The sequence below is a fragment of the Pseudomonas huaxiensis genome (genome assembly GCF_003231275.1).
Lineage (GTDB): Bacteria > Pseudomonadota > Gammaproteobacteria > Pseudomonadales > Pseudomonadaceae > Aquipseudomonas > Aquipseudomonas huaxiensis.
The window spans coordinates 1-57,671 of sequence record NZ_QKVL01000028.1; the positions used below are offsets into that span (position 1 = coordinate 1).

Genomic DNA, 57,671 nt, shown 5'->3' on the forward strand with positions numbered 1-57,671 from the left:
CTAGATAGTGAAAATCGGCTTTAGCGTTCCTTAAATAGAACGTAGGCTGCTGCAGTTTTTCAGGGCAATAAAAAAGGCCGCATTGCGCGGCCCTCTTTCACTTCAACAACTTCAGTTATCCAGCACCAACGCCCCAGCCTTCTCGGCCTTGCGCTTGCGCGCCACCAGCAGGCCCGCCGCAACCACGGCAATGCTCAGCAGAGCGGTGGAGATCACTTCCGCCCGATGATCCGGACGGATCAGCATCAGGGTCAGTACACCAACGATGAAGAAGATGGTCGCCCAGGTCAGCACCGGGAACGCCCACATCTTGAAGTCGATCTTCTCGCCACGCGCCATACGCTGACGGCGCATGCGCAGTTGCGATACGGCAATCACCAAATACACCAGCAGCGCGATCGCGCCCGAACTGGCCAACAGGAATTCGAACACCTGCGCCGGAGCAACGTAGTTGGCAAACACGGTCAGGAACGCCGCCGCAGTAGACAGCAGCACCGCATAGTGCGGCGTGCCGCTGGAGGTGGTGCGCTGGGCCATGGCCGGCGCATCACCGCGCTTGCTCAGGGAGAACAGCATGCGCGACGAGGTGTACAGCGCCGAGTTCAGGCAGCTGGTCACGGCGATCAGGACGACGATGTCGACGATCACTTTGGCGTGCGGCACGCCCATCAGTTGCAGCACAGTCTGGTACGAACCGACTTCAGCCAGCTCGCCCGAATTCCACGGCACCAAGGCCACGACGATGAAGATCGATACAAGGTAGAACAGGAAGATCCGCCAGATTACCGAGTTGGTCGCCTTGCTGATCTGCCGGCCCGGGTCTTTCGATTCTGCGGCGGCAATGGTGACGATTTCGGTACCCATGAACGAGAACATGGTGGTCAGCATCGCGCCCAGCACCGCGCCGAGGCCGTTGGGCATGAAGCCCTGGGTGTCGAACAGATGGCTGACGCCGCTGACCTGGCTGTTCGGCATGAAGCCGAAGATCGCTGCCAGACCGAGAATGATGAAGCCGATGATCGCCACAACCTTGAGCAGGGCGAACCAGAACTCGAATTCACCGTAGTTCTTCACGCTGAACAGGTTGGTCGCGGTCAGCAACAGGGTGATGACCAGGGTGAAGACCCAGATCGCCACGTCGGGGAACCAGGCATTAAGAATGGTTGCGGCGGCGTTCGCCTCCAGCGGGATGACCAGCACCCAGAACCACCAGTACAGCCAGCCGATGGTGAAGCCGGCCCAGTGACCAATGGCACGGTCGGCATACGTCGAGAAAGAACCGGTATCCGGCGAGGCTACGGCCATTTCGCCGAGCATGCGCATCACCAGCACTACCAGCGTGCCTGCGGCGGCGTACGCCAACAGCACGGCCGGACCTGCGGCAGCGATAGCGTGGCCGGAGCCGACGAACAGACCGGCGCCGATCACGCCTGCGATGGACAGCATGGTCACATGCCGTTGCTTGAGCCCCTGAGCGAGGTCATTGGAATTGTGCGTACCGCTCATAAAACTACCTTTGCAAAGAATGGGGGATCTTCCCGCGTTTGGAGCCGCAATGCCCTTGTGAGGCGCCCTGCGGTTCGTGGCAGCTTGATAGCAATGAGCGGGCCAGCTTGATGACCGGCCATTCTGAAACACTCTGTAACCACGACTTATAAGGCTTGCGGCGCTTTCAGCCAGTCGTTGACCGAAAGGCCGCCAACCTTGCCCGACTTTCCGTGATTACTGAAATACCCACTTACAATTAGAAATGGGCGCACCATAACCAACCACAGGTAACACCTTTGCAAATTCATGGTGCGCAAAAGGTGCAACCGCCAAGCGCAACCACGTCTCTAGCCAGGTGTTACCAACCATCGCCGTGACCAAATACGGCTTTCCAGCAGCGGCCAAAACTGGCACCATCGCGCCTTTTTTCATCATGGCTCCGGCCCCGCGAAGCGAAACGGCGGACAGCAGCGCGACAGTCCACTGCAGCGATGCGACACCCGCCGTTCCCGCGGCCGACCACCCTGCTCGACCTTGTTGGCTGTGATCCGAGCGCTATGCTAGCGTGGCGCCTCGCCAGGAAGGCCGCCAACAGCAGAACGCACCGAATCAATGAGGACCGCACATGGCCCAGGCCACGCCAGCACTGGAAATCCGCAACCTGCATAAACGCTACGGCGACCAGGAAATTCTCAAGGGCATTTCCCTCACCGCCCGCGACGGCGACGTGATCTCCATCCTCGGCTCTTCCGGTTCCGGCAAGTCCACCCTGCTGCGCTGCATCAACCTGCTGGAAAATCCGCATCAGGGCGAAATCCTGGTGGCGGGCGAGTCGCTCAAACTCAAGTCCGCGCGCAACGGCGAACTGGTGGCCGCCGACAACAAGCAGATCAACCGCCTGCGCAGCGAAATCGGCTTCGTCTTCCAGAACTTCAACCTGTGGCCGCACATGAGCATCCTCGACAACATCATCGAGGCCCCTCGTCGCGTGCTCGGCCAGAGCAAGGCCGAGGCCATCGAGCACGCTGAAGCGCTGCTCGACAAGGTCGGCATCCACAACAAGCGCCACAGCTACCCCGCCGAACTCTCGGGCGGCCAGCAACAGCGCGCGGCCATCGCCCGCACCCTGGCCATGAAACCCAAGGTCATCCTGTTCGACGAACCCACCTCCGCGCTGGACCCGGAAATGGTCCAGGAAGTCCTCAACGTCATCCGGGCCCTGGCCGAGGAAGGCCGGACCATGCTCCTGGTGACCCACGAAATGGGCTTTGCCCGCCAGGTCTCCAGCGAAGTCGTCTTCCTTCACCAGGGCCTGATCGAAGAGCAGGGATCGCCGCAGCAGGTTTTCGAAAACCCGACCTCGGCGCGTTGTAAGCAATTCATGTCCAGCAACCGCTAACGGAGCAACACGCATGCAGAACTACAAGAAATTCCTCCTGGCCGCTGCCGCCACGCTGGTGTTCTCGGCCAATGCCATGGCCGCCGAAAAACTCAAGATGGGCATCGAAGCGGCCTACCCGCCGTTCAACAGCAAAGACGCCAGCGGCCAGGTCGTCGGCTTCGACAAAGACATCGGCGACGCCCTGTGCGCCAAGATGAAAGTCGAGTGCGAAGTGGTCACCTCCGACTGGGACGGCATCATCCCGTCGCTGCTGGCCAAGAAGTACGACTTCATCGTCTCCTCGCTGTCGATCACCGACGAGCGCAAGCAAGCCGTTGACTTCACCGACCGCTACTACTCCAACAAGCTGCAGTTCATCGCGCCGAAAAACGTCGACTTCAAGACCGACAAGGACTACCTGAAGGGCAAGACCATCGGCACCCAGCGCGCCACCCTGTCTGGCACCTGGCTGGAAGACACCTACGGCAGCGACATCAAGCTGAGCCTGTACGACACCCAGGAAAACGCCTACCTCGACCTGACCTCCGGCCGTGTCGACGCACTGCTGGCTGACAAGTACGTGAACTACGACTGGCTGAAATCCGATGCCGGCAAAAACTACGAGTTCAAAGGCGAGCCCGTGGTGGAAAGCGACGAAATCGGCATCGCCGTACGCAAGGGTGACCCACTGCGCGAGAAGCTGAACGCCGCGCTGAAAGAAATCATCGCCGACGGCACGTACAAGAAGATCAACGACAAGTACTTCCCGTTCAGCATCTATTGATTCGCCCCGACCGGTACCGCCTTGCGCGGTGCCGGTCCCTTGAACACTCCTGCCCATGAATATTGATCTACACGGATTCGGCCCGGCACTCGCGGCCGGCACGCTGGTGACCGTCAAACTGGCGCTCTCGGCGCTTTGCCTGGGCCTGGTGCTCGGCCTGCTCGGCGCCCTGGCCAAGACCTCGCCGCGCAAACCGCTGCGCTGGATCGGCGGCACCTACTCGACCATCGTTCGCGGCGTACCCGAGCTGCTCTGGGTGCTCTTCATCTATTTCGGCTCCGTCACCCTGATGAGCCAACTGGGCGAACTGCTCGGCATGCCCGGCCTGGAGCTCAGCGCCTTCGCCGCCGGCGTCATCGCCCTCGGCCTGTGCTTCGGCGCCTACGCCACGGAAGTGTTCCGCGGCGCGCTGCTGGCGATCCCCAAGGGACACCGTGAAGCGGGCATGGCCCTGGGCCTGTCCAAAGGCCGCATCTTCTCGCGGCTGATCCTGCCGCAAATGTGGCGCCTCGCCCTGCCGGGCCTTGGCAACCTGTTCATGATCCTGATGAAAGACACCGCGCTGGTCTCGGTGATCGGCCTGGAAGAAATCATGCGTCAGGCGCAGAACGGCGTGACCACCAGCAAGGAACCGTTCACCTTCTACCTGGTGGCGGCCTTCATCTACCTCGGCCTGACCGTACTGGCCATGACCGGCATGCACTTCATGGAAAAACGCGCCGCACGCGGCTTCGCGAGGGCCAACTCATGAATTGGGAAGTCATCATCAAGTGGCTGCCACGCCTGGCCCAGGGCGCCACGCTCACGCTTGAGCTGCTGGCCATCTCCGTCATCGTCGGCCTGATCATTGCCATCCCGCTGGGCATCGCCCGGTCGTCGCGGCTCTGGTATGTGCGCGCCGTGCCTTACGGCTACATCTTCTTCTTCCGGGGTACTCCGTTGCTGGTGCAACTGTTCCTGGTCTACTACGGCCTGGCGCAGTTCGAGGCGGTCAAATCCAGCGCGCTGTGGCCGTACCTGCGCGACCCGTTCTGGTGTACCGCGCTGACCATGACCCTGCACACCGCCGCCTACATCGCCGAGATTCTGCGCGGCTCGCTGCAGGCCATCCCGCGGGGCGAGATCGAAGCGGCGCGGGCGCTGGGCATGTCCCGCGCTACCGCGATGCTCCACATCATGCTGCCGCGCGCCGCGCGCATTGGCTTGCCGGCGTACAGCAACGAAGTGATCCTGATGCTCAAGGCCAGCGCCCTGGCCAGCACCGTCACCCTGCTGGACATCACCGGCATGGCCCGCACGATCATCGCCCGGACCTACATGCCGGTAGAGATCTTCTTCGCTGCGGGCGTGTTCTACCTGGTGATCTCCTTCGTGCTGGTGCAAGGCTTCAAAGGGCTGGAACGCTGGTTGCGGGTGGACGCCGCGCAAGGCCGCTGATCTACCTCCCACAGACTCACCTTCTGTGGGAGCTAGCCTGGATCTAACGCCCCCCCACAGACTCGTCCTCTGTGGAAGCTGGCTTAGATCTAACTCCCTCCCACAGACTCTGTGGGAGCTGGCTTGCCAGCGATGAGTCCCTCAAATCCCCACACAGCTCACGCCCGGTCCACACCCATGCCCCACCTGGAAAACGACCAACTCCTCCCCCGCTTCCAGGCCCTGGACCGTTTCCTTCGCCAGCATCACCCCCTCTGGCACCCGCGCCCCTTCACCACCCTGCACCTGTCGTGGGAAACCACCCACCCGCAGCTCGCCGAGTGGCTGCGCGCCCGCACACTGGAACAGGCCGAGTCCGCCCACAACCAGCCCCACACCGTCCCGGCCCCGGCGCCTTATCCACAACTCGCCGCCGAAGCCCAGACGCTGTCTGCCCTTGGCGACTTATCCACAATCGCCCTCACCCCGGCACCATCACGCCTGAGCACCGACGTCCCCGGCCGCAAATGGCAGCAGATCGAAGCCTTCGCCGCCCACCTCGACTTCGCCCGCCGCCCGAGTCAGTGGCTCGACTGGTGCGCCGGCAAAGGCCACCTCGGCCGACGGCTACTGCACCCGGATCAACACCTCACCTGCCTGGAATACGACCCCGCCCTGGTCGCCGCCGGTGAACAGCTCAGCCAGCATCATCACCTGCCGGCGAGCCACCACCTCCAGGACGTCATGGCCGACAGCGCCGCCGCCCGCCTTCACGCCGACCACACCCCCGTGGCCCTGCACGCCTGCGGCGACCTCCACGTGCGCCTCATGCAACTCGCCAGCGCCGCCGGCTGCGCGCAACTGGCCATCGCCCCGTGCTGCTACAACCGCACCGCCGGCCCGCATTACCGGCCGTTATCCACAGCCGCCCGTGCTTCCGCCCTGCAACTCGACCTCGACGACCTTGGCCTGCCGCTGAGCGAAACCGTCACCGCTGGCAGCCGCGTCCGCCGCCAGCGCGACCAGTCCATGGCCCGCCGCCTCGGCTTCGACCTGCTGCAACGGCAACTGCGCCAGACCGACGACTACCTGCCCACCCCCTCACTGCCCGGCGCTTGGCTGCAAAAACCCTTCGCCGACTACTGCAGCGACCTCGCCGAACTCAAAAGTTTGCCAATAAAGGAAGCACCGGACTGGGACGCACTGGAAGCTGCCGGCTGGCGGCGCCTGGCCGAAGTGCGCAACCTCGAACTCCTGCGCAACCTCTTCCGCCGCCCGCTGGAACTCTGGCTCGTCCTCGACCGTGCGCTCTACCTGCGCGAACGGGGCTACAACGTCCGCCTCGGCACCTTCTGCCCCCACCCCCTCACCCCGCGCAACCTCATGCTGCTGGCGGAACAACCTGTGGATAACTCTGTGGGCAACTTCCCCGCAAAAACGTGAACCACGCCCGTCGCGTCGGATTTTTCCACTTGAGGCTTTTCGGCTCATCTGCTAAAGGCCAGCAAAAACAGCCATTTGGTCGCGCGACACTGTGACGCGGTCGCGCACATGCATGGGGTGCAAGGGGTCGATGTGGTTTGTGCATAAGCGTTAAAGCGAATTACGCGGCCGCAGCTCAGATCGACTCTCACAACCCCCGCGCCACCCATCCCCCCATCTAACTGTAGGAGCGAGCTTGCTCGCGATCAGCCATCTCACGCCCGCAAACCCTCAAAACACCGGCCCCAACGATCCTGCGCCCCAAGCCCCCAAAAAACGCCCCACCAGAAACGCCAAAAGCCCCGAAATACGGGGCTTCAAACAGGATTGCAAGGAAGTGGTTTACAGATCCAAACCGATCGCTATAATGGCGGCCCTACCGCCGGTATAGCTCAGATGGTAGAGCAACTGACTTGTAATCAGTAGGTCCCGGGTTCGATTCCTGGTGCCGGCACCATATAAGGGTTCAGAGAAGGCTTTCAACATCTCTGGAACCCCAGAAAAACCCGCCTTTTGGCGGGTTTTTTCGTTTTTGGGTGCTATCAGATTCTTGTGGTGGCCAGCGCTAAAAAGGGGGGGCTCCAGTGCTCCGCCCGCTGCTGCTGCCCTGGCTTTGCGAATACCACAAGGGACGGACTGCTCCTGACTGACAGTCCGGCATGTCCCGGTCATTGAATCGCTGCGTCACACGACTCGGGATCTCGCGGCATGCCCGCTCAGCAGCAGAGCCCCATCTCTGGGGGCGGGACAAAATAAATCCCCTTTTTCCTGTCCCCTTTTTCCTTGAGGAACATCGCTTCGCTCTGCACGATTTGAAGCGCCGCGGCATCACAGATACCCCTGGCGACCGCAAGCAGAAACAGGATGCCAACGGTCACCGATACGAGTCCATGCTATACACCTACGATTTCAGCCTGCCGCTTGTATCTCCCTCCGCGGAGTAGTCCTCAGACTCGATCTCTCTTGACTACCAGACAGAAGCATTGCCATCCTCTGCAAATGATGGCATTAGGCCTGTCACCACGAGCAGCGTTACTAACAAGGAAAGTTTTATGCCCAAAGGCAATCCAACAGCCGAACAGCTTTGGCAAGGCGAAGTATCTTTTTTTTCCCTAGACACCGATTTAATACAATCTGCCGGATATAAATTTGAGAGCGGAGCTTTAAAACAACTACCAAAGCAATTGCCCGACACAATGAGCCTTCAACTATCAGAAGTAGTTGCAAGAGAAATAATTGCGCATCGTATGGAGAGTGTCAGCAAAGCAATAGACAGTTTCAAGAGTTCCTCTGGAGACTTAAAAAGATTAGCTTAAATCCCAATGACTGCTATTGATGATAGTTTTGACAAGCTAACCGTGGAGCACTCCGCATCTCAGCATTTCCGCCAGCAGATCAGAGACTATGTGGACACCTGCCAAGGTACTATACTTCCAATTGAGGGAGAGCTCTTGACGGCGCGTATCTTTGAACTTTATTTTCAGCCTTCGCCTCCATTTGGGATACGTCAAAGCAAAAAATCAGAGTTTCCGGACGCCACCTCTCTACTTTTGCTGGAAAACTATGCGAAGGACCAAAATACAAAAGGCCTGCTTGCGTCGGCTGATGAAGGATGGAGCAAGTTTGCAGAGTCATCTGACTACTTATACTGCGTCAAATCCATTGACGAACTTACCGCATTGTTTGCTGCAACTGGCGACCACGCTAAAGCGATCGAACAAAAAATTACAGACTCAATCAGTAACGACACGTCCCCACTTAAAGACAAGCTTCACGATGCAATTATCAACCATATAGACAATTCAGAATGGGGAACTTCAGATATCACTACAGGTTCTGTGAGCAGGGTCGAAGCCGACGTCTACGATAAAACCTTAAAAAGTTATGAGATTGACTCTGCAGAAGTTTGGTCTGCGGGTGATGACAAAACAACCTGGGTGATTGAACTTAACATCAGCGTCGTAGTAGACATTCAGATAGAAGTAGAATTTTTCGCATGGGACTCAATCGATCGGGAAGAAATCTCTCTAGGGTCAGAGCTATTCCATTCTGAGAGCAATATCGAGGTTGAGGTGTTTCTCACTTGCTCCGGTGTTGAGAGTGAGTCAGAACCGGACGATTGGGAAATAGAGATCGAAATTGCGCCTGGGGATTACGAATGTGAGCCGGAAAGTTTCGAGCCAGATCTCAGCTAACATCCCACCCGCTCGGGCCTTGGATATGAGGCTTCACGTACCAGTCTAGCGACTGGCTGTACCATATCTGGCCTTCACACCTCCGACCAAGTACCAGACATCCTGCTAACCCATTGATTTGTCTACAACGAGCGGCGTTCTTGTAGTCAGTATGTCCCGGGTTCAATTCAAGGTGTCGGCACAATATAAGGGTTCAGAGAAGGCTTTCAACACCTCTGGAACCCCCGAAAAACTCGCCTTTGGCGGGGTTTTCGTTTTTGGGGTTCCGTCGTAGCCCGAGTGGCGCCGGTCGATCTGAGATATTCGTCTGCTCCAGTGAACTGCGTTTCACCGGGGAACGAGTTCGGTCTCACGCGCGGACAGCTTGAAGACCCTCGACGCGCCAAGCGTCAGGCGTTGCGCGGAGTGCCATTTTCCACCAGAGGAATAAGGTGGGGCAGACAGGGAGAAAATTTATGTTCCGCTTTTCGTGAGTGAGGACAATAGGTCCCTTCCCTTATCCCTCGCCCCCTTTTACTCAGCACAAACCCTCCTCCGAAATCCTTAAAACTTGCACTAATGGCAAAAAGATGGCACACATATGCATGGAAGGCTATCCTCATCCAAATGGTTTGGATACCGAATTCTAAATTGCATGGACGAAAAAATGGATTTTGAAGTTCTGATAGATAGTAGCTTCGTTGACATCAATATAGATCCAAAGCTAGTACCTATTGAAAACAAAAGGGTTCTTAGCCTAATCAATGATTTTGAGGACGGCGACTGGAGATATGCAAAATTTAGCAACTTCATATGGGACAACGTTGCGCAAACGGCGCTCTCTCATAAAGAAAGGAAAAGTCTAGAACATCAATCACAGTCAATGCTTGTTCGGTCTGCCGAGAATTTAAGGCTAACCGACAAGGAAGAAGATATTAGTAAAGGCAGTGAACTCGCAGAAATTGTTTTATATGCAATCATGAAGCATAAATACAAAGCATTTCCGGTTGTCCCCAAAATATTCTATAAGCAAAACTCTCAAGACAATGCTAAAGGTGCGGATAGCGTTCATATAGTGCCGGAGGGAGACAATGAGTTCTCTTTATGGTTTGGAGAGGCAAAATTCTATAACAGCATTGAAGACGCTAGACTTCCAAGCATCATTACTTCTGTTGGAAACTCATTAAAGACCGACAAATTAAAAAAAGAAACTAGCATAATTACCAATCTAGCAGATATAGACGAACTAGAAATAGCAGACACACTTAAAGAAAAAATAAAATCATCTCTGGCTCACACGAACTCTATCGACACAATAAAACCAATAATCAATATACCCATATTACTTTTGCACGAATGCGAAATAACAAACACCTGCACATCGCTTAGCAGTGAATACAAAAATAACATAATAAATTTCCATACGGAACGATCAAATTCTTATTTTAAAAAACAAATCAGCAAACTAAACGGCGTTCATCTGTATGAAAAAATTAAATTCCACATCATTCTTTTTCCAGTACCAGAAAAAGAGTGCATAGTCGATACATTCGTCAATACAGCAGAGCATTACAAGACTCCACCAGGGAAGAAAAAGGGTTGAGAAATGGACATTTTTGAGGAATGCAGCGAAATCAATGATCTGATTACGACCCGCAGCGACTTTGCTGCTCGAAACAAACTAATAAAGCTTCTTGATTACTTTCAAAGTGAGAATCTTGAATACACTCCCCTCCTAAATAATTTGATAAGGCAAACAGGTCTATATCCCTACCTAGACGCAAGTAAATCAATTTGGCAGGATCGCTACGCACACGAGTCTTTCAAGGTCGATATAGGGGCCTCAGAAAAAGTAACGTTGCATAGAGAACAATCTTTACTCTTAAGCAAGCTTCTGTCTGGTAAGAGCATAGCCGTCAGCGCCCCCACAAGTTTCGGAAAAAGCTTTGTAATAGACTCTTTTATATCTATAAAAAAACCCATAAACATAGCTATTATTGTTCCAACAATCGCTTTAACTGATGAAACTAGGCGCCGTCTGCAAAGAAAATTTGGTGACCATTACAAAATAATCACTACCACTGATGAAAAGCTTGACGAAAGAAATATATTCATATTTCCCCAAGAGCGAGCAATCTCCTACGCTGATAAAATCGACACTTTGGATATGCTTGTTATTGATGAATTCTACAAAGCAAGCTCCGTTTTCGACAAAGAAAGATCGCCTGCACTTCTTAGAGCAATTCTTAAACTTGGGGAAAAATCAGTCCAGCGATATTTCCTCGCACCCAATATAAAAAATCTTAAAGATAACGTTTTCACTAAGGGCATGGAGTTTTGCAGCCTCGACTTCAACACCGTATTTCTTGAAAAGCATGATCTCTATAAAGATATCGCTAAAGATGAATCACGAAAGACAAAAGAACTTTTACGTATTCTCGATTCCACAACGGGGAAAACGTTGATTTATGCAGGCACATATTCAAACATCAAAAAGCTTTCTACGCTGATACTAAGCAGCCGGACAAAAGAGCCGGAAGATATCCTGACTGCTTTCAGTAAGTGGTTGGCAAAAAACTACGATCCAAACTGGACTTTAACCCATTTAGTGGTACGAGGAACTGGTATTCATAATGGCCAACTCCATAGGTCACTAAGTCAGATTCAGATAAAGCTATTTGATGAACCAAATGCCCTTAAAAATATAATTTCGACTTCATCAATAATTGAAGGTGTAAATACCTCTGCGCAGAATGTTGTTCTTTGGAGTAACTTGAGTGGAAAAGGCAGGGCCAGGATTACAGACTTCACTTATAGAAACATAATAGGTCGTGGCGGCCGTATGTTTCGCCATTTCATAGGCAAGATATATATATTAGAGGAGCCTCCCCAAGAAACTGAGAACACGCTGGATTTACCAATCCCAGATGAGATCCTTTCTAATTTAGACGAAAGCACCGCTTACAGTGATCTCACACCGGAGCAGGTCGCGAAAATAATCGAATACCGAGAACGAATGACTGAGCTTGTTGGGGGCGATGTCTATGCTGGAATTAAGAGTGACGCATTGATTCAAAACAGCGACTCTTTTTTGATTATGGATATTGTAAGAGATATAAAAACGAATCCTACATCTTGGAACGGATTTGGCTACCTGAACTCTAATGACCCGGAAGCCTGGACTAGATTTCTATTTAAGATAATCAGACTTCAACCTGGAGTATGGGGGACCGAGCACACGAAAGTTGTTGAGTTTGTAAAAATCCTTTCGAACAACTGGAGCAAATCCATACCTCAACTTCTTCAAGAGCTTGATGCTGTAGATATTGGAATCGAGGACTTTTTCAAGCTAGAGCGAGTTGTCGCCTTTAAGCTATCAGCACTATTTAGCGACGTAGCGGCAATTCAAAAGAAAATGCTTGGCGATCACGCACAAGACATTTCACAGTTCATTTCAAAATTATCTCACGCCTTCCTGCCAAAAGTTGTTTATCAACTCGAGGAATATGGCCTTCCCCGAAGCATTTCAAAATTGATCCACAAAGCCGGAATAATAGACTTTTTTGATGAGTCGCTAAATATTTACGAAGCCATTTCTATACTTAGGTCTGAAAACACCAGCGGACTCAAGAAGTTCATCGGCGAGCTAGACAATTTCGACCTGTATATCCTCGACCATTTTTTTGAGGGAGTGGAAACTACTAAAGTACAGAAAGCCACATAGACCATATTTATGCGATCCATGATCTCCACCTACCGCAAGGTGGAGGTCAGGCTTACTGATGAAAAACTTTTTCCCGTTATCACAGCTCAAAAATTCGCCATTTATCTCATCAATACCCCATAAACAATCAGACTGAACCCTGCATAAAAAACTCAACTGGAACTTTGAAAAATTCAGAGAAGCCTTTTATCTGCGCAACCGTCATTTTTCTCTTATTGTTCAGAATTTCTGAAACCGCGCTTTGGGTTGCTATACCAGACAAATCTTTTTGCTTCACACCTCTATCCGAAATCAGAAAGGCCAATGCTTCCGATTGAGAGGAGTAAGGGATCAACACTGTTTCAGCTTCGTACTCATACACCCGATCAGTAACCAACTCCGCAAGGCGCGCAGCGGCATGATGCTCACTGTCTGCGTGTGAATAAAGCTCATCAATTATCGCCATCCGCCCCTTCAAGTCTTCATCACTTTCAATGGGGTCGTGACATGTAGAAAAAAGTTGAGAAAGCGTAGCCATCTGATCGTTTAGACCATCAAGCATTGGTGAAATGTTAGCTATGAGGAAATCTAGTCCAGTGGCTTCGATCTTATCAAGTGTCATTTCATCACCTATATCGCACCAATACAAATAGTAGATCATCCTGACACCTACTTAGCATCACTCTTGCATCATTGTCATATTCAGCATGCGAGAGAATTTCTTTTATATAAGCGATGCGATTTCGCGGGTTAATCCATGCAATAAGCAGACACTCATTTCCCTTGATATCGTATCGCCAAATGCCAAAAGGCCCGCCTCACGGCGAGCCTTCATCAGCGGGCTTCTAACTACTCACCCCCAACCGCCTCATCTCAATCCCGTCCAACACCGCGTCCACCAGCCCTTTCGCCATTTCCGCCGAATGCATCGGCGCCAGCAGGAGCCCGTTGCTGATGGGCAGGTCTGCGTTTTCGAAGGTTTGCTGGAGGGTGTCGTAGATGCCTTGCATGAGTAGCGAGGCGTGGACCAGGGCGTCTTCTGCGTCGATATCGGCGCGGACAGTGAACAAGGGCGGGTGGCCGGCATTGCACTGCCCAAAAACGAGGGCAGCCGTTTTGCCGAGGAAGGCTTGCGGTGGATCTGGAACGATCTTCGTCATGATGAATTTCCTTTTCTGTCGATGAAGCCATCACCACCTGCGACCAAACAGATTGGTGACGACCGTACGCGGGTTGGTCGACCGGGACAAAAAGGCAAAACCCAGCAGGCACGAATGCCTCCCGCGCACAGCCGCCATAGCACGAGCCTACGGACGCGAAGCGACCGTATTCGTGAAAGACAGCTTTTGCATTTTTGACAAGCCGGGCGACCAAACCCGATCGCTGATACGCAGCGACCGCGAAAGCCTACAGCCCATCCCCCAACGAGGCAAGGACACCCTTCCCCCGCACCGCCCTGTTGAAACACACGGAACTAAATCCCCCGCCAACCGGGCTAATCCAGTATCGACAACTGAAAATCCACAGGCCCTCGACGTGAGCGAACTCCAAGCCCTTCCCGCCGGCCTGCATTACGTGGACGACACCCTCCCCGGCATCCGCCGGCGCAAGCTGCGCGGTAAGTTCGCGTACTTCGACAGCCAGGGCGAGCGCATCCGTGATGCCGAGGTGGTGGCGCGTATCAACGCGCTCGCGGTGCCGCCCGCCTACACCGATGTGTGGATCTGCGCCGACCCCAACGGTCATCTGCAAGCCACCGGCCGCGATGCGCGGGGGCGCAAGCAGTACCGCTATCACCCGCGCTGGCGCGAGGTGCGCGACGCGGACAAGTACGCCAGTCTGCTGGCCTTCGGTAAGGCGCTGCCGGCGCTGCGGGAAACCTTGCAGCAACACCTCGCCCTGCCGCTGCACAGCCGGGAGAAGGTGCTGGCCACGGTGATCCTGTTGCTCGATGACACGCTGATCCGCATCGGCAACGCCCGGTACGCCGAGGAGAATCGCTCCTACGGGCTGACCACGCTGCGCAATCGGCATGTCGAGGTGAGCGGCAGCACGATCCGTTTTCACTTTCGCGGCAAGAGCGGCATCGAGCATGAGGTCAGCGTGAATGACCGGCGGCTGGCGCGGATCATCAAGCGCTGTCTGGAACTGCCCGGGCAGCAGTTGTTCCAGTACCTGGATGAAAACGGCGAGCGCCACAGCGTGACGTCCAGCGATATCAATCGCTACCTGCAGGAGCTGACCGGTGCCGAGTTCACCGCCAAGCACTATCGCACCTGGGCCGGCAGCGCTCTGGCGCTGACCCTGCTGCGCGAGCTGGAATGGCAGCCTGAAAGCACGGCGAAAAAGCATGTGGTGGCGATGGTCACGGAAGTGGCGACCGAGCTGCGCAATACTCCAGCCGTCTGCCGCAAGTGCTACATCCACCCGGCGCTGATCGCGGCCTTTCATGCCGGAGAATTGGGCAATCTGCGCCTGGCCGCCGCGCGCAAGGGGCTGCGGGATGAAGAGAGTCTGTTGATGCGCTTTCTGGAGAAGCTGTCCGCCAGCGCCGGATAAACGCCCCTTGCGCACAACCCCACCCGCCAAGATAATGCGACCGATTACCATTAACGCTCTGGCACCTTCCCATGTCGGCACTTGATCATTCGGCGCTTCATCGGCTGTACAGCGAGCACAACGGTTGGCTCAAGGGCTGGTTGCGGGTTCGGTTGGGCAACACCGCCGATGCGGCCGATCTGGCGCAGGACACCTTCATCCGGGTGATGACCGCCCGCAATGCCGGGCCGATCCGCGAGCCGCGCGGGTACCTGAGCGCCATCGCCAATTCTCTGCTGATCGACAAGTCACGCCGCCGCACCATCGAGCAGGCCTATCTGCAAGCCCTGGCGCTGCGGCCGGAGCCAGTGGAGGTGTCGCCGGAGGTACGGCTGTCGATCATCGAGATGCTGATGTCGATCGACGCGATGCTCGATGAGCTGGGCAGCCGCACCCGGGAGATTTTTCTCGCGGTGCAGCTTGAAGGGCTGACCTACGCGGCCGCCGCCGAGCGCTTCGAGGTGTCGGTGACCACGGTGAAGAATCATCTGATCCGCGCCATGACCCGCTGCCTGTTGCTGGTCGAGCCCGCATGAGCAGCACGCCAGACCTCGCGGTGCTTGAGGCCGCTGCCACCTGGTACGTGCAGCTCAATGACGGCACCCGCGACGAGGCGCGAACCCTGGTCTGGCAGGCGTGGCTGCGGGCCAGCCCGCAGCACGCGGCGGCGTGGGCCCGGGTGGAATTGCTGCAACAGCAATGGGCGCAAGTCTCGCCGAAAGCCGCCCTCTCCGGTTTGAGCGCGGCGCAGGCTCAACGGCGGGATGTGTTGAAGGTGCTCGGCATGCTGGTCGCCGTCGGCGGCACCTGGCTGGTCAGCGAGCAGGTGCCGTATCGGGCGATGCTCGCGCAGCAACGCACGGGTTCTGGCGAGCGTCGCGCGCTGCATCTGGAAGACGGCTCGCAGTTGCACTTGAACGTGAACTCCGCGGTGGATATCCACTTTGACGGGCAGCAGCGGCGGGTGCAGTTGCTGCGCGGCGAGATCATGATCCAGACCGCCAAGGACCCGGCCCAACGACCGTTCATCGTCCACACCGAAGACGGCAGCGTGCGCGCCCTCGGCACACGCTTTTGCGTGCGGCAACTGGACGGGCGCACGCGGGTCGGCGTGCTGGAGGATGCGGTCGAGCTGCGTCCGCTCGACTATCCCGAGCGAGTGTCGCGGCTGAACGCCGGGCAGCAGGCCAGCTTCGATTTCGCGCAGGTGAGTGCGATCACCGCGCTGCCCTCCGGCGCCAGCGCCTGGACCCAGGGCATGCTCAGCGTGAACGACTGGCGCCTGGGCGATTTCATCGAAGAATTGGAGCGCTATCGCCCCGGCGTGCTGCGCTGTGCGGCAGCGGTTAGCGGCTTGAGCATTTCCGGCGCGTTCCGCGTCGACGACACCGATACGATCCTGGAAAACCTCGGACGAACCCTACCGGTGCAGGTCCGTTATCTGACGCGCTATTGGGTCAGCATCGAGGCGGTTTGAGCCGTTGTTGCAAATAGTCTGTCCGCGACCTTGCTGATTTTGATTCTCATCCGTCAATGACATACGCCGCGATCACAGCGAGTTTCTGCCATTACAACGGAAGGATCATCCATGCGTCAGTCCCCCCTCATCAGCACGACCAGGATAAGCCGCGCGGTTCGCCTCGCGGTGCTGGGTGCGTCCCTCGCCACGCTGCCGGGCCTCGCGCTGTTGCCGGCCCAGGCCATGGCGCAGAGCCAGGGCACTTATCAGATCAATGCGGGCCCGCTGGGCAACGCCCTGACCCAGTTTGGCGTGCAGGCCGGGGTGACGGTTTCGTTCGACACCGAGCAGACGCGCAACCTCACCACCAACGGGCTCGACGGCGCGTACAGCGTCGATGAGGGTCTGGCGCGCCTGCTCGTCAACAGCGGCCTGCAGGCCGAGCGCCAGGGCAACGGCGGTTATGTGCTGGTCGCAAGCCAGGCATCTGCGACGCTGGAGCTGGGCGCCACCGAGGTGACGTCGAACCAGTTGGGCACCATCACCGAAGGCAGCGGCTCGTACACCCCCGGCACCATCGCCACGGCCACGCGCCTGGTGCTGACGCCGCGGGAGACGCCGCAGTCGATTTCGGTGGTGACTCGCCAGGTGATGGACGATTTCGGCCTGACCGCCATCGATGACGTGATGCGCCACACGCCGGGCATCACGGTCTCGACCTACGACACCGAACGTACCAACTACTATTCTCGCGGCTTCTCCATCGTCAACTTCCAGTACGACGGCATGCCGACGCTGCGTGACGCCCAGTACTCGGCCGGGCAGACGCTGACGGACATGGCCCTGTACGACCGCGTCGAAGTGCTCAAGGGCGCCACCGGCCTGCTGACCGGCGCAGGCGGCCCGGGCGGCACCATCAACCTGATTCGCAAGAAGCCCACGTCCGACTTCAAGAGCAGCATCGAAGTCGGCGCCGGCTCCTGGGACAACTACCGCACGCAGATCGACGTGAGCGGCCCGCTGACCGACACCGGCAACGTGCGCGGCCGGGCAGTGGCGGCCTATCAGGACAAGAAATCCTTCCTCGACCACTACTCGCGCAAGACCGAGGTCTACTACGGCATTCTTGAGGTGGACCTGAGCCCGGATACCCTGCTGACCCTGGGCGCCGACTATCAGGACAGCGAGCCCAAAGGCTCGAGCTGGACCGGCACCCGCACCATCTTCGATGCGGTCGGCAACAAACTCGACCTGCCCCGCGCTTTCAACAACGGCCCGAAATGGAGCAGTTGGGAGCAGTACAGCCGCACGGTGTTCGCCACGCTGGAACACAACTTCGATAATGGCTGGGTCGCCAAAGGCCAGTACAACCACCAGATCAACGGCTACGACGCACCCTTGGGCTACATCTCCCAGGATTCAGCCACGGCCAGTTCGATCTACGCCCGCAAGTACACCGGCGAAACCACCAGCGACAGTCTCGACGCTTACGCCAGCGGGCCATTCGAGCTGTTTGGCCGTGAACACGAGCTGGTGATCGGCCAGTCTCTGTCCATCTCCAAATGGAAGGGCAAGGACTTCTCCAACGCCACTTACTTCGACAACTCTTACGACTTCTACCAGTGGCACGGTGAAGCCATCGAACCGCTGTGGAACCAGCCGACCAAGATCAACGACGAGACCACCCGGCAGACCGGTACCTACCTCACCGGCCGCTTCAGCCTGATGGATGACCTGCACCTGTTGCTCGGTTCGCGGATCGCCAATTACCAGGTCACCGGCACCAGCGACACCCAGGAAAGTGGCAAGGTCGTGCCTTACGCCGGGCTGGTCTACGACCTCAACGACAATTTCTCCGCCTACGCCAGCTACACCGAGATCTTCCAGCCGCAGACCCAATACCGCGACCGCACACGCAAGATGCTCGATCCCAATGAAGGGAAAAACTACGAGTTCGGGCTCAAGGGTGAATTCTTCGACGGCCGCCTGAATTCCAGCCTCGCCTACTTCGAAGTCCACGAAGAAAACCGTCCGATCGCCGACACCCTGTTCAACTCCACGCCGGGCGCCGAGTACTCCTACGTGGGCACCAAGACCAAGACCAAGGGCTACGAAGCGGAGATTTCCGGCGAGCTCAGCCCAGGCTGGCAGTTGCAGGCGGGCTACACCCACAAGGTCAGCCGCAACGATGACAGCGACAAGGTCGCGACCTGGGAGCCGGAAGACCAGGTCAGCTTCTACACCAGCTACAAACTGAAGGGCAGCCTCGACAAGCTCACGGTTGGCGGCGGCGCGCGCTGGCAGAGCGCCGGCTGGCAGACGGTGTACAACTGGGGTTACGACAACCGCGCCGGGCGGTACGAGAAATTCACCCAGGACCCGTACTGGCTGGTGGACCTGATGGCCCGCTACCAGTTCACGGAAAACCTGTCGGCGACGGTCAACGTCAACAACCTGTTCGACAAGAAGTACTTCACCAACATCGGTTTCTACGACTCGGCGTACTACGGCGATCCGCGAAATGTGATGGTGACGACTCGTTGGGATTTCTGATCTCGACGCGTAAAAAGCGGCCTTGTGATTCCGCGTGAGCCGAATACACTGCTTATTCGGCTCACAAAATGAGCCGAATAGATTCCATATTCGGCTCAGAGGTTTCCCATGACACCCCATTGGATCTGGCAACAACCGCAATGGCCGGCCTTTCACTGGCAGGCGGATCAGCTCGGCGAGTTGCTGCGCCAGTGCGTGCATGAGCAAGGCTTGCTGGCGGGAAAGATGGGGGCGGTGGGCGACGAGCAGAGCCGGCAAAGCATGCTCGATGCGTTGTTGCAGAACATCATCACCTCATCCGCCATCGAGGGCGAAACGCTGAATGCGGGATCGGTGCGCTCATCGCTGGCGCGGCGCCTGGGCGTGGACGAGGTGGACACAAGCCAGACCAGCCCGCGTAGCGAAGGTCTTGCCGAGTTGATGCTGAACGCCATCCAACACCCGGAACAGCCACTGACGCAGGAGCGCCTGCTGCACTGGCACAACCTGCTGTTTCCGAACCAGGACGCTGCACTGGCACAACGCTCGCTGCGGGTAGGCGAGTTGCGCGGCGATGAGCCGATGCAAGTGGTATCCGGCAGACTGGACAGGCCCACGGTGCATTTCGAAGCCCCGCCCCGCGAAGGGCTGGAAACGCAACTGGAGCGTTTCCTCGACTGGTTCAATGGTGACTCGCACGCGCTGCATCCACTGCTGCGCGCGGGCGTGGCACATTTCTGGTTCGTGACGTTGCATTCCTTCGACGACGGCAACGGCCGGCTGACCCGAGCCCTCACCGACCTGGCCCTGGCCCAGGGCGAACAGCAGGCGATCCGCTTCTACGCCATGTCCGCCAGCATTCTCGACAACCGCGCAGGCTATTACCGCATCCTGGAACAGAGCCAGAAGGGCACGGTGGATATCACTGACTGGCTGATGTGGTTTCTACAAACGCTGTTGGCGGCCATGAATCAGGCGTTGGGCACCATCGATCGTGTGTTGAACAAAGCGCGGTTCTGGCAGGCGCATCGTTTGACACCGCTGTCGGCGGAGCAGTTGAAGGTGCTCAATCGACTGCTGGACGGCGGCGCCAAGGGCTTCGAACACGGCATCAGCGCCGCGCAGTATCAGGCGGTGGCGAAGGTGAGCAAAGCGACGGCGACGCGGCATCTGGCGGATTTGCTGGAAAAGGGGTTGCTGGAAAAACTGGAAGGCGGGGGGCGGAGTACGCGGTATCGGGTTGTGGAAGGGTGAGTCATTCAGCGGTCAGCAACGGCGCTATTGCCGGGAAATGTAATTTCAGTGTCTGGTGCGGATGAAACTGTGGGAGCCGGTCTTGCCGGCGATGAGGCCCGTCGGAACAACGTTGTTGCTGGTACGGACGCCATCGCTGGCAAGCCAGCTCCCACAGATTGCATGGGACCGTTGAACTGTTGCCAGGTCGGACACCACCTCCTCAATTCACCACCACATTCCTCTGCCACCCCTCCACCACACTGATATGGCTCAGCCGTCCCTGCCCGTCAAACAGCATCCAGTCACTTCCCACGCACCGGACCTGCACGTCCGCCGCCGGCCAGTCGAGGCTGGCGCAGAGTCGGTCGCTGCTGCGATGGATGAAGTGCACCCGCGTGTCTTCGCCAGCCAGGGCATAACAAACGACCAGCCACGACCCAGACAGGGTGAGGTTCAGCGGCGTCTCTGTCGGCCAGTTTTCTTCGAAACCGGGCAGCCGATAGCCCTTGCGGTTGCCCTGGCGTTCCAGCACCAGAATCGCGTCGGCGCCGGGTTTGAGCTTGAGGCCCACTTCGGTAACGTCGCCGTCGGCCGTCAGCAGCAGGAAGCTGTTTTCATGCTTCAGCCCCGGCAGCGCGTCGTTGCCCGCCAGCCGCCGTTCAGGCAAACGGTAATGCCACACGTGGCCGCTGCCATCGGCGCCGTGCAGCCAGAGGGATTCGTTGTGTTCGTCTTCTTTGAGCGCCAGCACGCGGCCCGGCAAGTCGCTGACATGCCACAAGGTGGTGAAGTCGCGATCGGCATCAACCACCCGCAACTGGTGGTCGCGGCCAATGGTCCAGCCGGTGCCGTCGAACGAGCGGGCGAAAACGTCGAAGCGCAACACGCCAAGGTCAAGGGCGCTGCGGTTGACCAGATCGAGTTTGCTGACGCGCCAGACATCACTGCGCCTGGCCACCACCAGCGCAACCTGACGGCTGTGGCCGATAACGATGGCCTGGGCAGGCACGGGGAAGTGGAAGAGCGTCTTGCCCTGGGCGTCGATCACCGCCGCGCCGGCCTCGCCGAGGGCGATCAGGTAGCGCTGGTCGTCGAGCGGCACGACGTCGACGATCGGCCGGCTGCCCAGCTCCGGGGCGGTCCATTCCTGCGCGACGTCGACGCTGTCCAGCGGCACCTGCGTTGCGCGCGGCGGAACTTTGTTGGGCAGGTCGTTGAGCAGGAGACTGTCCTTGCTCATTTTGATCAGGGTCTTGAGCTGATCCTGCGTCAGGTGGCCGTTGCCACCCGCCTGGTCGGCGACAACGGCATTGGCAATCGCGCCAGCCAGCCACGCCAGCGCGCCGCCACGGGTTTTGTGCTCCAGCAGAGCGCGGGCCAGCACGCCGCGTTCGGCATGGCGCCTGGGGTCGTCGCGCAGTTGCTCGACCCAGTCGCTGTAGGCATCGAGCGTGTCGGGTAACAGGATGGCGCGCTTGACCAGCGCACCAATCGCCAACTGGCCGCCCGCCGCTTCGGCGTTAAGCAGCCATTGCGCGGCGCGCTCGCGCTCGGCGGGCAGGCTCCAGATCACGTCGACGGCTTGCAGCCAGAGGCCTTTGCCGGTGAGGGCTTCGGCCCATTCCAGGCGCAGGCGGTCGGCGCTTTCCGGCCACTTTTCCTGTAGCAAGGCCACGGCGTCGGCAAAGGCATCGTCGCGGCGGGCCACGAGAATCGCACGCTGCCAGTCACCCGCCGCACACAGCAGGCGCACGATCATCGCCGGCGCCATGTCCCAAGCGAGGGCCAGCTCAGCGGCCTGGGTGTGTCGGCCGTGGGTTTCCAGATAGTCGAGGGCTTCCTGGCGGGCCTTGAGCAGTTCGGCGAGGACGAAGGCCGCTTCGTCGATCCGGCCTTCGCGGTCCAGGCGCTCGAACGAGTGACGGTAGATTTTCCGCAGGTGGTCGTCCATGCCCTCTTCCATGAGCATGCTTCGCGCCGGTCCGCGTTGGCCGTTGAGGCTGAGGTCGTCGCGGCGCTTGGGCGCGCCGAACGCCTGTTCGCTGGGGCCCTGTTCGTCGCCGAGAGGGATGGCGTGACGCAGGGCTTCCTGGAAATCGCCGTTCTCGAACATCTCGAGCATGCGCCGCATGTAATCGGCCTGACGCTTGCCGTAGAGGGCCGACAAGCGCGAATTGAGGGTGAGGCGGGTCAGCAGGCGGCGCCACAAGGCGGGGCGGGATTGCGTTGGGGTCGCGCGGTCTGGAAGCGCTGGGGGCTTGGCCAATGCGTTCGCCGTTCCCGGCGATTGGGGATGTGACGTCGGCTGTGCACCGGGCCTGCGTTGCAGCAACGCGCGCACCGCCGCCAACAGCAGCGTCACCACGATTGCGCCGATGAGCGTCGCGGCGATCATCTTGAGGATCGCGTTCCAGGTGTCCGCATCGTTGGCCGACGGTGAGCTGACGCTACCACCGCTCAACCAGCGCAGGGCAATGATGATCGCGATGGCCACCCCCAGCTTCGGCCAGACGGACGATGTCGAATCAGGACGCTGCCACTCATCTTTACCCGCTGCCTCGGCGGAGGCTTTCGGCTGGGCCTGCGCTTTCTGCTGCCGCGCCTGCAGGGCGTTCATCACCCCTTCCCGCTCCGGGCTGACCGGCGCCAGCGCGTCGCCGAAGATTTCCCGGGTGTCGGCGGACGGCGTCAGCAGATCGAGATCCGGTTCCGCCAGCGTGCTGCGGCAGTCGTAAGTGTCCAGCAGGGTGTAGCCGCTGATATCGATCCATTGCTCCGGCGCCAGCACTTCGGCGTCGCGCAGGTGCAGGGCCTCGACGTGGCTGCCGCGTACCAGCCAGAGGTCCGCCGTTGGCATCGTGCGGATTTCTTCGGGGCTGAGCAGCGCGGAACACAGGGCGCGGCCCTGACGAATCAGCGGCCAGCCGGTCAGGGTTTCGCAGTGCACCGACAGCGGCTGGCGCAAGCGCAACAGGTCGCCATCGGTAAAGCGCCAGGCACTGGCGCCGATCTGCCACTGACTCAGGATCAGCCGCGCCGCCGCGCGTTCATCGAAGCGCTCGCGGGGCAGCCACAGGCCGTCGATCAGTTGGTGCCCGGTCAACACCGGGCGGCGAATCAACGCCACGTTGTCATCAAGCACCCGACAGCATCCTTGTGGTTTCCGGTGTCTGGTTGCAGCTCACCTGCAGCCGCAATCTGCCTTGCGCCAGCGAGTACACCAACAGCTCGCGGGCGCTGGTGAGGACGGCGATCAGCTCGGTCATCGGGCAGTAGCTGTAGCGCACGATTTCTTCGCTGGTGGTGAACAGCACCCGCTGTTTGCCCTCTTCATAGAGGGCGACGCTGCGCTGGTTCGGGCCCAGCAGCACCAGGGCGCAATGGTGTTCTTCCTTGCGCTGTCGAAGGCCGATGCCCCTCCAGCCGGGGGCCAGTTCGATGCGCTCCGACCGCACGGGGAAGCTGCTGGCGGTCATCACCGTCCAGCGCTCGCTGCCGTTCTCGACCGAGCACAACGCGCAGCCGCCGAAGCCCACGCGCCACGGCCAGCCGGCGATGAACAGCACTTGGGTGACGTCCTTGGCCGGGCCCACCATGAACGGCCCCACGACACCCGAAACACCTACGGCGCTGGCATACAACTGGCTGCCGTCGCGGCGCACGTAAGCCATGGCATCCTCATCGACCTTGGCCACCGCCATCACGTCGTCCGCCAGGTAACGGGTCTTGCCGTTATCGGGCACGGCACCGGTTTTGCCCGCGATGGACCAGCTCGCCAGATGGCCTTTGCTGTCCAGCAGAAGCAGGCGGCTGGCGGTGCTGTTACGAATCCAGACGGTGGGCAGCAGCGTGGCGGTGCCGGGCGGCAGTTGCAGTTGATCGCGGCTTGGTTTGTCCACTGCCCTCAGGCCGCTCATGTGCCAGAAGCGCAGTTGATCCCCCTCGCTCAACACCGCGCCAATGGAGCGCCCGAGGAAGGTGATCCCCAGCGGCGACGAGCTGCCGCTCCAGACCGAGGTGCGCACTTCCAGCCCCTTTTTCTGGTGATGCGCCGGCAGCTTGATGACCACCATGCCGGGTTGGTCGAGCAGCCTGAGCGCCACATGGCCACCGTGGCTGGAGATGATCGGCGCGAGGGTCTGGGCGACACGCGGCACGGCGCCTTTGACCGGTGCGGCAACCACCTCGCCTTCGAATTGGCCCTTGAGCAATTGCAGTGCCGAACGCTCCTCGGGGATCGGCAGCGACACCCGGCGTTGGCTGCCCGCCAGCAATTCGAAACTCAGGCTTTGGCCGTCGAGGCTACGGTGCAAGTGCACGCGGTGGGAGCAGAACTGGCGGTCGCTGGCAGGCAGGCGCTGTCCCACTAGCCAGCACTCGCCGGCCGGTTGCGACTGTTCGCCGAGCCAGTGACGCCAGGTCTGCCAGTGTTCCTCGCTGACCACGCTCCAGGTGCGCGCGGCGAGCAATGCCTTGAGCTGCGCCGCGCCATCGAAGGGTCGCAACTGCGGCGCATCCTGAAGGATGCCCCAGCGCAATTCGGCCCCCGCTTCTTGCGCGCGGCGCGCCAGCAACATCAGCAAGGCCAGGTGCACCAGCCGCGCCGCGCCCAGTTGCAGCGGACCGGCATCGAACAGCACGACGATCAGGCGACTGGCCTGCCGCGCCTCATAGTGTGGCGCGAGGAACATGTGCTCGCCGGACACCGCCCGGCGCAGGAATTCTTCCGGCACCTCGCCCGCCAGCAGCCATTCGCTGGACAGCAGGCGCTCGTAGGAGCCGCGACGCTGCAGGTCGCCCAGGCCGTCAGGTTCGGGCACGCCGCCTTGTTGCAGGCCGCGCCATGGACCGAGGATCGGATTCAGGCGACCGAGCAAATCGGCGAACAACGGCAGGTGCTCGGGGGCGAACCAGGTCAGCCATTGCCGCCACGGTTGCAGCGAATCGGGTAATTGCATCAGCGGCCCGTCCAGTGCGCGGCGATGCGCTGCAAATGCTGCGACGTCAGCGGCAGTTGTCGATCAAGGGGCACCACCGCCTGCGGCTCACGCCAGAGCAACAGCGGCGCGCGGGAAAAGGCGCGCGACAGCGCCTGGCCGAGCAGGTCCAGCGGCACTTCGGGTTCCCAACTGGTGGGCAGCCACAGGCCGGGCGCGCGCTCATCGGTGGCGGCATATTCGACGCCCTCGACCCAGGGCAAATCGTCGGCCGCGCCACACACCACCAGCACATCGCGATTGGCCGTGGCTTGCAGCCGCGCCGCCTGCTCCTCGGGCAACGCCGCCAGTCGCGCATGCAGGCGCCGCGCCGCATCGCCCCAGCCCACCGCCGCCTGGGGCGCAGCGGCCACGGAACGCGGTCGCCAGCCCCAGCTCATCAGCGGGGCGTTCATACGGCGCTGGTCAGCAGGCGGGTCACGCGGCCACGAACGTCCTGCAACTGGGCCGGCATGGTCTGGCTATTGAAGTTGGCGTCGATTTCCCGCAGCAGGTTTTCCAGTTGCGCGCTGGCGGGTGGTTCGCTGCGGGCGAGGTAGTCTTCGGCGGTTTCCAGGAGACGGCTGAGCCGCGACATCGGCTGCAACGTCGCCTCTTCGACCGCGCTGAACAAATGGCTGTTGCTGGACTGGGCGAACAGATCGCGCAGGACCTCACGACCGTGCTGCTGAATTTCCTTGGTCGGCAGCACATACAGCAGCGGCCACAGGTCCGCTTCGCTGGCCTCGGTGCGACCACTGAGCAACGCGGCGGCGGCGATCAGGCGCTGGGACTTGACGATGCGCCGGTCCGACAGCTGCACGCCGGCCTCGCGCAGGCGGCGGATGGCCTGGGCCAGCGCGGGACGAACCTGCGCGAGATCGACATCTTTCAGGGCATGGCCCAGCACATCCAGCTGGCTCAGCCCCAGCAGTTGCTGGACCGGGCGCTGCTCGGACTGCCAGCCGCCGGACAGCATCGCTTCGAGCTGGTTGTCCGGCACCGAATCGACGAACAGGTGCAGCAGGAAGCGATCACCGAAGGCCGCCAGCGCTTCATCGTCCGGCAGGCCATTGGCGGCGCCGACGCACACCCGCAGCGGGCATTGGATCTGGGTGTGACCGCGCCGGAAACGGCGCTCGTTGAGCACGCCAAGCAGCGTGTTGAGGATCGCGGTGGAACCGAGGAAAACTTCGTCGAGAAAGACGATATCGGCTTCTGGCAGCATGCCACTGACGTCGGTTTCCACCGTGCCCTCGCGCAGCTTTTTCAGGTCCACGGTGCCGAACAGTTCCGAGGGTTCGGTGAAGCGTCCGAGCAGGTATTCGAAATAGCGCCCGCCCATGCACTGCGCCACCCGGCGCACCACCGCACTCTTGGCGGTACCGGGCGGCCCGACCACCAGAATGTGCTCCTGCGCGACGGCAGCCAGAACAATCAGCTCGGCCAGTTGCTCCCGCCCCACCAACCCCTCGGTGGCAACCCGCACCGCCTGACGAATCTGTGCGGCAGCGCTCTGCAATGACGCGGACATAAGCACCTTCCCTGAGCTGAAACGAAGAATCTTGCCTCAGGAAAAGGCGTAATCACAAGAAGGAAAATGCCGTGATAGAGCGTTTGATTACCTGAATTCAACCACGCGTCGCGACGGATCATCACGAGGACGTGCACTGCAGGCACGGCATTTTACTGAAGCAGCCGTCCGCCCTTGCGCGTCAATTCCAGCCGCCGATAGGTCGCCGGCGAAAGCCCTTCCAGCCTCTCCAGACACGCCGCCGGATCGTTCAGCGGCAGCTTCTTCAGTTCTTCGAAATCCCGCTCCCACCATTGGGTCGCCAGTAGGCGCTCGATCATCTCTTCGGGATAGCGATAGCGAATCACCCTCGCCGGCACGCCGGCAACCACCGCGTAGGGCGGAACATCCTGAGTGACCAGAGCGCGGGTGGCGATGATAGCGCCGGTGCCGATGTGTACACCTTCGAGAATCAGCGCTTCATGGCCGACCCAGACGTCATGGCCGAGGGTGGCCATCTCGATGGGGGCATCGTATTCCCAGTCGGTGTCGGTGTACTGGAAGGGATGGGTGCTGAGCCAGTCGGTGGGATGGTTGTGTTTTTCCTGGCCGATAACCACGCCGTTGCCAATAGAGCAAAAGCGCCCGATGGCGCCGACGAACTGCAACTGGCCTTCACCGCGAATGTAGGTGTGAGCACCGATGGACAGCGCATGGCTGGCGACCTGCACATTGCCCATGCGCACACCGTCTTCAAGGGTGAGCACGGACTTCTTGTGGAACTTCGACAAGCGGCTGCCGAGCTTGCAGCCCTGGCGGCGAATCCAGCGGTTCCAGTACCAATCAGCGATGGGCATCCCCGACTCCTGTTGTTGTTCAACGTCCCCCAACCTGACGGCGAGGGGGCGTAATGGTAGTCGCTCAGGTCGGGAAATGCAGCCGGGGGCCGTCAGTTGCGCTCAGTAACTCCACACCAGCAACACCTGCCCATAAAGATTGCCCCGCGACGTCTCCAACTGGCTCCCGCCGTCCTCCGCGCTGCGCCGGGGTTTGTAGTAGCCCACCAGCGGCAGCACGCTCCAGTGCTGATCGATAGCCCACTCCGCGTAAAGATCCAGCTCGCGAGCATCGCGATTGCCCAGGCTCGGGTCGAGGGTGTCGAAGGTATAGAACAGCGCACCCACGTTGACGCTATCGCTCACTGCGGCCTTGACGCCGAGATGGTGCACGCGGGTGTTGCTGTTGAACGGGCCGGCATAGTTGGACGCGACCTCACCCTGGAACCAGGTCCCCAACGCCCGGCCATTGCCATAGAACAGCGGGTCGTAGCCTTCGGAAAAGCGGCTGTAGCGGTAGTTGACGCTGGGTTTGCCGGGCAGTTGCGAGAAGGTCCAGCCGGCTTCGAGGTACCAGGCGTTTTCGTTGCCGGCGTCCTTGCGCTCCCAGGCGTGTTCAGCGGCAAGGAACAGGTCGCTGACGCCGGCGTTGCCCTGGGTGCGGACGCTGTAAAGCTTCATGCCCTTGCGCTCGGGGTAAAGCAGTTCGGCCAAGGCCTCGTCGGTGTCGGTGACCGTGATGGCAGTCAGGCCAAAGGTCGCGGGCGCAGCGATGTGTTCGAGGGTCGCAACCGCCAGCTCAGGGCTGGCCTGGGCCGGGTTGTCGGACTTCAGCCACATCAGGTCGCCACGCCAGCCCTGGTCGCCGCCCAACCGCAGGATGGCGGTCTGGTCGAAGGCCTTGCGGCCAGTGAGGTAGTAGGCGCCGCCGCGGTTGACCGCGCCGTCCAGCATGCCGCGGCCGATGTTCAGGGCGTCGCCGGAAATCAGGAAGCCGTCCCCCACCACGACGTTCTGGCGGCCGCCAGAAAGCTCCAGGCCGTTCTCGCCCAAGGCCGGAAACAGGTCGGCGGAGCGCCAGCCGAGCCAGGCGTTTTCGATTTTCGTGGTGCGCTCGTCGCCGACCGTCCAGCCCGCGGCATCGCCATCGCCGAAGGTGGCGCTGCTGACCCAGTCGAGGGCGCCATGGAGTTCGCCAAGGCCGGCCGTGCGGTGCTTGAAGTCGATGCCGTATTGCAGTGTGGTTTCCTGCCAGTTGACGCTGCCGGGTTCGCGTTCGCCGGTCTGGCCGTAGCTTTCGCCGCTGTGGAAGACGCCGGCAGCGCCTTGCAGCCTGGCGGCGATTTCACTGTCGGCATCCTGATACAGGGTCAGCGCCTGCGCCCAGGGTGAAAGAGCCAGCAGCAGCGGGACGGATGCCTGGAGTTGTTGTTTTCGCATCATGACGGTCTCGGAACAGGAAGGAGAATGGCTCCCGCAGGAGCCGGCGACGGGGCTTCAGGCGGGGATCTCACCCTCGGCATACATGTCGGCGATCACCCGCCACTGGCCCTCGATCAGCGACCAGACGAACAGGCTCTTCATCGCGAACGCCTCGCCCTCCAGCGGCAACACGCGCCAGGTGACCCAGGTGTAGGCGGCGCTGTCGCCCAGCGCGGTGAGGCGGTCGATGCGGATCGAGGCACCGCGGGAGTCGGTCACCAGGGCGGTGAGCAGTTCACGCAGTTGCGCGGTACCGTGGTACAGCGCGTCGCTGCCGGCGCCGGTGATTTCAGTGGCGTCGGTGTACAGCTCGCGGACGATGGCGTCGGCATCGCGGCGAGCCCACAGGGTTTGCAGCAGGTCGAGGCGGGCTTGCAGGGACGTTTTCAGGGCAGCAGAAGGCATGTTCGAATCCTCTCGGTCGAAGGGTGGGTGCCCCGCAGGGGCGTTTCAGGTCGGGTTGGGGGTCAGCGGCGGCCGTTGCGGTAGCCGGCGAGTTGGTGACTGACCTTGCCCAGGGTGCAGATCAGGTTGCGCAGGTTGTCCTTGCCGGGAATGCGGGTGCGGGGGATCGCGCTCATCACGTCCCAATGGCGCGAGCCGCGGGTCATGCCGTCGGCCACCACCTGGCTGATGACGTGGCTCGGGGTCACGCCGAAGCCGGAGTAGCCCTGGACGAAATAGGCGTTGGGCCGGCCCGGCAAGGTGCCGATCTGCGGAAACAGGTTGGCGCTGCACTCCATCGGCCCGCCCCAGGCGAGGTCGATGCGCACGGGTTCCAGATAAGGGAACACCTTGAGCATCAGCTTGCGGTTCCACTCTTTGAGGTCGTTGGGGATGTACTCCAGCATCCGCGTGGCCGAGCCGAACAACAGGCGGTTTTCGTTGGTGACGCGGTAGTACTCGATCACCGGGCGGATGTCGCTGAAGGCGCCACGGATGGGGCTGATCTGCTGGATCAGCGCGTCCGGCATCGGCTCGGTGACCAACTGGAAGGCGTAGGTGTTGACGATGCTCTTGTGCAGCTCGGGTTCCAGGCGGTCGAGAAAGGCGCCGCACGACCACAGGATCTTCTTCGCTCGCACCGAACCCTTGGCGGTACGAATGTGGATGGTGTCGCCGTAGGTCACCTCGAGCACCGGGGTGTTTTCGAAGATCCGTCCGCCCTGCTCCACCAGTGCCTTGGCGGAGCCCAGCAGCATGTTCAGCGAGTGCAGATGGCCGTTGCCCATGTGCTTGAGCGCGCAGGTGTAGGCATCCGAGCCGACGATGCCACGGACTTCGCTGCCTTCCAGATACGCGATCTCATGGTTCGGACTGAGTTGCTTGAATTCCTTTTCCCAGGTCTGCAGCAGTTTGCCCTGGCGCTTGTTGAATCCGAGGTAGCCGTAGCCGTGGCGGAAGTCGGCGTCGATGTCGTACTTGGCGATGCGCGACTGGATGATCGACGCGCCCAGGTCGCTGATCTCGAAGACGGCCTGCAGGCCATCGTCGCCAACGCTCTTGCGGATCTTCTCCAGGTCGTGGCCGATGCCGGCCATGATGTGCCCACCGTTGCGGCCCGAACCGCCGAAGCCCAGGTAACGAGCCTCCAGCAGGACGATATCGGTGACACCGCGCTCGGCCAGTTCCAGTGCAGTGTTGACGCCGGAAAAGCCACCGCCGATGACCATGACCTCGGCCTCCAGGTCCTGCTCCAGATCGGGGAACCTGAGATCGTATTTGCGCGTGGCGGTGTAATAGGTGGTGGGGGTTTCTACGGACAGCATGGGTTCACCTTGTACATGTCGTGATCGAACCGGTTAACGGGAAAGCGCGCCCGGCGCGGGGTGACGGTCCTGGAGCCGGCGGATGCCGTAGAGCACCAGCGACAGCAGGAGAATGCCCAGGCCGGTGGCGACTTCTTTCAGGCCGCCGTAGCCAGCCAGTTCCGCCGACGCAGTGCCGACCACCACCACGACGGCAGTGAACAGGCTCAGGACCCAGGCGACCGGAATCCAGGCACGGCCCAGCCGCACCGGGCGCGGCAGGTCCGGCGCGTCGTGGCGCAGCAGGAGGAAACCGGACAAGGCGAAGAAGATCGCCACCAGGTAGCCGATATTGGCCGTCACCAGCATCGCCAGCGGCGAGGACAACAGGAAGATCATCGCCAGGTTGAGTACCACCGCCACGCTCATGCAACGCCCCGGCACCTGGTGCTTGTTGAGGGTGCCCAACTGGCGGATGGTCAGGCCTTCCAGGGCCATCCCGTAGAGGGCGCGGGAACCGTCGGCCAGGGCGGCATTGAGGCCCATGAACAGGCCGACCAGCAGGGCACCGATGAAAAAATCACTGTAGCCACTGCCCACCACCGCGTTGAAGGCATCGATGTAGAAGCCGCTCGGGTTGGCCAGTGCGGCTTCGCGGTCCACCAGCCCGCCGAGGCCGAAGGCGACGGCGGCGAACACCAGCACCGTGTAGCCGCCGGAGGTCAGCAGGGCCAGGCGCATATCGCGCTGGCTGCGGTACTCCGGGCCGAAAGCGGCGCACATCTCGGTGCCGTAGGCGCTCCAACTGACCAGGAACAACCACACCAGGGCGGTGCGCCAGAAACTCCAGTCCAGCGCCACCGGCTCGCTGAGGGCGTGACGGAAACGTTCGACGCTCCAGCCATCGCCGAACACCGGCGACACCGCCAGCACCAGGATCGGCACCAGCAACAACGCGCCCATGTATTTCGACACCGACGCGGCCATATGCACGCCCAGGCGATTGAACTGCCAGAACAGCAACAACAGACCAGCCCCGATCAATTGCGATAGACCGACACTCAGCGGGCCGAAGCTGTAGCTCCAGGTCTGGCTGGAGAACCACTGAGCCTGGGCCAGCGCACCGGCGCTGACACTGACGATGGACAACACCGCCGACCAGCCCAGCCAGTAGCCAAACGAGGCCAGCGGACCGACCAGCGTGCAACGTCGGCGCCAGCCTTCGGTAGCGATCATGGAGATGCCGCCGGGCTTGTCCGGGAACATCGCCGAGACTTCAAGGAAGATCCAGTTCTGACACGCACCGACGGCGGCCGAGCCAACCCAGAGCGCCAGGGCGCCGACCGGACCGAGCACACCAAGGGCAAAACCGAAGGACGCGAAAATGGAACCGGACACCGCCATCGACAGGGCGAAGGCGTCGGTCCAGCGCAAGGTGGGCTGTAGATGCTGGCTATTGTTGTTATTCATGGCCGGATACGCGGTAGTGGGACGAGCCATGATTAAAGACCCTCGCCGCCTGTGCTGAACACGGCTCACAGCGCCAGCCGCTTGCCTCGCCGTGCCATGCGTCGCGACGGCGTCGGCGAACTTGTAAAAACAATTAACATGTTAGTAGATTGTCACGAACTCCCGTTCCACCGCGCGCCCCCACAAGAACAACACCGGCTTCAGCCGGCCCGAGGTAAGCGATGAACCTGCAGCACGCGAATCTGTTTCAAGGGCGCGAAGGCTTCGAAGTCTGGCATGGCGACCTCGCTTCCAGTTGCGGCACCTTCCATGTCGAACCGCCGGCCGACAGCCACATCACCAGCTTCCAGGGCGCCGTCACCGCGCTGGACCGCCAGCGCTGCCAGGTCGAAGGCGCGCGCATCACCAGCAATTGCTCCCACGTGCACCGCTCGCAGCGCGACATTCGCGGCGACGACAAAGACTTCTTCTATCTGGTGCTGCAACTGAGCGGAGAAGCGCTGAGTTGCCAGTCCGACGCCCAGACCCGTCTTGCCAGTGGCGATCTGGTGCTGCTGGATGTGGCCCGACCGAGCGACTTTCACTTTCGCGGACTAAGTGATCAGGTTTCGCTGATCCTGCCGCGCCAGGACGTGCTGCGACGCTTTCGCGAGCAACGCTTGCGGATCAACCAGCGGATCGACGCGGCATCCGCCATAGGCGCGATGAGCGCCATGCTGGTGGGCCAGTTGCTCAACGACACCCGCCTCACCACCGACGAATCTCTCGCGGTACTCGATGCCCTCCTCGCCCTGCTGCGCCCGGCCTTGACGGCGGAACCGGGCGATCCGTCCGAGGCCTCGCCGCCGGCGGTGATGACCAAGGCCAAGGCCGTGATCGAGCGCTACCTGACGGATGAAAGCCTGTGCCCGGAACGCATCGCTTGCACGGCCGGCACCTCGGTGCGCAACCTGCATCGCCTGTTCGCGCGATATGAAACCAGTGTGGGTCGCTACATCCTCGAACGCCGCCTGCACCGCTGCGCCGAGGCGATCCTGCAAAGCGACGTGAAAATCACCCCTATCGCCCTGAGTTGGGGGTTCAAGGACCTGAGCCATTTTTCCAGGGCATTCAAGAGCGAGTTCGGGGTGTCGCCGCGGGAGTATCGGGAGCGGCGGGGGTAGGGTTCAGGCGTGTGAAGGGAGCGCCGGAACATCACACTCAGGCACCCGACAATACCCGCAACGCGGCAGATGCCAGAAAGCCGGAACGGCTCTTCTGTTCCGGGTGCGTTTTCACGTAGTCATCGATGCGCTGCAACAAGTGCTCAGGCAACGTTGCATTGAAACGGACGGACTTTCCCAGGTAAGGCGTGATATCGAAGTCGACTACAGCCCATACACCGCCCGCATAGTCCGGGTTACTCAAGTGAGCATCAATCGGTCGGCCTTGAGGCAACGTCTCACCGTCAGCCACCAGCGCGTCGAAGTGCAGCGCCAGCGCCTCCTGCACATTGTCCAGAGCGTCCTCGACCGTTTCCCCTGCGCTGAAGCAACCAGGTACATCGGGAACGGTTACGCCGTAGTCGGAGTCGGGGTCTTTGTGAATGACTATCGGGATCTTCACGGAGTCCTCCTGGGGAAACATGCTGGGGACTACTCCAGCTCATCTGAGGCCAGCGGCCCTGAGTATGCTGTGCAGCGTTCCGGTGGCTATCTGGATTTTAGGGTGCGGGACGGTGACCCTTCCCGGCTTCACTGGATGCTTGAAATGGTGGTGGCTCCCACGAACGCCTATCAACAGCCACCCATCCGCCTCAAGCAGGGTAATGACTTCCCTGCTGCGCATGTTATCAAGCGCCTCCGCTAAGTGTGTACCGTACACATCAATGCACTGGAGGCAAAGATTTTATACGCATGGCACACACGATGAAGTCAGCCGCCGCGTAACCCACCGTGCAACGCTTCCGAAGGCAGAAACAAAAAAGGCCCACCGTCAGGTGAGCCTTTTCGTTACGCAATCAGAATCAGAAGATGCTGATTGGGTACTCAACGAAGATGCGCAGTTCGTTGCCGTCGTCGTTGTAGCCGTTTTCACGCACGCTATCCGAAGTACGCAGGAACGAGCTGCGAACTTTCAGGCTCAGGTCCTTGGCAGGGCCTTCCTGTACGACGTACTTGAACTGGTTGAAGATTTCACGCTCGGTGCCTTCACCGAAACCGTGGGTGTTGATGTTGTCACCGCGAACGTAGGCAACGCTGTAGGTCAGACCCGGTACGCCGAAGGCGCCGAAGTCCAGGCCGTAGCCGATCTGCCAGGAACGCTCGTCTTCAGCGTTGAAGTCGGACCAGTAGGAGTTGGCCAGGTAGATGGTCGAACCACCGTCACCCACGCCGCCTTTGTCCTGGTACCAGCCGTACTGGTAGCCGGTGCTGCCGGTGCTGCGCTGGTGAGCGACGGTCACCGAGTGCGGGCCGAAAGCGTAGGTAGCCGCCAGGCTCCAGATGGTGTTGCTGTCGCCAGTCAGCTTGGCTTTCTGGACGTACTCTTTGTCGATGTCCGACTTGTAGCCGTTGAAGTCCAGGGTCAGGGACTGATCCTTGGCAATGGCGTGGACGTAGTTGACGCCCAGGTAGTGCTTCTTCAGCACGTCTTCAACATCGGAGGTGTACAGCGAGGCGGTCAGGTTCGGCAGGAACTTGTAGGAACCGCCGAAGACGTTGATCGACTTCAGAGCAGTGTCACGGTCTTCGCCGCTCTTGCGAGCTTCGCGGGTGAAGCGACCGGCGTTCAGCTCCAGGCCTTCGATTTCCTTGGAGTTGATCGAGGTGCCGGTGAAGCTTTCAGGCAGCAGACGCGCGTCGTCGTGTTGCAGCACTGGCAGCGAAGGCATCTGGTCGCCGTACTTCAGCACGGTGTTGGAAACGCGGAACTTGACCGCTGCACCGCCACGGGAGATGTCGTGCGGGGAGTTCTTGCTGGTTTCGCCACGCTGGAAGAAGTCGATGCCGGGAGCGTCGTTGTGGCCGCTACCGCCGTCCAGACGCACGCCGTACAGGCCGAAGGCATCAACGCCGACGCCGACGGTGCCCTGGGTGAAGCCGGAGTTGTACTTGGCGATGAAGCCTTGGCCCCACTGCATCTGATCGTTGTTGTCGTGTTTCTTGTCACGCTTGATGTAAGCGTTGCGCAGCAGCAGCGAGGCGCTGCTGTCTTCGACGAAGCCCTTGGAGGCGGCCTGGTCGTTGGCCATTGCCTGAGTGGCGGCCATAAGCCCCAGTGCGAGCAGACTGATCCTGGTTTTCAACATCTTGTTTTCCTTATTACGTGATGGATACGCGCTGCAGCCAAACGCCAGAACCACGCCCCCTGCGTGGGTTGACGCTCACGGACTGGAAATAAAAAGCCCGCGTGCGATTGATCGCAGCGGGCCTTTTATTTTTGAGTCTTGGCCGATGGGCCTACAGGCGTTGGGCCGAATCCTAGCCGCGCCCGGAACGGCATGTCAAAAAATCGTGAAGGAATGATGTCAAATTTCATGTTTCTCGCCGTTTTAGCTGCGAATTCCTCCCATTGCGCAGCGGATTGTGCTGTTAAAAATCGCTGAAACTGCCCGTTTGGACAGGCTTTATCGAAGTGCTGAAAAGTTTCACCAAAGACACATCTAGATACAAATAACCGGAATTGGCGAGACTAAAGAGTTAACGTTTGCAAATGCCAAGCATTATCATTCGCGCGCTTCTCAACCTCTAAAAACCATCCGGATACCTCCCTTACATGCCTGCCCCTTGCCGCCTTTCTCCTTTGTCCCTGGGCCTTTCCCTGTTATTCGGCTCTGGCCTCGCCGTGGCTGCCAGCACTACGCTGCCGGAGCTGTCGGTCACCGCCGACAGCGACCGCGAGCGTGATGATCCGCGGGTCAAGGAGGTCACCACGGCCACCCGCACCTCGACCCCGGTGCGCTACGTGCCGCAGGCCATCGACTCGCTGAAGACCAGCAACGTGCTGGATTACGGGACCAACGACCTCGGCAAGGCGCTTAGCGGCATTCCCAACGTCAGCAGCGGCGCCGACACCCGCTTCGACAGCGTGCGGATTCGCGGCTTCGACGCGAGCAACGACTTCTATCTGGACGGTATCCGCGACGACAGCCAGTACGTTCGCGACCTGCACAACATCGAACGGGTCGAGGTGCTCAAGGGCCCGGCGGCCGTGCTGTACGGCCGTGGCAGCCAGGGCGGCATCATCAACCGGGTGAGCAAGGCCCCGGAAGCCGGTCGCCGCTCCAGCATCGAAGCCCAGGGCGGCAGCGAAGACATGCGCAGCCTGTACGCCGACCTCAGCGCTGATCCGTCGGACACCATCAGCCTGCGGCTGAACATGGGCAATGTTGACAACAACAGCTTCCGCGACGGTATCGATGGCAACCGCCAGTTGTTCGCCCCGTCGATGAGCTGGCAGCTGACCCCGGACCTGAACTGGCTGGTGCAGTACGAGTACAACCGCTACAACCGCACACCGGATCGCGGCATCCCCGGTAACCCGCTGACCGGCCGCCCGGTGGACGTCAGCCGCGACACCACTTACGGCGACACCCATCGGGACTACATCGACGACAAGATCGAGTCGCTGCGCTCGCGCCTGAACTATCAGTTGAACGAGAACTGGCAACTGCGCCACACCCTCGGCCTGATCACCCTGGACAGCGACTTCGAAAACACCTACCTGTCCGGCTACACCCCGGCCACCGGCCTGGTCACCCGCCAGCGCTGGCAGCAGGACCTGAACACCCGCAACCTGTTCAACAACCTGGAAGCCGAAGGCCGCTTCGATACGTTCGGCCTCGAGCACACCTTGCTCGTCGGCCTGGAGCTGGGTGAGCAGCGACGCAATTCGCTGCTGCACACTGCACAAGCCGTCAGCGCAGGCGGCCAGGCCGTGCCGTCGCTCGACGTCTACAACCCCAACCGCGACCTGCAGCACACTGGCCGGATGGTGGTTTCGAGCAACAACCACACCGACGTCAGCAGCCGCGGCCTGTACCTGCAGGACCAGATTCGCCTTAACGATCAATGGCAAGTTCTAGCCGGTCTGCGTTTCGACCGCTTCGAAGTCGAGACCACCAGCAAGGTCACCGGCAGGAATGAAAAGCAGGACAGCAACAGCACCAGCCCGCGTCTGGGCGTGGTCTACACACCGTGGAAAGAGCACTCGTTCTACGCCTCCTGGAGCAAAACCTTCTCGCCAGTCGGCGGCGGCCTGATCGGCATCACTCCAGGTGCGGCGGGCAACACCAACGAGGTGGGCCCCGAGCACACCAAACAGAAAGAAGTCGGGGTCAAGAGCGACTGGCTGGACGAGCGCCTGAGCACCACCCTGGCGGTGTATGAGCTGGAACTGGCCAACCGTCGCAACCTCGATCCGCTGGACCGTAACCGGGTGATCCTCACCGGCCTGCAACGCTCGCGCGGTATCGAACTGACCGCCAGCGGCAAGCTGGGTGGCAACTGGTATGTGCGTGGCGGCATTGGTGTGCAGGACGCCACCATCGTCGACGACAGCGAAGGCAACGACGGCAACCGCATTGCCGATGTGGCCAAGCGCAACGCCAGCGTGTTCCTGACCTGGAAACCGGAAATGGGCTGGTACGCCGAGACCGGCCTGACCCTGGTTGGCCAGCGCTATGCCGATACCCGCAACACCATCGTCCTGCCGGGCTATGGCACCTGGGATGCCCTGGCCGGCTACCGAACCAAGGACTGGGACCTGCGCGCGGCGCTGAGCAATATCGCCGACAAGACCTATTACGCATCGGGAACCAGCGCGTCGCAGATCCAGTTTGGCGATCCGCGTAGCCTGGTGGTGACCGGGACTTACAGCTTCTGACAGATCAATGAAAAAGGGCGGCACCGTTAACCGGTGCCGCCCTTTTCTCTTTCAACCGTCGCCCCATCAGCCGTGCCAGATACCCACCAGAGCATCGAGCTCCGCATCGGTAATCAGGCCTGCTGGGTAGCGTTCTACCAGCATGCGCCGTGGATCGGTCTTCCTGACCCGGGTTGGTCCATTGTGTTTCAACCACCGCGCCAATACCTGGAGCGCTTCGTGGTTCATCACTGTCGGGTGCGAAGCCAACTCACGTGCTGCATTCATTTCACACGTACTCCCCCAGAGGCGTGAGCGGCTACCTTACTCAAGCTTTATGACAGATCCGTGCGGTGTATGACCGCCCGTCTACTTCATAACACCTGAATCAAATACAAGAGCTGTGCCATCCGGGGGCGCCGGTCGTCGTCCGACCAATAAAAAAGCCCGTCACAGGACGGGCTTTTTTTTGACGTCAGATCAACGAGTTGCGGGTGCAGGCTGCTGCTGGGTCAGGCAGTGAATGTTGCCGCCGCCGAGCAGCAACTCGCGACCGGGCACCATGACGACCTTATGATCCGGGAACAGGCGCGCCAGGATCGCTCTAGCTTCGGCATCCGCCGGATCGTTGAAGCTCGGGGCGATGATGCCGCCGTTGACGATCAGGAAGTTCACATAGGAACCGGCCAGACGCGAGGCCGGGCTGCGCTCCTGGCTGCCGGCGACCGGATCGACGCCATCGCACTCTTCCTCGGTGGCGAACATCGGACCCGGAATCGGCATTTTGTGCACCACGAACGTGCGTCCCTTGGCATCGCGCTGGCTTTCCAGCACCGCCATGGCAGCGCGGCAGCGCGCGTAGTTGGGGTCATTGGAATCATCGGTCCAGGCCAGTAACACTTCGCCCGGTCTGACGTAACAGCAGAAGTTGTCGACGTGGCCGTCGGTTTCATCGTTGTACAGGCCATCCGGCAGCCAGACGATGGTGTCCACGGCGAGGTTCTCGCGCAGGATTTCTTCGATCTGCTCGCGGTTCAGGTGCGGGTTGCGGTTGGCGTTGAGCAGGCATTCTTCGGTGGTGATCAGGGTGCCTTCGCCATCGACGTGGATCGAGCCGCCTTCGAGGACGAAGCCTTCGGTGACGTAGCGCGCGTTGCGCTCGATGCCGAGGATCTTGCCGGCCACTTGCTCGTCACGGTTCCAGGGGGCGTACAGACCACCAAGGAAACCGCCCCAGGCGTTGAAGCCCCAATCCACGCCGCGCACATCGCCGTTGTCGTTGATGACGAAGGTCGGCCCGGTGTCGCGGACCCAGGCGTCATCGTTGCTGATTTCCACCACGCGGATGTTCGGCTCATCGGCCAGGCGCGCGAGGGCGTTCTCGTACTGGCCGGCGGAAACGCCGACGGTCACCGGCTCGAAGCGAGCGATGGCCTTGGCCACGGCAACGTGCGCGGCCTGCGCCGGCTTACCGCCCAGACGCCAGTTGTCCGGACGCTCCGGCCAGATCATCCAGACCTGGGTTTGTGGCGCCCATTCGGCGGGCATGTGGAAGCCATCGGCACGGGGGGTAGAGGTCAAAGTCTTCATGGTCGAACCTGGGTTGTGCCCGGGGCGGGCCGGTGGTTGTACAAAAAGGGTGAGTAATCAGTGATTGCCTTTATAGCCGATAAATATCTGCATTAGAAGTGACAAATAAAATACTCCGACCAATAAAAAGCCGGTTAATTCGATAACAATCGAATTGACCGGCTTTTGACGTTTCAACGCTTACAGGTCTTCCGACAGCACCTTGGCCACGCTGTCGACGAAGAAGTCCACGCTTTCGCGGGTCGTGCACATCGGCGGCTTGATCTTCAGGATGTTCAGGTAGTCGCCGGTCGGCTGCATGAAAATGCCCAGGTCACGCAGGCGATTGCACAGGGCAGCGGTTTCTTCGGTGGCCGGTTCCAGGGTTTGCGGGTCACGCACCAGTTCCAGGCCGAGGTAGAACCCGGACCCATGCACCGCGCCTGCCAGCGGATATTCATCGATCAACGCCTGCAAGCGCGCCTTGAAGTAGCCGCCAACCTCCCGGGCTTTTTCCCACAGCCCTTCTTCCTCCATCACGTCGAGCACGGCCATGCCTATCCGGCAACTGACCGGACTGCCGCCTGCGGAGGAGAAGAAATAGCCCTCGGCTTCCAGCGCCTCGGCGATTTCCCGGCGGGTGATCACCGCGCCCAACGGCTGGCCGTTACCCATGCCTTTGGCCATGGTGATGATGTCCGGCACCACGCCCTGCTCTTCGAAGCCCCAGAACCATTCACCCATGCGCCCATAACCGACCTGCACTTCATCGGCGATGCACACCCCGCCGCGCTCGCGCACGCGGCTGTAGACCTGCTCCAGGTAACCGGCTGGCAGCGGAATGCCACCCGCGTTGCCGTATACCGGCTCGCAGATGAAACCGGCGAGCTGGCGACCGGTGGCATCGACCTGCTCCAGAACACTGTCCACATCGCTCACATAATCAGCCGTGCTGTCGGCACCGCGGTACTTGCCGCGATAGGTGTTCGGCGCCGTCACCGGATGCACCCATTCCGGCCGCGTGCTCAGCGCCTGCGGGTTATCGGCGATAGAGGTGGACACCGCGTCGGCGGCCACCGACCAGCCGTGGTACGCCTCGAGCACGCTGAGCATGTCGCGCCCGCCGCTGTAGGCCCACGCCAGACGAATGGCCAGGTCGTTGGCCTCGGTGCCGCTGTTGACCAGGAACACCCGGTCCATGCCCTTGGGCGCCAGCGCCAGCAGGCGTTCGGAAAACTCGGCGATGGCCGCGTAGTGGAAGCGCGAGTTGGTATTGAGCAACGACCATTGCCGCGCCGCCTCGCTGACCATACGCGGGTGGCCGTGGCCGAGCACCGCGACGTTGTTGAGCATGTCCAGGTAGGAGCGGCCTTGCAGGTCGATCAGGTAGTTGCGCCAGCCGCGTTCGATCTGCGGCGGTTGCTGGTAATAGTGCTTCTGCGAGCGGGCGAAGCTGGCCTCGCGACGCGCCAGCAGAGCCTGGGCATCGCTCAGCGGCGCGGCATCGCAGTCGAAGCCGAGCAGCGCCGCCGGTGACGGGCACAGCACCCGCCACGCCTGCGCGCGGGACGGTACGACAAAGGCCGGCGGACGCAGCCCCGGCACCCGGCACAACTGCACGGTGACGATTGCGGCGCTCTGCGCCAGTAACTGGCCTTGCTCGATCACTTGGCCATCGGCCGGACCCGTGCCCATCCCCGACAGCCAGAGCGTGACTTGACCGCCCTCCAGACTGCCACTGCCCGCAACGTCTTCACGCCAGGTGCCGGCAAACGGCGCCCGCAATTCGCTGCCGGGCGTCAGGTGCAGTTCGACATGCAAGGCGAAGGTCTGCGGCTCTTGCGGGTTGTCGATATGGGTTCGCGACAGCCGATACTCGCCATACAGCGACGCCGCCGGGGCCGGGTGCTGACGCAGCAGTTGCTGATCGATACCCGGCGCCTCCCAGTTGCCGACGCTGAAATGCTCGCTGAGCACGCCCAGATCGACCCGTGCCACCGCCTGCTCGCGCGAGGCCGGGAGCAGGTTTGCGCAAGTGCTCAAGTCCGGCGCCGGCGGCGTGATCCCCGCCACCTGCAGAATCGCCGCCTCCATCAGGGCGAACGGCACGCTGTCGGCGACCTCGAAGATCTCCCACTCGTGCGCCAGGTTGTCACGGCTGTATTGATTCTCCGGATCGATGCTCACCTGCTGCTCGCCACTGAGCACCAGCACCGCGGCGCGGGCGACGATCAGCGGCCAAAGCGCCTTGAGTTCGGCCTCGGTCAGCGGGTTGACCGCGTGATAGGCCGCGACGGCGGGGAGAATCCGCAGCGGATCACCCTCGGCATGGTGCAGCAACGCCGCGCACGTCACCGACAGGTCGGCGATGCGCCAGGTGTGCAGCAGGTCACCGAAGTCGATCACCCCTTGCAGTTGCCATTGCCGGTCGGCATCGCGCTGCCAGACGGCATTGTCGTCGGTGATGTCGAGGTGCACGGCCTGCATCGGCAGGTCCGCCTGGATTTCAGCCAGGGCCTGCTGCGCCTGGGCGGCGGCGGACTGCACGCGTGCCTTGCGCGGCCCCTCGGCGAGTACCGGCAGCAGGTGCGCGATCAGCGCCTGGGCGTGTTGCGGGTCCCATTGCAGGGTGCGCGTCAGGCCTGGGTGGCTGAAGTCGGCCAGGGCCTGGTCGACCCGCGCGCACAGGGCGCCCAGTTCGGCCATCAGCCGCGATTCCATGTGCTTGAGGCGGGTCAGCGTCTGCCCGTCGATGTAGTCCAGCAGCCGTGCACGCACGGCCTGACCATCGATATCCAGCGACAACAACTGCTCACCCGAGGCCGCCACCTGCACCGCCGGCACCGGCACACCGCGCTCGCGCAGGTAGCCGAGGGCCGCGTGCTGGGCCTCCAGTTCCTGCGCCGAGTAGCTGCCGTGGCAAACTTTCAGCACATAACGGCCCTGGCCGGTGTCGAGGCGAAAGTTCAGATCCTGCTGGCTGCCCAGCGCCTGCAAGGTGCCCGCCAGTCCGTAGTGCTGATCGAGCAGGACGCGGGCCTGTTGCTCGCTGAGGGTGGGGCATGGTTGGCTTGCGCGGTGGATCAGGGTGCTGAGGGGCATCGCGGGGACCTCGGTTTTTTTACGTTATATCGCCATTCGCACTGCCATTACGCAAGTGGGGTGGTTAAAATTCCGCACAAATTACGAGGGTGTCGTTGAATAAACCGCAACAAAGCGGTTATCCAGCGCAATCTACTTGCACCGCTCCGCGCGTGCACACAAGCTGTGCACCTTTTTGCTTAATGTCAGTTATGGAAGAAAGGCAGCCAGACATGCGTATTCTCATCACCGGTGGAGCCGGTTTCATCGGCTCGGCGCTGGTGCGCCACCTGATCAACAACACCGACCACGAAGTGCTCAACCTGGACAAGTTGACCTACGCCGGCAACCTGGAGTCGTTGAACAGCATCGCGACCAACACCCGCTACGAGTTCGTCCAGGCCGACATCGTCGACCAGGCCGCCGTCAGCGCCATTCTCGAGCGCTTCCAGCCGCACGCGATCATGCACCTGGCCGCTGAATCCCATGTCGACCGTTCCATCGATGGTCCATCGGACTTCATCCAGACCAATATCGTCGGCACCTACAGCCTGCTGGAAGCCGCTCGCGCCTACTGGTCGAAATTGCCGACCGGCGAGCGTGAAGCGTTCCGCTTCCACCATATCTCCACAGACGAGGTGTACGGCGACCTGCATGGTGTCGATGACCTGTTCACCGAAACCACGCCTTATGCGCCAAGCTCGCCATACTCGGCCAGCAAGGCCGCGTCCGACCATCTGGTCCGCGCCTGGAACCGTACCTACGGCCTGCCGGTGCTGCTGACCAACTGCTCGAACAACTACGGCCCGTTCCACTTCCCGGAAAAACTCATTCCGCTGGTGATCCTCAACGCCCTGGCGGGCAAGTCGCTGCCGGTCTATGGCAATGGCCTGCAAGTCCGCGACTGGCTGTTCGTCGAAGACCACGCCCGCGCCCTGTTCAAGGTCGTGACAGAAGGTGTAATTGGCGAGACCTACAACATCGGCGGCCACAACGAACAGAAGAACATCGACGTCGTGCGCGGCATCTGCGCCCTGCTCGAAGAGCTGGCGCCGCAACGTCCGGAAGGTGTTGCCAACTATGCCGACCTGATCACCTTCGTCCAGGACCGTCCTGGCCACGATCAGCGCTACGCCATCGACGCCAGCAAGATTGAACGCGAACTGGGCTGGGTTCCCGAAGAAACCTTCGAAACCGGCCTGCGCAAGACCGTCCAGTGGTATCTGGATAACCTGGAATGGTGCCGCCACGTACAGGATGGCAGCTATCAAGGGCAACGCCTGGGCACCTCTGACTTCAAGGACCTGATTGCATGACCAAAGGTATCGTCCTGGCGGGCGGCTCCGGCACCCGCCTGCACCCCATCACCCTCGGTGTATCCAAGCAACTGCTGCCGATCTACGACAAACCGATGATCTACTACCCGATCTCGGTCCTGATGCTGGCTGGCATTCGCGAAATCCTGCTGATCTCCACCCCGCAGGATCTGCCGCAATACCGCCAGTTGCTGGGCGACGGCAGCCAGTTCGGCGTTGAGATCAGCTACGCCGAGCAACCGTCTCCGGACGGTCTGGCCCAGGCGTTCCTGATCGGTGAAGAGTTCATCGGCGACGACTCGGTGTGCCTGGTACTGGGCGACAACATCTTCCACGGTCAGGGCTTCACACCGCAGTTGCTCAAGGCTGCCAGCCATCCCGGCGGCGCTACGGTGTTCGGTTACTGGGTCAAGGACCCTGAGCGTTTCGGCGTGGTGGAATACGACGCCGAAGGCCGCGCCCTGTCGATCGAGGAAAAACCGGCCCAGCCGAAATCCAGCTACGCCGTCACCGGCCTGTACTTCTACGATAACGACGTCGTGAAGATCGCCAAGGCGGTCAAGCCATCGCCACGCGGCGAACTGGAAATCACCGACGTCAACAACGCCTACCTCAAGCGTGGCGATTTGCGCGTCGAGCGTCTTGGCCGCGGGTTTGCCTGGCTTGACACCGGTACTCACGACAGTCTGCTGGAAGCATCCCAGTACGTTCAGACCATTGAGCATCGCCAAGGCCTGAAAGTCGCCTGCCTTGAAGAAATCGCCTATCAGCAAGGCTGGATCACTAACGAGCAGTTGACCCGCCGCGCCGAAGCCTTGAGCAAAACCGGCTATGGTCAGTACCTCTATGGACTGATGAGCAAAGCAAAATGAACGTGATCGCCAGTACGCTTCCTGAAGTTCTGATCATTGAGCCGAAAGTCTTTGGAGATGCACGAGGTTTTTTCTACGAAAGCTTCAACGAGCGTGAATTTGCCGAGAAGACCGGCGTAGACGCTCACTTCGTCCAGGACAATCACTCACGCTCGCAAAAGGGCGTACTGCGCGGTCTGCATTACCAACTCGAACACACCCAAGGCAAGGTCGTGCGTGTCACGGCCGGCGAGGTGCTGGATGTCGCCGTCGATATCCGCCGCAGCTCGCCGAGCTTCGGGCGTTGGACCAGCATCCACCTTTCGGCGCAGAACAACCGCCAGTTGTGGATTCCGCCAGGCTTCGCCCACGGGTTCTACGTGCTGAGCGACTACGCCGAGTTCCTGTACAAGACCACCGATTACTACGTTCCCAGCGCCGAGCGCTGCATCCTCTGGAGCGACCCAACCCTGGCCATCGACTGGGAACTGGACGGCAAGCCACAACTCTCGGCCAAGGACCAGGAAGGCAAAGGGCTGCACGAGGCAGATCTGTTCCCGTGAACATCCTCGTCATTGGCCGTAACGGCCAGGTCGCCCAGGCCCTTCAGCACACGTTGGGCAAGCTTGGCCAGTTGCACGTCCTCGGCAGCGACCAGCTCGACCTCGCGCACCCGCAGCGGATTGCCGGCCAGGTTCGCGCCATCGCCCCCGACCTGATCATCAACGCCGCCGCGCACACGGCGGTGGACCAGGCCGAAAGCGAGCCGGAACTGGCCTTCGCGATCAACGCCACGGCGCCCGGCATCTTCGCTGAAGAAGCCGCGCGCCTCGGTGTTCCGCTGATCCACTACTCCACCGACTATGTCTTCGACGGCAGCAAGGCCGGGCCTTACACCGAAGACGACACGCCGAACCCGCTGGGTGTCTATGGGCACAGCAAGCTGGCCGGCGAACAGGCCATCGCCGCGGTGTGCGGTCAGCACCTGATCCTGCGTACCAGTTGGGTCTACTCGACCCACGGCCGCAACTTCCTGCTGACCATGCAGCGCCTGCTGCAAGAGAAGCCGGAACTGCGCATCGTCGCCGACCAGATCGGCGCGCCGACCTGGGCCGGGACCATCGCCGACAGCACCCGCCAGTTGATCGAGCGCTGGCAAGCCGGCCAGGCCCGCGCCTGGGGCGTCTACCACCTGACCGCGCAGGGTGAAACCTCGTGGTTCGGTTTTGCCCAGGCGATCAGCGAGCAGCTCAAGGCCCAGGGCAAGCCCTGCGCCAACCTGCTGCCGATTCCGTCCAGCGAGTACCCGACCCCGGCACGCCGGCCGTTGAACTCGCGCCTCGACTGCAGCCGCCTGCAACGCGAGTGGAACGTCAGTCAGCCGGACTGGCATCAGGCGCTGATCGACTGCCTGAAGTAGCGCATAATGCGCCAGATCTTTCTGGCGCTTTGTTGCGATGACCATGACCCCCAGCACTCCCCGCCGTCCCCGCTGGCGCAGCCTGGCCTTGTTGGCCCTGTGCCTGGCGCCGCTGCTCTGGCCACTCAAGCATCTGGCCGAACATTATTACCAGGAAGAGTTGGCCAGCCAGAACCGCCAGACCCTCGACCTCTACGTCGCCAACCTGCTGGGCATCCTGCACCGCTACGAAGCCCTGCCGCAGATCCTCGGCGACCTGCCGACCCTGCGCGCCGCGCTGGCCGATCCGTTCCGCCTGGAATACCTGACCAACGCCAACCGCCGGCTCAAGGAAATCAGCAGCCAGACCGGCGCCGAAGTCATCTACCTGATGGACGCCAAGGGCAACACCCTGGCCGCCTCCAACTGGGACAAGAAAGATAGCTTCATCGGCCGTAATTTCGCTTTCCGCCCCTATTTCAGCGAAGCCACCGCCGGGCGCCTGGGGCGCTTCTTCGGCCAGGGCACCACCTCGGCCAAGCGCGGCTACTTCTTCGGCGCGCCCGTGTGGCAAGGCGAGCAGGTCATCGGTGTGCTGGTGGTCAAGGTCGACCTGGACCACACCGAAACCCTGTGGGGCAAAAGCCCCGAACAATTGCTGCTGACCGACAGCAACGGCGTGGTGGTGCTGACCTCGCGCCCCGACTGGCGCTTCCGCGCCACCCGTCCGCTGACCGAGGAAGAACGTCAGGCGATCGCCGCGATCCAGCCCTACCCGACCCAGGAACCCAAGCCACTGAGCCTCAACCGCCAGGCCTGGCTGGTGCAGACCCGGCCGATCCCGGAGACCGGCTGGGAAGTGAACATCCTCGCTCCGCGGGCACTGGTGGACCGCTCGGTCAGCACGGTGCTGGCGGTCGGCGGCGCCACCCTGCTGGCGGTGATGCTGCTGGTCGGGCTGGTCATGCAGCGGCGCCGGCATTACATGGACCGCATCGACTTCGAAGCCCGCGCCCGTCACGACTCGGAAAAACGCGTGGCCGACCGCACCGCCGACCTCGAAGGCCTCAACAGCCGCCTGAAAAGCGAAGTACTGGAGCGTGAACAAGCCCAGCAAGAAGCCGCCCGCGCCCAGGACGAACTGGTCCAGGCCGGCAAGCTGTCGGTGCTCGGCACCATGTCGGCGAGCATCAGCCACGAACTCAACCAGCCGCTGGCGGCCATCCGCAGCTACGCCGAGAACGCCGAAGTGCTGCTCGACCACCAGCGCATCGACGACGCCCGCGGCAACCTCAAGCTGATCAACGAATTGACCGGGCGCATGGCCTCGATCATCGCCCATCTGCGCGCCTTCGCCCGTCGCGACCGCCACGCGCCGGAAAGCGTGGCCCTGCAACCGGCGCTGGACGACGCCTTGGCGCTGTTGGCCAAACGCCGCCGGGCGATGGCCGTCGAGCTGATCCGCGACCTGCCGGAAGCCACGTTCTGGGTGCAGGCCGGTGAAACCCGCCTGCGCCAGGTGCTCGGCAACCTGCTGGCCAATGCCCTCGACGCCCTGACCGAAAAGGCCAATCCCCGCAAACTGTGGATAAGTGCCGAGCGGCGCGAAGACTACGTCTACCTGACCATTCGCGACAACGGCCCAGGCTTCACCAGCCAGGCCATGGCCCGTGCCCGCGAACCGTTTTTCACCACCAAGACCCGCACCCAGGGCCTTGGTCTGGGCCTGGCGATCTGCGACACGCTGATGCGCGCGCTGGGCGGTGAGTTGCTGCTGGCCAACCACCCCGAGGGCGGCGCGCTGCTGACCCTGCAACTGCGCGTGGCCAAGCCCGGCGCCAATCTTCAGACTTCGGAGGACCCCTCGGCATGACCACCGAGACGCTGATCGACAGCCGCATCCAGGTAATCCTGGTCGACGACGACCCGCACCTGCGCCAGGCCCTGAGCCAGACCCTCGACCTCGCCGGCCTGCGCGTGCTGCCACTGAGTGACGCCCAGGGCCTGGCCCAACGCATCGAAGCCGACTGGCCGGGCGTGGTGGTCAGCGATATCCGCATGCCCGGCATCGACGGCCTGCAACTGCTGGAACAACTGCACGGCCAGGACCCGGAACTGCCGGTGCTGCTGATCACCGGCCACGGCGATGTGCCACTGGCGGTGCAGGCGATGCGCGCCGGCGCCTATGACTTCCTGGAAAAGCCCTTCGCCAGCGACGCCCTGCTCGACAGCGTGCGCCGTGCCCTGGCCCTGCGCCGCCTGGTGCTGGACAACCGCAGCCTGCGCCTGGCTCTGAGCGACCGCCACGAACTCAGTGCACGGCTGGTCGGCCAGTCGGCGCCGATCCTGCGGTTACGCGAGCAAATCGGCGCCCTCGCCGCGACCCGCGCCGACGTGCTGATCCTCGGTGAAACCGGCGCCGGCAAGGAAGTCGTGGCCCGCGCCCTGCACGACCTGTCCAGCCGCCGCGACGGTCCTTTCGTGGCGATAAACGCCGGCGCCCTGGCCGAGTCGGTGGTGGAAAGCGAGCTGTTCGGCCACGAGCCCGGCGCCTTCACCGGCGCGCAGAAACGCCGCATCGGCAAGTTCGAATTCGCCAACGGCGGCACGCTGTTCCTCGACGAAATCGAAAGCATGAGCCTGGATGTCCAGGTCAAATTGCTGCGCATGCTGCAGGAGCGCGTGCTGGAACGCCTCGGCGGTAACCAGCAGATTCCGCTGGATATCCGCGTCATCGCCGCGACCAAGGAAGACCTGCGCCAGTCCGCCGACCAGGGCCGCTTCCGCGCCGACCTCTACTACCGGCTCAACGTCGCGCCGCTGCGTATTCCGCCGCTGCGCGAGCGTGGCGACGACGTGCTCGTGCTGTTCCAGCACTTCGCCGATGGCGCCAGCGAGCGCCACGGCCTGCCACCGCACGCCTTGCAGCCGGCGCAGCGAGCCATGCTGCTGCGCCACGGCTGGCCGGGCAATGTGCGCGAGCTGCAGAACGCCGCCGAACGCTTCGCCCTCGGCCTGGAATTGGCGCTGGATGGCCAGGCCGAAAGCGCTGCCGCACCACTGGATCTGCCGCCGGCCAACGGCAACCTCAGTGAACAGGTCGAGCATTTCGAGCGCTCGCTGATCGCCGCGGAACTGGCGCGCACGCATAACTCCATGCGCAGCCTCGCCGAAGCCCTCGGCATCCCGCGCAAGACCTTGCACGACAAGCTGCGCAAACACGGCCTGAGCTTCGCCGACAGCAACGCCAGCGCCGCTGACGATCTGGAGGAAACCCGCTGATGAGCAGCGACAGCCACTATCTGGAAAGCGTCCTGCACCAGGACATCCCGCTGACCCGCGACATGGGCCTCAAGGTCCTCGACTGGCAACAGCAACGCCTGCGCCTGCACTTGCCGCTGGACGCCAACGTCAACCACAAGAGCACCATGTTCGGCGGCAGCCTGTACTGCGGCGCGGTGTTGGCGGGCTGGGGCTGGTTGCACCTGCGCTTGCGCGAGGCGGGGATCGATGACGGGCATATCGTCATTCAGGAGGGCCGGATCAGCTATCCACTGCCGGTGACCGGCGCGGCCATCGCGGTGTGCGAGGCGCCGGAGGAGAAGGTCTGGCAGCGTTTCGTCAGCACCTATCAGCGCTACGGCCGAGCACGCCTGAGCCTGCATACCCAGGTGTTCAACGAGAACAGTGAAGCGCCCGCCGTGGCATTCGACGGGCAGTACGTCCTACATCGCTGACGCCAGTGCTAGCAGCTTGCCACGCCACGGCGCGGCAGCGGGCAGGCCGAGGAAGAACGGGTTGAGCAGCGATTCGCGCGGCGGATAAACGAAGGCCTCGCCGTCCAGGCCGAGCACTTCACCGCCCGCCCCTTCCAGCACTCCTTGCGCGGCCGCGGTGTCCCACTGCGAGGTCGGCGCCAGCCGCGGGTAACAATCAGCGGCGCCTTCAGCCAGCAGGCAGAACTTCAGCGAGCTGCCGATATTGGCCAGTTCCAGCTCACCCAGCGCTTCGCCGAGGCCGGCCAGCAAACGCTCCTGCTCCGGGCTGGAATGGCGGCGGCTGGCAACCACGGTGAACGACTCACCCGCAGGCGGTGCCAGTCGCACCTGGATCGGCTGCACGCTGCCGTCGGCTTCTGCGCGCCAGGCGCCAAGGCCCTGGCCACCGTAGTAGCAACGGCCATTGACCGGCATCGCCACCACACCGAAGACCACCCGGCCCGCTTCGATCAGGGCGATGTTCACGGTGAACTCGTCGGTCCCGGCGATGAACTCCTTGGTGCCGTCCAGCGGATCCACCAGCCACCAGCGCTGCCAGCTTTTGCGATCTTCCAGAGCGATGTCACAGTCTTCCTCGGACAGCACCGGAATCTCCGGCGCCAGCGCCTGCAAGCCGGCGGCGATGACGTGGTGCGCGGCGAGGTCGGCAGCGGTAACCGGCGATTCATCAGCCTTGGCGGTGACCGCGACATTCGCCCGCCAGTACGGCAGGATCGCGGTGCCGGCGCGGCGCGCCAGCTCCACCACGTGGGGCATCAGCTCAAGGTCGTTCATGGCTGGAACACTCCGCGCTGGGTCAGCAGGTCGCGCACCAGATAGAGCGCCGCCAGCGCCCGGCCTTCGGAAAACTGTGGATGCTGGGCCAGCGCCGACAGCTCGCGCAGGCTGACACGATCGACACGCATCGGCTCCGGCTCATCGCCCGGGAGGTGTTCTTCATAGAGGTCGGTGGCCAGGACCACCTGGATCTTCTGGCTCATGTAGCCAGGAGACAGCGACAGCTCGGTGAGGTGTTCAAGCTGACGGGCGCCGAAGCCGGCTTCTTCCTTCAACTCGCGGTTGGCGGCCGCCAGCACGTCCTCGCCCGGCTCGATCAGGCCCTTGGGCAGGGACAGCTCATATTCGTCGGTGCCGCCGCAGTATTCCTCCACCAGCACGGCGTGCTCGCTGTCGAGCATCGCCACGATCATCACCGCGCCGTAGCCGTTGCCGCGCCCGACCAGCCGTTCGTAGGTGCGCTCGGTACCGTTGGAGAAGCGCAATTGCACGGCTTCGACACGGAACAGGCGGCTGCTGGCGACGATCTCGCGGGAAAGGACGGTGGGTTTCTGGCGCATGAGGGGGCGGCTCCTTGGCGGTAACGGGTTACTATACCGCCCACGATAGCCTGACCGAACGAGAATATTTCACATGCCTGCCCTCGCCTGGCGCGACATCGATACGGTCCTGTTGGATATGGATGGCACCTTGCTGGACCTCCATTACGACAACCACTTCTGGATGGAGCTGCTGCCCCAGCGCTACGCCGAGCACCACGGCATCAGCCGGGCCATGGCCGAGCTGGAAATCCAGCCGCTGTTCGAGCGCAACGCCGGATCGCTGAACTGGTATTGCCTGGATTTCTGGACCGCCGAACTCAAGCTGCCGATCCGCGAACTGAAGCAGCAAACCGCCAACCTGATCGCCCTGCGCCCGGACGCCGACACCTTCCTCGCCGCCCTGCGCGACGCCGGCAAACGGGTGATCCTGATCACCAACGCGCACCGTGACTCACTGTCGCTGAAACTGGAGCGAGTAGCCCTGGCGCCCTACTTCGAGCGCATGATCAGCTCCCACGACTACGGTTTCCCCAAGGAAAACCAGCAGTTCTGGACCGCCTTGCAAGCCGACACCGGCTTCGATCCGGCACGCAGCCTGTTTATCGATGACACCCTGGCGATCCTGCGCAGCGCCCGCACCTTCGGTGTCGCTCACCTGCTCGCCGTGCGTCAGCCAGACAGCCGCAAGCCTGCGCGCGATACCGAAGAATTCGCGGCGCAGGAGGATTACCGGGTTCTGTTGGAAGGACTGTGAATCTGCGGGCTTACTCTGGAATACGCAGCGTCTGCCCCGGATAGATCTTGTCCGGATGGCTCAACAGCGGCTTGTTGGCTTCGAAAATCTTGTTGTACAGGTTGGCGTTGCCGTAGACGGTCAGGGAGATGGCGCTGAGGGTGTCACCCTTCTTCACCACCACGAAGCGGGAAGCGGCGACAACCTGCCCGGTCACCGTGAGTTGATCATCGACGGAGGCCACGCCGGCAATATTGCCCAGCGCCAGCAGGATCTTCTCCTTCTCCTCCTGGCTGCTCACCTCGCCCTTCACCGTGACCTTGTCACCGTCCACCGTGGTCTCGATGTTCGGGTTGCCCAGCCCGACCTTGGCCACGTGATCCTTGAGTTGCTCGCTGGCATTGGCGTTACCCGGCGTCAGCAGGTCGATAAGTTTCTCGCCCGCTTCTTTCACGAAACTGAAAATGCTCATGCCACTCTCCTTGGTGATGAATCTCGGAGCAAGGAGTCTAGGTCAGGTTAGAATGCTTCGCCCGCCAGCCCCGAGACGACGATGGACATCAAACAGCTCAAGTTCCTCATCGCCCTGGATGAAACCCGTCACTTCGGCCAGGCCGCCGCGCTTTGCCACGTGACCCAGCCGACCCTGTCGATGCGCCTGCGCAACCTTGAGCGCGAGCTGGGGCTGGAACTGGTCAATCGCGGCCAGCGCTTCGAAGGCTTCACCGCACAGGGCGAACGGATCCTTGCCTGGGCGCGCTCGGTTCTCGCCGCCTACGACGGGCTGCAAGCCGAAGCCGCCGCCTGTCGCGGGCACCTCGCTGGCACGCTGCGGCTGGGAATGGTGCCGCTGTCGAGCTTCGATCCGCTGCCGCTGTTGCAGCGTCTGCACCGCCAGCATCCGGACCTGAGTTTCGAACTCAGCGCCCTCAGCTCCGAACAGATCCTCGAACAGCTCACCAGCAATCGCCTCGACCTGGGCCTGTCCTACCTGGAAAAACTCGACCACGAACGCTTCGAAGCGCTGCCACTGGGCGAGTCGCGCATGGGCCTGCTGTACGATCCGGCGCACTTCCGTTTCGATGATCAGGCACTGCACTGGGAAGCGCTGGCCGAGCTGCCGTTGGGCCTGCTCACTGCGGGCATGCACTTTCGCCAGTCGGTGGACTACAACTTCCACAGCCGCGGCCTGAATCCGCGCCTGCTGCTGCAGACTGACGCCGTCCATCAGTTGATCCAGGCCGTGCACGGCGGCCTGTGTTGCGCGGTGATGCCGTTGGGCACAGGGCTGGATGCGGTCACCGGCAAACTGCGCCTGCACCCCATCGAAGCGGCCTGCACCCTGGCCCCGCTGGGCCTGATCATGCGCCGCACAGCCCCGCGCTCGGCGCTCGCCGAAGCCTGCATGGCCGAATACCGAAAATTGCTCGAAGAGGCATGATCGACGGCCTCTATGGAGGCATCAGCAGAAGCGATTAGACGATACCCGAGCGTGGGCCTAGGCTTAAGACTGATTAGCCTGCGGGTATCTAATAATGAGCAGCAACCCTCCGGTCTGCGCGGCTTCCACGCTTCTGGACGCCCCAGCCGCCAGCGTGCGTTACGACTACAGCCAGCTCGAAGACAACGCTCCCGCCAGCGCCGACCTCGCCGAAGAGGTAGCCCTGGCCATCGCCTACAACGGCATCAGCCAGGCGGTCATGCTGGTGAGCCCTACCGATCTGGAAGACTTCGTCGTCGGCTTCAGCATCGGCAGCGGCATCGTCGAGCACATCGACGACATCTACGATGTGAAACTCGCCGGCAACGGTTCGGCCCTGCACGCGCAGGTGGAAATCGCCAGCCGCGCCTTCTGGAACCTCAAGACTCAACGCCGGCAGATGGCCGGCACCAGCGGCTGCGGCCTGTGCGGCGTGGAAGCCGTTGAACAGGCACTACCCGACCTCAAGGCCTTGCCCGGCGCACCACTGCCACCCGCCGAGTGGCTGGCCGGCCTGCGCCAGCGCATCAACGCGTTCCAGCCGCTGGGCCAGCACTGCGGCGCGGTGCATGCCGCGCTGTTCATGGATGCCCACGGCGAATTGCTGATGGGTCGCGAAGATATCGGCCGGCACAACGCCCTCGACAAGCTGATCGGGGCCCTGCTGCGCCAGCGCATCGACACCACCGGCGGCCTCGCCGTGGTCACCAGCCGCTGCAGCCTGGAACTGATCCAGAAAGTCCTGCGCGCCGGCATCCAGACCCTGGTCAGCCTGTCCTCGCCCACCGGCCTGGCGCTGCAATGGGCCCGCCGGCACAACCTGAACCTCATCCACCTGCCACAACACAGTGCGCCGAGGGTCTACAGCCCTGCACGGGAGAATCGATCGTGAGCCTGCATCATCAAGCCGACCAGAAACCCGTCCCGCGCTATAAACCCTACAACGGCGCTGCCGGTGGCTGGGGTGCGCTGCGCAGTGTGGCGCAGGCCTGGATTGGCAGCGATAACGCGCTGAAGAACATCCGCGCCCTGCTCAAGACCAACCAGAACGGCGGCTTCGACTGCCCCGGCTGCGCCTGGGGTGACTCGCCGGAAAGCGGCATGGTCAAGTTCTGCGAGAACGGCGCCAAGGCGGTGAACTGGGAGGCGACCAAGCGCCGCGTCGACAAATCGTTCTTCGCCCGCCACAGCATCAGCTCGCTGCTCAGCCAGAGCGATTACTGGCTCGAATACCAGGGCCGACTGACCGAGCCGATGGCCTATGACCCGGCCAGCGACCGCTACAAACCGATTTCCTGGGATGAGGCCTTCGCCGTCATCGCCCGTCACCTCAATGCGCTGGAAAGCCCCGATCAGGCCGAGTTCTATACCTCGGGCCGGGCCAGTAACGAAGCCGCCTACCTGTACCAGTTGTTCGTTCGTGCCTTTGGCACCAACAACTTCCCGGACTGCTCGAACATGTGCCACGAAGCCAGCGGCGTGGCTTTGGGCCAGAGCGTCGGCGTCGGCAAGGGCACTGTGACCTTCGATGATTTCGAACACGCCGATGCGCTGTTCGTCTGGGGTCAGAACCCCGGCACCAACCACCCGCGGATGCTCGAACCGCTGCGCGAAGCGGTGAAACGCGGCGCCCAGGTGGTCTGCGTCAACCCGCTCAAGGAACGTGGCCTGGAACGCTTCCAGCACCCGCAGCACCCGATCGAGATGCTCACCAACGGCGACCGCCCGACCAACACCGCCTACTTCCGTCCGGCCTTGGGCGGCGACATGGCGATGATGCGCGGCATGGCCAAGTTCCTCCTGCAGTGGGAACGCGAAGCCCAGGCCAGCGGCGCCGAACCGGTGTTCGACCACGCTTTCATCGCCGAGCACACCGCCACCGTGGATGATTACCTGGCGATGGTGGACGCCACCTCGTGGGAACAGATTGTGTCGCAGTCAGGACTGCCCCTGGCCGATATCGAACAGGCCGCGCGCATGTACGCACGGGCCAGGAAGGTCATCATGTGCTGGGCCATGGGCATCACCCAGCACCGCCATTCGGTGGCGACCATCCAGGAAATCGCCAACCTGATGCTGCTGCGCGGCAACCTCGGCCAGCCGGGCGCCGGCCTGTGCCCGGTGCGCGGTCACAGCAACGTGCAGGGCGACCGCACCATGGGCATCAACGAGCGCCCGCCTGTGACCTTGCTGGACTCGCTGGAGCGTCGTTTCGGCTTCAAGGTGCCGCGCCACAACGGCCACAACACCGTCGAAGCCATCCACGCCATGCTCGAAGGCAAGGCCAGGGTCTTCATCGGTCTGGGCGGCAACTTCGCCCAGGCCACCCCCGACACCGAGCGCACCGCCCAAGCGCTGCGCAACTGCGACCTGACCGTGCAGATCAGCACCAAGCTCAACCGCAGCCACCTGATTCACGGCAAGGAAGCGCTGATCCTGCCGTGCCTCGGCCGCACCGACATCGACCAGCAGGGCGAAGGCCCGCAGGCGGTGACCGTGGAAGACTCGTTCAGCATGGTCCACGCCTCCAACGGCCAGTTGCAGCCGCTGTCGCGGCAGATGCGCTCGGAGCCGGCGGTGGTCGCCGGGATCGCTGCGGCGACCCTGGGCAGCCATCCGGTGGACTGGAACTGGCTGATCGCTGACTACGCGCGTATCCGCGACCTGATTGCCCAGACCATTCCCGGTTTCGACCAGTTCAACGAACGCCTGCTCAACCCCGGGGGTTTCTACCTGGGTAACAGCGCCGGGCAGCGCATCTGGAAGACCGCCACGGGCAAGGCCAACTTCAAGGCCAATCGCCTGCCCGACGACCTGCTGCACGAAGGCGTGCGCGCCACTGGCCAGGTCCCGGACCTGATCATGCAATCGATGCGCTCCCACGATCAGTACAACACCACCATCTACGGCCTGGATGACCGTTACCGTGGGGTCAGGGGCCAGCGTGACGTACTGTTCGCCAACGAAGCCGACATCATCCGCCTGGGCTTCAACCCGGGCGACAAGGCCGACATCGTCTCGCTGTGGGGCGACGGGCTGGAGCGTCGGGTCAAGGGCTTCACCCTGCTGGCGTTCGACATCCCGGCGGGTCAGGCAGCGGCGTACTACCCGGAAGTGAACCCGCTGGTGCCGCTGGAAAGCGTAGGGGATGGGAGCCATACACCGACGTCGAAGTTTGTGGCGATTCAGTTGCAGCGGGCCAGCGCGGAAGCGCGGATTATCTGATCCCCCTTTGTGGCCCTATCACTGCGGTATCTACACATCTCTTGGTTCTATGAAGCCCATGAGGCGTCAGTCTGGATACCGTGTAATGGCGACCAGGCGCTAGCCGGCAGTTTTTCAGCGCTCTCAAGATCGAGCGCCGCCCGCGCGGCGCATCGCGAGCAAGCTCGCTCCTACATCGGTTGCAACGTACCCATGCCTGTCAGGCCATGGTTGACCGTCTTGGTGGTTCGACTCGGTTTCGGGGCTGATGCCTCAGCCCCCACTGCACTTTCCAGCCATGCGCCAAGGCTGGCAACGCCGATCCCACAGGCCATGGCACGTTGCAACCGATGTAGGAGCGAGCTTGCTCGCGATGCGCCGCGCGGGCGGCGCTCGATCTTGAGAGCGCTAGAAAACTTCCGGCTAGCGCCTGGTCGCCATTACTCGGTCTTTTGACAAGCGCCTTCCAACCACCACATAACCGAAAGATGTATAGATACCCATGCAGCGATAACGCCCCAAAAGGCCACCACCCAACACCCATAAAAAAAGGCCCTGACATCACTGTCAGGGCCCCGTTCAAGTAGCGTATGACCCACGAAAACACGATAAGTTTCACCCAAAAAACAACAACTTAGAAATATGTGTTGCAGTCGTGTTACTCGTCGGATTTACGTTGTCAGCCACACCTCAAGGAACGCAGGATCGCCGCGTCATCCCTTTGAGGCTCTCGTATGAAGTACTCCTCGATTCTCGTGTTGTCCCTCAGCCTGCTCAGTGGCGTTGCCAGTGCAGGCGGCACCACCGAAGCCGGTATT

52 protein-coding genes and 1 tRNA gene (1 of these 53 running past the window's edge) are annotated in these 57,671 nt (G+C 61.6%); 29 read left to right on the top strand and 24 right to left on the bottom strand.

Annotated features, from left to right (window positions below):
• Positions 1–111 precede the first annotated feature (111 nt).
• A complete protein-coding gene (gene gabP / locus DM374_RS23335; RefSeq protein WP_110971999.1) occupies positions 112–1,506 on the bottom strand; it encodes a GABA permease in 1,395 nt (464 codons plus the stop codon).
• A 216-nt stretch (positions 1,507–1,722) separates the two neighbouring features.
• Positions 1,723–1,920 carry a hypothetical protein gene (locus DM374_RS33250; RefSeq protein ID WP_157969740.1) on the bottom strand — a complete coding sequence of 66 codons (198 nt, stop codon included), beginning with the start codon at positions 1,918–1,920 and terminating at the stop codon, positions 1,723–1,725.
• Between the two features lie 193 nt (positions 1,921–2,113).
• On the opposite strand from DM374_RS33250, the gene DM374_RS23340 reads away from it, so the two are divergent.
• The 6 genes from DM374_RS23340 (at position 2,114) to DM374_RS23365 (ending at position 7,008) form a co-directional block, all read left to right on the top strand.
• Positions 2,114–2,887, top strand: coding sequence for an ABC transporter ATP-binding protein (locus DM374_RS23340; RefSeq protein WP_110972000.1), 774 nt, complete (start codon positions 2,114–2,116; stop codon positions 2,885–2,887).
• 13 nt (positions 2,888–2,900) lie between these two features.
• The gene (locus tag DM374_RS23345; RefSeq protein WP_110972001.1) at positions 2,901–3,653 is read left to right on the top strand and encodes an ABC transporter substrate-binding protein; all 753 of its coding nucleotides are present in this window, start codon (positions 2,901–2,903) and stop codon (positions 3,651–3,653) included.
• Positions 3,654–3,708: 55 nt separating this feature from the next.
• Positions 3,709–4,404, top strand: coding sequence for an ABC transporter permease (locus tag DM374_RS23350; RefSeq protein ID WP_110972002.1), 696 nt, complete (start codon positions 3,709–3,711; stop codon positions 4,402–4,404).
• Positions 4,401–5,090 carry an ABC transporter permease gene (locus DM374_RS23355; protein WP_110972003.1) on the top strand — a complete coding sequence of 230 codons (690 nt, stop codon included), beginning with the start codon at positions 4,401–4,403 and terminating at the stop codon, positions 5,088–5,090. Before DM374_RS23350 ends, DM374_RS23355 begins: the two co-directional genes overlap by 4 nt.
• A gap of 177 nt (positions 5,091–5,267) precedes the next feature.
• Positions 5,268–6,512 carry a methyltransferase gene (locus tag DM374_RS23360; RefSeq protein WP_110972004.1) on the top strand — a complete coding sequence of 415 codons (1,245 nt, stop codon included), beginning with the start codon at positions 5,268–5,270 and terminating at the stop codon, positions 6,510–6,512.
• Between the two features lie 420 nt (positions 6,513–6,932).
• Positions 6,933–7,008, top strand: a tRNA-Thr gene (locus DM374_RS23365).
• Between the two features lie 259 nt (positions 7,009–7,267).
• On the opposite strand, the gene DM374_RS34465 is transcribed toward DM374_RS23365, so the two are convergent.
• A complete protein-coding gene (locus DM374_RS34465) occupies positions 7,268–7,429 on the bottom strand; it encodes a hypothetical protein (RefSeq protein WP_157969741.1) in 162 nt (53 codons plus the stop codon).
• 174 nt (positions 7,430–7,603) lie between these two features.
• Between DM374_RS34465 and DM374_RS33810 the strand changes: the two genes are divergently transcribed.
• From DM374_RS33810 to DM374_RS23385, 4 genes are all read left to right on the top strand, one after another.
• Positions 7,604–7,867, top strand: coding sequence for a PIN domain-containing protein (locus tag DM374_RS33810; protein WP_225422567.1), 264 nt, complete (start codon positions 7,604–7,606; stop codon positions 7,865–7,867).
• Positions 7,868–7,873: 6 nt separating this feature from the next.
• A complete protein-coding gene (locus tag DM374_RS23375) occupies positions 7,874–8,746 on the top strand; it encodes a PIN domain-containing protein (RefSeq protein ID WP_225422568.1) in 873 nt (290 codons plus the stop codon).
• A gap of 646 nt (positions 8,747–9,392) precedes the next feature.
• The gene (locus DM374_RS23380) at positions 9,393–10,328 is read left to right on the top strand and encodes a HamA C-terminal domain-containing protein (RefSeq protein WP_177431595.1); all 936 of its coding nucleotides are present in this window, start codon (positions 9,393–9,395) and stop codon (positions 10,326–10,328) included.
• Positions 10,329–10,331: 3 nt separating this feature from the next.
• A complete protein-coding gene (locus DM374_RS23385) occupies positions 10,332–12,449 on the top strand; it encodes a DEAD/DEAH box helicase (protein WP_110972006.1) in 2,118 nt (705 codons plus the stop codon).
• 127 nt (positions 12,450–12,576) lie between these two features.
• On the opposite strand, the gene DM374_RS23390 is transcribed toward DM374_RS23385, so the two are convergent.
• Genes DM374_RS23390 through DM374_RS23400 form a run of 3 tightly spaced genes read right to left on the bottom strand, consistent with a single transcriptional unit; the run spans position 12,577 to position 13,588 of the window.
• Entirely contained in the window at positions 12,577–13,050 is a 474-nt protein-coding gene (locus tag DM374_RS23390) for a helix-turn-helix domain-containing protein (RefSeq protein ID WP_110972058.1), read from the bottom strand.
• 4 nt (positions 13,051–13,054) lie between these two features.
• Positions 13,055–13,231, bottom strand: a complete 177-nt coding sequence (locus DM374_RS34470) for a type II toxin-antitoxin system HigB family toxin (RefSeq protein ID WP_110972059.1) — start codon at positions 13,229–13,231, stop codon at positions 13,055–13,057.
• A 42-nt stretch (positions 13,232–13,273) separates the two neighbouring features.
• Entirely contained in the window at positions 13,274–13,588 is a 315-nt protein-coding gene (locus DM374_RS23400) for a DUF3077 domain-containing protein (RefSeq protein ID WP_110972007.1), read from the bottom strand.
• A gap of 376 nt (positions 13,589–13,964) precedes the next feature.
• Here DM374_RS23400 and DM374_RS23405 point away from each other — a divergent pair, with 376 nt between their 5' ends.
• From DM374_RS23405 to DM374_RS23425, 5 genes are all read left to right on the top strand, one after another.
• Positions 13,965–14,987 carry a DNA topoisomerase IB gene (locus DM374_RS23405; RefSeq protein ID WP_110972008.1) on the top strand — a complete coding sequence of 341 codons (1,023 nt, stop codon included), beginning with the start codon at positions 13,965–13,967 and terminating at the stop codon, positions 14,985–14,987.
• Positions 14,988–15,058: 71 nt separating this feature from the next.
• Positions 15,059–15,562, top strand: a complete 504-nt coding sequence (locus DM374_RS23410; RefSeq protein ID WP_110972009.1) for a sigma-70 family RNA polymerase sigma factor — start codon at positions 15,059–15,061, stop codon at positions 15,560–15,562.
• Positions 15,559–16,503, top strand: coding sequence for a FecR domain-containing protein (locus DM374_RS23415; RefSeq protein WP_110972010.1), 945 nt, complete (start codon positions 15,559–15,561; stop codon positions 16,501–16,503). Before DM374_RS23410 ends, DM374_RS23415 begins: the two co-directional genes overlap by 4 nt.
• A 111-nt stretch (positions 16,504–16,614) precedes the next feature.
• Complete coding sequence (locus tag DM374_RS23420) at positions 16,615–19,038, top strand: TonB-dependent siderophore receptor (protein ID WP_110972011.1); 2,424 nt, start codon at positions 16,615–16,617, stop codon at positions 19,036–19,038.
• A 108-nt stretch (positions 19,039–19,146) separates the two neighbouring features.
• Complete coding sequence (locus DM374_RS23425) at positions 19,147–20,271, top strand: Fic family protein (protein WP_110972012.1); 1,125 nt, start codon at positions 19,147–19,149, stop codon at positions 20,269–20,271.
• Positions 20,272–20,473: 202 nt separating this feature from the next.
• Here DM374_RS23425 and DM374_RS23430 read toward each other — a convergent pair whose 3' ends face one another.
• From DM374_RS23430 to DM374_RS23470, 9 genes are all read right to left on the bottom strand, one after another.
• Entirely contained in the window at positions 20,474–23,395 is a 2,922-nt protein-coding gene (locus tag DM374_RS23430; RefSeq protein ID WP_110972013.1) for a bpX6 domain-containing protein, read from the bottom strand.
• A complete protein-coding gene (locus tag DM374_RS23435) occupies positions 23,388–25,211 on the bottom strand; it encodes a hypothetical protein (RefSeq protein ID WP_110972014.1) in 1,824 nt (607 codons plus the stop codon). Before DM374_RS23435 ends, DM374_RS23430 begins: the two co-directional genes overlap by 8 nt.
• On the bottom strand, positions 25,211–25,645 hold the full coding sequence (locus DM374_RS23440; RefSeq protein ID WP_110972015.1) for a bpX5 domain-containing protein: 435 nt from the start codon (positions 25,643–25,645) through the stop codon (positions 25,211–25,213). Before DM374_RS23440 ends, DM374_RS23435 begins: the two co-directional genes overlap by 1 nt.
• On the bottom strand, positions 25,642–26,763 hold the full coding sequence (locus DM374_RS23445; protein ID WP_110972016.1) for an AAA family ATPase: 1,122 nt from the start codon (positions 26,761–26,763) through the stop codon (positions 25,642–25,644). Before DM374_RS23445 ends, DM374_RS23440 begins: the two co-directional genes overlap by 4 nt.
• A 152-nt stretch (positions 26,764–26,915) precedes the next feature.
• Entirely contained in the window at positions 26,916–27,599 is a 684-nt protein-coding gene (locus tag DM374_RS23450; RefSeq protein WP_110972017.1) for a CatB-related O-acetyltransferase, read from the bottom strand.
• Positions 27,600–27,701: 102 nt separating this feature from the next.
• The gene (locus DM374_RS23455; protein WP_177431596.1) at positions 27,702–29,021 is read right to left on the bottom strand and encodes an alginate export family protein; all 1,320 of its coding nucleotides are present in this window, start codon (positions 29,019–29,021) and stop codon (positions 27,702–27,704) included.
• Between the two features lie 54 nt (positions 29,022–29,075).
• Positions 29,076–29,465, bottom strand: a complete 390-nt coding sequence (locus DM374_RS23460; protein WP_110972018.1) for a nuclear transport factor 2 family protein — start codon at positions 29,463–29,465, stop codon at positions 29,076–29,078.
• Positions 29,466–29,527: 62 nt separating this feature from the next.
• Positions 29,528–30,829, bottom strand: a complete 1,302-nt coding sequence (locus DM374_RS23465; RefSeq protein ID WP_110972019.1) for an NAD(P)/FAD-dependent oxidoreductase — start codon at positions 30,827–30,829, stop codon at positions 29,528–29,530.
• A gap of 33 nt (positions 30,830–30,862) precedes the next feature.
• On the bottom strand, positions 30,863–32,308 hold the full coding sequence (locus tag DM374_RS23470) for an APC family permease (RefSeq protein WP_225422570.1): 1,446 nt from the start codon (positions 32,306–32,308) through the stop codon (positions 30,863–30,865).
• A 191-nt stretch (positions 32,309–32,499) separates the two neighbouring features.
• On the opposite strand from DM374_RS23470, the gene feaR reads away from it, so the two are divergent.
• A complete protein-coding gene (gene feaR, locus DM374_RS23475; protein ID WP_110972021.1) occupies positions 32,500–33,441 on the top strand; it encodes a transcriptional regulator FeaR in 942 nt (313 codons plus the stop codon).
• Positions 33,442–33,478: 37 nt separating this feature from the next.
• Here the strand turns inward: feaR and DM374_RS23480 are convergent, their stop codons facing one another.
• The 3 genes from DM374_RS23480 to DM374_RS23490 form a co-directional block, all read right to left on the bottom strand.
• A complete protein-coding gene (locus DM374_RS23480) occupies positions 33,479–33,883 on the bottom strand; it encodes a type II toxin-antitoxin system HicB family antitoxin (protein WP_110972061.1) in 405 nt (134 codons plus the stop codon).
• A gap of 39 nt (positions 33,884–33,922) precedes the next feature.
• On the bottom strand, positions 33,923–34,105 hold the full coding sequence (locus DM374_RS23485; protein ID WP_110972022.1) for a type II toxin-antitoxin system HicA family toxin: 183 nt from the start codon (positions 34,103–34,105) through the stop codon (positions 33,923–33,925).
• Between the two features lie 178 nt (positions 34,106–34,283).
• Positions 34,284–35,567, bottom strand: coding sequence for an OprD family porin (locus tag DM374_RS23490; RefSeq protein ID WP_110972023.1), 1,284 nt, complete (start codon positions 35,565–35,567; stop codon positions 34,284–34,286).
• Between the two features lie 467 nt (positions 35,568–36,034).
• On the opposite strand from DM374_RS23490, the gene DM374_RS23495 reads away from it, so the two are divergent.
• Complete coding sequence (locus DM374_RS23495) at positions 36,035–38,143, top strand: TonB-dependent receptor (protein ID WP_110972024.1); 2,109 nt, start codon at positions 36,035–36,037, stop codon at positions 38,141–38,143.
• Positions 38,144–38,209: 66 nt separating this feature from the next.
• Here DM374_RS23495 and DM374_RS23500 read toward each other — a convergent pair whose 3' ends face one another.
• The 3 genes from DM374_RS23500 to DM374_RS23510 all read right to left on the bottom strand — a co-directional run bounded on the left by DM374_RS23500 (position 38,210) and on the right by DM374_RS23510 (position 42,793).
• Positions 38,210–38,410, bottom strand: coding sequence for a hypothetical protein (locus DM374_RS23500; protein WP_110972025.1), 201 nt, complete (start codon positions 38,408–38,410; stop codon positions 38,210–38,212).
• A 192-nt stretch (positions 38,411–38,602) separates the two neighbouring features.
• Positions 38,603–39,712, bottom strand: a complete 1,110-nt coding sequence (gene aguA / locus DM374_RS23505) for an agmatine deiminase (RefSeq protein ID WP_110972026.1) — start codon at positions 39,710–39,712, stop codon at positions 38,603–38,605.
• Positions 39,713–39,892: 180 nt separating this feature from the next.
• On the bottom strand, positions 39,893–42,793 hold the full coding sequence (locus DM374_RS23510; protein WP_110972027.1) for an aminotransferase: 2,901 nt from the start codon (positions 42,791–42,793) through the stop codon (positions 39,893–39,895).
• A 212-nt stretch (positions 42,794–43,005) separates the two neighbouring features.
• Here DM374_RS23510 and rfbB point away from each other — a divergent pair, with 212 nt between their 5' ends.
• From rfbB to DM374_RS23545, 7 genes are read left to right on the top strand one after another with little or no spacing between them, the layout of a single operon-like run.
• A complete protein-coding gene (gene rfbB / locus DM374_RS23515; protein ID WP_110972028.1) occupies positions 43,006–44,088 on the top strand; it encodes a dTDP-glucose 4,6-dehydratase in 1,083 nt (360 codons plus the stop codon).
• Positions 44,085–44,960, top strand: a complete 876-nt coding sequence (rfbA, locus tag DM374_RS23520; RefSeq protein WP_110972029.1) for a glucose-1-phosphate thymidylyltransferase RfbA — start codon at positions 44,085–44,087, stop codon at positions 44,958–44,960. Before rfbB ends, rfbA begins: the two co-directional genes overlap by 4 nt.
• Positions 44,957–45,502, top strand: a complete 546-nt coding sequence (gene rfbC / locus DM374_RS23525) for a dTDP-4-dehydrorhamnose 3,5-epimerase (RefSeq protein WP_110972030.1) — start codon at positions 44,957–44,959, stop codon at positions 45,500–45,502. The genes rfbA and rfbC overlap by 4 nt, the downstream gene beginning before the upstream one ends.
• The gene (rfbD, locus tag DM374_RS23530; protein WP_110972031.1) at positions 45,499–46,359 is read left to right on the top strand and encodes a dTDP-4-dehydrorhamnose reductase; all 861 of its coding nucleotides are present in this window, start codon (positions 45,499–45,501) and stop codon (positions 46,357–46,359) included. The genes rfbC and rfbD overlap by 4 nt, the downstream gene beginning before the upstream one ends.
• 37 nt (positions 46,360–46,396) lie before the next feature.
• Positions 46,397–48,211 carry a sensor histidine kinase gene (locus DM374_RS23535; protein WP_110972032.1) on the top strand — a complete coding sequence of 605 codons (1,815 nt, stop codon included), beginning with the start codon at positions 46,397–46,399 and terminating at the stop codon, positions 48,209–48,211.
• Positions 48,208–49,620 (top strand): sigma-54-dependent transcriptional regulator, encoded by a 1,413-nt coding sequence (locus DM374_RS23540; RefSeq protein ID WP_110972033.1) that lies wholly within the window; start codon positions 48,208–48,210, stop codon positions 49,618–49,620. Before DM374_RS23535 ends, DM374_RS23540 begins: the two co-directional genes overlap by 4 nt.
• Positions 49,620–50,075, top strand: coding sequence for a YiiD C-terminal domain-containing protein (locus DM374_RS23545; RefSeq protein ID WP_110972034.1), 456 nt, complete (start codon positions 49,620–49,622; stop codon positions 50,073–50,075). The genes DM374_RS23540 and DM374_RS23545 overlap by 1 nt, the downstream gene beginning before the upstream one ends.
• Here the strand turns inward: DM374_RS23545 and cysQ are convergent.
• Both cysQ and nudE read right to left on the bottom strand, forming a co-directional pair.
• Positions 50,064–50,891 (bottom strand): 3'(2'),5'-bisphosphate nucleotidase CysQ, encoded by an 828-nt coding sequence (gene cysQ, locus DM374_RS23550; RefSeq protein ID WP_110972035.1) that lies wholly within the window; start codon positions 50,889–50,891, stop codon positions 50,064–50,066. The genes DM374_RS23545 and cysQ overlap by 12 nt on opposite strands.
• Positions 50,888–51,454: an ADP compounds hydrolase NudE gene (gene nudE / locus DM374_RS23555; RefSeq protein WP_110972036.1), complete on the bottom strand. Its 567-nt coding sequence runs from the start codon at positions 51,452–51,454 to the stop codon at positions 50,888–50,890. The genes cysQ and nudE overlap by 4 nt, the downstream gene beginning before the upstream one ends.
• A gap of 73 nt (positions 51,455–51,527) precedes the next feature.
• On the opposite strand from nudE, the gene yrfG reads away from it, so the two are divergent.
• A complete protein-coding gene (gene yrfG / locus DM374_RS23560; protein WP_110972037.1) occupies positions 51,528–52,190 on the top strand; it encodes a GMP/IMP nucleotidase in 663 nt (220 codons plus the stop codon).
• Between the two features lie 10 nt (positions 52,191–52,200).
• Here yrfG and lysM read toward each other — a convergent pair whose 3' ends face one another.
• The gene (gene lysM / locus DM374_RS23565) at positions 52,201–52,641 is read right to left on the bottom strand and encodes a peptidoglycan-binding protein LysM (protein ID WP_095159493.1); all 441 of its coding nucleotides are present in this window, start codon (positions 52,639–52,641) and stop codon (positions 52,201–52,203) included.
• 81 nt (positions 52,642–52,722) lie between these two features.
• On the opposite strand from lysM, the gene DM374_RS23570 reads away from it, so the two are divergent.
• The 4 genes from DM374_RS23570 to DM374_RS23585 all read left to right on the top strand — a co-directional run.
• Positions 52,723–53,610 (top strand): LysR family transcriptional regulator, encoded by an 888-nt coding sequence (locus DM374_RS23570; RefSeq protein WP_110972038.1) that lies wholly within the window; start codon positions 52,723–52,725, stop codon positions 53,608–53,610.
• A 94-nt stretch (positions 53,611–53,704) separates the two neighbouring features.
• Positions 53,705–54,541, top strand: a complete 837-nt coding sequence (gene fdhD, locus DM374_RS23575) for a formate dehydrogenase accessory sulfurtransferase FdhD (protein WP_110972039.1) — start codon at positions 53,705–53,707, stop codon at positions 54,539–54,541.
• Positions 54,538–56,874: an FdhF/YdeP family oxidoreductase gene (locus tag DM374_RS23580; protein WP_110972040.1), complete on the top strand. Its 2,337-nt coding sequence runs from the start codon at positions 54,538–54,540 to the stop codon at positions 56,872–56,874. Before fdhD ends, DM374_RS23580 begins: the two co-directional genes overlap by 4 nt.
• A gap of 713 nt (positions 56,875–57,587) precedes the next feature.
• Positions 57,588–57,671 carry the beginning of a YMGG-like glycine zipper-containing protein gene (locus DM374_RS23585; RefSeq protein ID WP_110972041.1) on the top strand. 390 nt of this gene lie beyond the right edge of the window, so the window shows 84 of its 474 coding nt (coding positions 1–84); it begins with the start codon at positions 57,588–57,590; the stop codon falls past the right edge of the window.

Bases quoted from the DNA above. Each gene is read 5' to 3' on its own strand.
- DM374_RS23420 (WP_110972011.1), top strand. From the start codon at position 16,615: ATGCGTCAGTCCCCCCTCATCAGCACGACCAGGATAAGCCGCGCGGTT.
- gabP (WP_110971999.1), bottom strand. From the start codon at position 1,506: ATGAGCGGTACGCACAATTCCAATGACCTCGCTCAGGGGCTCAAGCAA.
- DM374_RS23545 (WP_110972034.1), top strand. From the start codon at position 49,620: ATGAGCAGCGACAGCCACTATCTGGAAAGCGTCCTGCACCAGGACATC.
- DM374_RS23350 (WP_110972002.1), top strand. From the start codon at position 3,709: ATGAATATTGATCTACACGGATTCGGCCCGGCACTCGCGGCCGGCACG.
- yrfG (WP_110972037.1), top strand. From the start codon at position 51,528: ATGCCTGCCCTCGCCTGGCGCGACATCGATACGGTCCTGTTGGATATG.
- DM374_RS23400 (WP_110972007.1), bottom strand. From the start codon at position 13,588: ATGACGAAGATCGTTCCAGATCCACCGCAAGCCTTCCTCGGCAAAACG.
- DM374_RS23375 (WP_225422568.1), top strand. From the start codon at position 7,874: ATGACTGCTATTGATGATAGTTTTGACAAGCTAACCGTGGAGCACTCC.
- nudE (WP_110972036.1), bottom strand. From the start codon at position 51,454: ATGCGCCAGAAACCCACCGTCCTTTCCCGCGAGATCGTCGCCAGCAGC.
- rfbC (WP_110972030.1), top strand. From the start codon at position 44,957: ATGAACGTGATCGCCAGTACGCTTCCTGAAGTTCTGATCATTGAGCCG.
- feaR (WP_110972021.1), top strand. From the start codon at position 32,500: ATGAACCTGCAGCACGCGAATCTGTTTCAAGGGCGCGAAGGCTTCGAA.
- DM374_RS23485 (WP_110972022.1), bottom strand. From the start codon at position 34,105: ATGCGCAGCAGGGAAGTCATTACCCTGCTTGAGGCGGATGGGTGGCTG.
- DM374_RS23360 (WP_110972004.1), top strand. From the start codon at position 5,268: ATGCCCCACCTGGAAAACGACCAACTCCTCCCCCGCTTCCAGGCCCTG.
- cysQ (WP_110972035.1), bottom strand. From the start codon at position 50,891: ATGAACGACCTTGAGCTGATGCCCCACGTGGTGGAGCTGGCGCGCCGC.
- DM374_RS23465 (WP_110972019.1), bottom strand. From the start codon at position 30,829: ATGCTGTCCGTAGAAACCCCCACCACCTATTACACCGCCACGCGCAAA.
- DM374_RS23380 (WP_177431595.1), top strand. From the start codon at position 9,393: ATGGATTTTGAAGTTCTGATAGATAGTAGCTTCGTTGACATCAATATA.
- DM374_RS23535 (WP_110972032.1), top strand. From the start codon at position 46,397: ATGACCATGACCCCCAGCACTCCCCGCCGTCCCCGCTGGCGCAGCCTG.
- DM374_RS23340 (WP_110972000.1), top strand. From the start codon at position 2,114: ATGGCCCAGGCCACGCCAGCACTGGAAATCCGCAACCTGCATAAACGC.
- aguA (WP_110972026.1), bottom strand. From the start codon at position 39,712: ATGAAGACTTTGACCTCTACCCCCCGTGCCGATGGCTTCCACATGCCC.
- DM374_RS23470 (WP_225422570.1), bottom strand. From the start codon at position 32,308: ATGGCTCGTCCCACTACCGCGTATCCGGCCATGAATAACAACAATAGC.
- DM374_RS23490 (WP_110972023.1), bottom strand. From the start codon at position 35,567: ATGTTGAAAACCAGGATCAGTCTGCTCGCACTGGGGCTTATGGCCGCC.
- DM374_RS23345 (WP_110972001.1), top strand. From the start codon at position 2,901: ATGCAGAACTACAAGAAATTCCTCCTGGCCGCTGCCGCCACGCTGGTG.
- rfbA (WP_110972029.1), top strand. From the start codon at position 44,085: ATGACCAAAGGTATCGTCCTGGCGGGCGGCTCCGGCACCCGCCTGCAC.
- DM374_RS23460 (WP_110972018.1), bottom strand. From the start codon at position 29,465: ATGCCTTCTGCTGCCCTGAAAACGTCCCTGCAAGCCCGCCTCGACCTG.
- DM374_RS23440 (WP_110972015.1), bottom strand. From the start codon at position 25,645: ATGAACGCCCCGCTGATGAGCTGGGGCTGGCGACCGCGTTCCGTGGCC.
- DM374_RS23510 (WP_110972027.1), bottom strand. From the start codon at position 42,793: ATGCCCCTCAGCACCCTGATCCACCGCGCAAGCCAACCATGCCCCACC.
- DM374_RS23455 (WP_177431596.1), bottom strand. From the start codon at position 29,021: ATGATGCGAAAACAACAACTCCAGGCATCCGTCCCGCTGCTGCTGGCT.
- DM374_RS23410 (WP_110972009.1), top strand. From the start codon at position 15,059: ATGTCGGCACTTGATCATTCGGCGCTTCATCGGCTGTACAGCGAGCAC.
- rfbB (WP_110972028.1), top strand. From the start codon at position 43,006: ATGCGTATTCTCATCACCGGTGGAGCCGGTTTCATCGGCTCGGCGCTG.
- lysM (WP_095159493.1), bottom strand. From the start codon at position 52,641: ATGAGCATTTTCAGTTTCGTGAAAGAAGCGGGCGAGAAACTTATCGAC.
- DM374_RS33250 (WP_157969740.1), bottom strand. From the start codon at position 1,920: ATGAAAAAAGGCGCGATGGTGCCAGTTTTGGCCGCTGCTGGAAAGCCG.
- DM374_RS23435 (WP_110972014.1), bottom strand. From the start codon at position 25,211: ATGCAATTACCCGATTCGCTGCAACCGTGGCGGCAATGGCTGACCTGG.
- DM374_RS23415 (WP_110972010.1), top strand. From the start codon at position 15,559: ATGAGCAGCACGCCAGACCTCGCGGTGCTTGAGGCCGCTGCCACCTGG.
- DM374_RS23385 (WP_110972006.1), top strand. From the start codon at position 10,332: ATGGACATTTTTGAGGAATGCAGCGAAATCAATGATCTGATTACGACC.
- DM374_RS23450 (WP_110972017.1), bottom strand. From the start codon at position 27,599: ATGCCCATCGCTGATTGGTACTGGAACCGCTGGATTCGCCGCCAGGGC.
- DM374_RS23570 (WP_110972038.1), top strand. From the start codon at position 52,723: ATGGACATCAAACAGCTCAAGTTCCTCATCGCCCTGGATGAAACCCGT.
- DM374_RS23355 (WP_110972003.1), top strand. From the start codon at position 4,401: ATGAATTGGGAAGTCATCATCAAGTGGCTGCCACGCCTGGCCCAGGGC.
- DM374_RS23540 (WP_110972033.1), top strand. From the start codon at position 48,208: ATGACCACCGAGACGCTGATCGACAGCCGCATCCAGGTAATCCTGGTC.
- DM374_RS33810 (WP_225422567.1), top strand. From the start codon at position 7,604: ATGCCCAAAGGCAATCCAACAGCCGAACAGCTTTGGCAAGGCGAAGTA.
- fdhD (WP_110972039.1), top strand. From the start codon at position 53,705: ATGAGCAGCAACCCTCCGGTCTGCGCGGCTTCCACGCTTCTGGACGCC.
- DM374_RS23425 (WP_110972012.1), top strand. From the start codon at position 19,147: ATGACACCCCATTGGATCTGGCAACAACCGCAATGGCCGGCCTTTCAC.
- DM374_RS23500 (WP_110972025.1), bottom strand. From the start codon at position 38,410: ATGAATGCAGCACGTGAGTTGGCTTCGCACCCGACAGTGATGAACCAC.
- DM374_RS23445 (WP_110972016.1), bottom strand. From the start codon at position 26,763: ATGTCCGCGTCATTGCAGAGCGCTGCCGCACAGATTCGTCAGGCGGTG.
- DM374_RS23495 (WP_110972024.1), top strand. From the start codon at position 36,035: ATGCCTGCCCCTTGCCGCCTTTCTCCTTTGTCCCTGGGCCTTTCCCTG.
- DM374_RS23390 (WP_110972058.1), bottom strand. From the start codon at position 13,050: ATGACACTTGATAAGATCGAAGCCACTGGACTAGATTTCCTCATAGCT.